Genomic DNA, 48068 nt, shown 5'->3' on the forward strand with positions numbered 1-48068 from the left:
CTCTCATCGATCACAACGACGCCACGGTCGGCTCCAGGTTGGCCCAGCTCGCGGTCGTAACGACCGCGGCGGCCGACTCGCTCGCACGCGCGGTCGAAGGCTTCGACGCCACCTCGGCCAGCTCTATCGAGACGAGGTTGACCAGCGTGCAGGCGGCCCGTGACCTGCTCGCCACCGCCGCTACAGACCTCGTCAGCTGCGCCGAGCGCGTCGCCGCCGAGATGCACCGCTACCGCAGCTCCTACTCGATACCGGAGGTCGGTGCCCACGTCAGCCTCACGACGGAGCGGCTCCAGGTCCTCCGGCTCGTCACCACGGGCGCGGTCTCGGTCGACGAGGACGGCCACACGTGGGTGGGCATGAACAAGGACGCCGTGCGAGCGAGCGTGCTCCGCTACCTCGACCAGCAGGGCCTGATCACGGCGGAGCCGTCCGCCTCCTGGGCCGACGAGATACGCGTCGCGTCCACCTCGATGGGCCGGCTCGTCCTGGCGGCCACCCTTAGCCGGCCGGAACGCCGTGAGGACGAGCACCAGCCGACGCCCACGACGGCACGCGCCGTGTCCTCCACACCGGCACGGGGAGCACGGTGACGGTCTTAGCCCCGTTCGTGTCCTTCCCAGAGCAGCTCCTCGCCTTGGGGACCGAACACGTCCTCCAGCACGACGGCTGACCTCCAGTGCCATGAGCCTCTGACGTCGGTCGCGACGCCCCCACGCGATGGCCTCCCGCAGTGTCGCCCCCGACTGCTTCGCCTCCCCGGCCTCTCCGCTTCACCTGCGGCCCAGAAAAGCCCCACCACCCGCCCAAGGAATTCTCATCTCCACGCACACTTCCCCTCAGTTTCGCGCACTCTCCCTCGGTGCTGGAGTTCAGTCCAGCACACTTCTCGCCCTCTCCGCGGAAGGACTCCTCCCTAAAGTCGACTACGCAATATTCGCCGACACAGGCTGGGAGCCCAAATCCGTCTATCGCCATCTCGACCATCTTGAACAGGAAATTGCAGCACCGGCCGGCATACCCGTCCTGCGGGTTTCGTCCGGGCACATCCGCAATGACGCCCTGAACCCCGATCACCGCTTCGCATCCATGCCGCTCTACATCCTGAACAAGGACGGGCGACCTGGGATGACAAGACGCCAGTGCACAGTTATCTGCACCAACTCCCCTCGTTGATCGGCGTGATGGTCAGTGCGATCAACGAGGAGAGACACCTTGGAACTGCGGCATGAACTGATCGAGGGGCGGGCCGAGCTGCCCCGGGTGGGGGCCGTTGTCCCCGCTCGGGGCGTCCACCCTCCGTACATCGTCGTGAACGCGTACGACGACGAGATCGAGGCGGCTACCGCCTACCTGCGGGAGCTGGCACTGAACGACTGCAGTCCGCTGACGGTACGGAGTTACGGGTACGGCTTGCTGCGGTGGTTCCGGCTGCTGTGGCTGCTGGGGGTGGCCTGGGAGAAGGCGACTGAGGCTGAGGTCGCAGTGCTGGCGGGGTGGCTGAGGACGGCCTCGAACCCGCAGCGCCAGCGGACGCGGCCGGGTGGAGACGCGCCGGGGTCGGTGAACCTGAGGACCGGCAAGGCGACTCTCCGTGCCGGGTATGCGCCCAGGACGATCAACCACGCGTTGTCGGTCGTCAGCGGCTTCTACGGGTTCCATGCCCATCAGGGCAACGGGCCCGTGGTCAACCCTGTCCCTGTCTCGCCGCAGCGCCGGCGGGCCCTGGCTCACCGAAGCCCGTTGGAGCCGCGGCCGGTCGTGGGACGGGCCCGGCTTCGGCAGAAGGTCTCCGACCGTCCACCCCGCTCCATCCCCGACCGGCTTTGGGACGAGCTGTTCGATCGCATGGGCTGCGAACGCGACCGCGCCCTGCTGGAGTTCTACGTCTCCAGCGGCGCCCGCGCGGTCGAGCTCCTTGGGGTCGGCGTGAACGACATCGACTGGGCCGGCCAGCGGATCTACGTGATCTCCAAGGGCACGCGGGAGAGGGAAGCAGTGCCGGCCTCGCCGCAGGCGTTCGTCCGGCTGGCCCGCTACCTCGACGAAGCGGGCACACCGCCCCAGGGCGAGCCGGTCTGGCGAACCCGTCGCGGCAATGACCGGCCCCTGTCCTATTGGGCGATGCGCCGGATCATGCAGCGGTCGAACGAGCTGCTGGGCACGAACTGGACCCTGCACGACCTCCGTCACACGGCGGCGTCCCGGATGGCCAACGGCGGCAAGCTCACTCCGGTCGAGGTCCAGGCAATCATGCGGCACGCCAACATCCAGACCACCAGCCGCTACCTGACCGCCCGGGTGGAGGAGATGTTCGACAAGCTCACCGAGTACTACAACACCCCCCGGCCCGCGACGAGCTACCCCACCGGGTACGCCGCAGATGACATCAAGGCGGTGTTCGGTGCCTAGGTCACAGGCCAGCCCGACCACAGGGGTCAGCCGCCGGCACGGGCCCATCGTGGAGGGTCTCACCTTCCCAAGCCGATTCGTGGGCGGCCCGATGAAGCCTCAGGCTGCGGTCGCGAAGACGCCACCGCGCCCGCATGGAGAACTGTCCGGTGCCTCGATCAACCACATCTCCAAGCTGGCCTTCGATGTCTGGGACGACGCTTCCACCGTCACGCGCCACCAGCGCGCCCAGGCCACCCGAGGGATCCTTCAGTACCTGTCCACCCATCCGGGCCAGACCTGGCAGGAGCGCTGGGATGTCAGCCCTCTGGGCAAGGGACTGATCAAGGCGAACACCCTCGGTGCCCGCAGGACGACCGGCCTCGCAATCACCCCCGGGGTCCGCACGCTGTTCTGCCTCCGCGTCGTTCAGCCCACGATGCTCGCCTTTCGGCAGAACCAGCTCAACAACTTCACGCCCCTGTTCATCTCGGCGCAGAACGACCCGCTGCTGATCACCTTCGAGGAGCACATCGCCGCACAGGACTTGCGGCTCAAGCACCAACGGGAGGCCGTGCTCGACATGTGCACCCTCCTCACCTATCAGGGCGTCGCGCTGTCCGACGTCACGCCGGAGTCCATCCTTCAGTACGCGCACGACAACCGCCTGGCCCGCTGCCGTCTCCAGCCCGGTCAGCCTGCCTCCAACCGCCTGTTCGGGCACGGAATGTGGACGGCCCTCATCGCCATGGGCCGGTTCCCGACCTCCACGCCGACGACCATGCGGGCGGCGATGATGCGAGGCCAGCGGACCATCGAGGAACTCGTCGACCAGTACGGGGTCCGCGACCAGGCCGTCCGCGGTCTGCTGATCGACTACTTCGGCCGGCGCCGAGCTGATCTCGACTACTCCAGCCTGAAGCAGCTCGCGCTCCTGCTGGTCAAGCACTTCTGGGTGAAGATCGAACAGCTCAACCCTGATCAGCAGGGCCTTCGGATCGCACCGGACCTCTACACACGCTGGCGCGAGACGATCCGTCTCAAGGACGACGGCACTCACCGGATGGGCCAGGACGACATCGTCATCTCAGTCCGGAGCTTCTACTACGACCTGCACACCTGGGCTGCTGACGAACCCGAACGCTGGGCAGCCTGGGTCGCACCGTGTCCCGTCCCGCCCGGTGAATTCCACGGCCTGGGCGTCCGCCGGCGGAAGGGCACCGAACGCTCCGCAGACCGCACCCGGCAACGCCAGCCCCTCTTGCCCATCCTGGTCGAGCACGTCGAGTCCCGCTACGACCAAGGCCGGCTCCTACTCGAACGCGCCGAACAAGCCGCCGATGGCGAGGAGTTCAGCCACGCTGGCACCGCTTTCTGCCGGGTGATCAGCGATTCGGATCGCAAGCTTCTCCGGCACGGCGACGTCGTCCCCACCCGCGTGCTGAACCTGAACTCCGGCGAACTGGTGACCGTCGAGGCAGACGAGGAGGCCGCGTTCTGGGATTGGGCAGCGGTGGAGACCTTGCGGCACTCCGGCGTCCGCATCGAGGAGATGTGCGAGCTGACCCACCTCAGCATCCGCCAGTATCAGCGCGCGAACGGCGAGGTCATCGCCCTGCTGGTCATCGCTCCGTCCAAGACCGACCGCGAGCGCGTCATCCCGATGTCGGCCGAACTGTTCCACGTGATCGCCTCGATCATCCGCCGCCACGGCCGGCGGGGAAAGCCGATCCCCCTGGTCAGTCGCTACGACCCGCACGACAAGGTCTGGAGCTCGCCGATGCCCTTCCTCTTCCAACGCCAGAACGGAGCGATCGGCTCGAAGATCTTCAATCCCGGAACCATCCAGAAGATGATCAGTCGGCGCTGTGAGGACCTGGCCGAGACCCACCCCGGGTTCCGCGGACTGAAGTTCACCCCGCACGACTTCCGGAGGATCTTCGCCACCGAGCTCGTCAACAGCGGCCTGCCCATCCACATCGGCGCCGCGTTGCTGGGCCACCTCAGCATCCAGACCACCCGCGGCTACGTCGCTGTCTTCGACGAGGACGTGATCCGCCACTACCAGGCTCACCTCCACCAGCGGCGCCAGGTCCGGCCCTCGGAAGAGTACCGGGACGCCACCGAGCAGGAGTGGACCGAGTTCGAGGAGCACTTCGACCGCCGCAAGGTCGAGCTCGGCTCCTGCGGACGCCCCTACGGCACCCCCTGCCAGCACGAACACGCCTGCATCCGCTGCCCGATGCTCCACGTCAACCCCAAGATGCTCGCCCGGCTCACCGAGCTGGAAGCCGACCTCCTGCAACGCAGGACACAGGCCGAGGCCGAAGGCTGGATCGGCGAGATCGAGGGCATCGACCTCACCCTCACCTTCCTCCGCGCGAAGCGCGACGAGACCCAACGCCGAGCCCAGCGACCAGCAGTCCACCTCGGCATTCCCACACGCCGGCGTCCCCAGGAGTCCGAATGACGTTTCACAGACCGACGGCCGATCCAGAACCTCGAACGCCTTGCGGCCCCCCGGAATATGATCGAACGGAACTGCCGTCCATGCCCGGCTCGCGGGCCCTCGGCCGGTCCGGCCTCGACCTGCTCCCGTGGCCGGACCACCGCACCTATCGCATGCGAGCCTGAGCCAGTCCAGCCACTCCGCCGCACCGAACACATTCTCTTCGCGAAACCGACATCAAGAGTCATGCAGGGGAAATCATGCCTACCCTTCTCTATTACCCATTGGCTAAGCCTCCAGTGAATGTGGTCCACGAAGCGTTGCTGTACTGGGACGGCATCGCTTCGATGGTATCGGATAGACAAGAAACGTATGAACGCACGCTCATGGGCGCGCTGCAAGATCTCAAGGATCGGGGATTTTACCACCCCATTAACCTTAAGCGTCATTACAGTCTGCTAGCTAACAGGGAAATCGAGGACTTTCCTGGAATGGTCGATCGGCTCCATGCACTCGGCCCCCACAGGGGGCGCCCCGTCTACCTCGACGATGGGGGAAAGGTGGGATTCCGTCTCGAAGAGGGGCTTATCGCACTTGGTGTGGCCCGACGTCATCGATTCTTCGAGCGTCCCAATCTTGGATCCCTCGTCATTCCTGAGAAGGCGCTACTCATCCTGGCCAGCACCATGGCTCAGGAGGTGGCCCGCTCGACAACGAGTACCTCCTACACGCCCTATACCGATCAGTCCACGGCTGAGGAACTTTCACTGAGGCCGAATTCACGGTCCGCTGTGTCGGCTTGGCGAGTGGAACTTGGCCGCATGCTGCCCATGCCGGCACCAGGAACCCCAACCTCCGAGGTTCTGGCCTTCCGTGAAAAATACGCCGCCGAGCGAGAACGTTTGATCAAGGCAACTCAGGCCATGCTCAGTGAGCTCAACCGGCACTGGGAACACCCGGCCGATGTTCTTCAACGCATGCGCAGCGAACTGACCCAGGCACGCGACGACTATCAGGGAGCTGTAAAGAGCAGTCGCATGGCGTGGATCACCAGGTCAATCTCCGCCACGGTGGCGGTAAGCACCGCGGTAGTCGGAGCCCTGGCCGTCCCAGACCTAGCGTGGGCGGCCGGTATCGCCGGAAGCATCGGGTTCAATATTGCCACTCGCGAGGTTCGTCCCGTGATGCAGAAGAAGCAAGAGCATCCGTTCAGCTACCTCCGGCTCGTCGAGAAAGAACTGTCGTAGCAGCGGCTTCGTGGCCGATTTACTGGAGAGCGGGTATTGCTGAGCATCTGGGCGGACCGGAGATCCGTATCTCGCGCGGACTGCGGCGCCGCCCGCAGCCACCGAGCAAAAGCCCGACGAGCAGAGCTGCCCGTTACTGGACCAAGGAAGAAGCCAGCGCTACCGCGGTCCGGCCGAGGAAGACCGCTGAGCAGCACGCGTCAGGCGACCGCGTCCCTGAGCAGGCAGCTTCGGGGACGAGGGCATCGGCGGTCTACTGGAGGCTGACGCTCACGCCTCGTTCCTCGAAGATCTCCAGGAGCAGGTCGAACAGCGCAACCTGGCGATCGCCGCCAGCGGGCACGCGCTCCACCAACCGTGCCCTGGCCTCGGCCGAGGAACCCCAGTGCAAGGTGAACGGAGTGGTGGCGCCCCAGCCGCCCCTCAGACAGTCGTCCAGAGCGTCAAGGTTCCAGCCGAAGTATCCGCCGGGCCCGTTGATGGCTTCACCGATCGTGCAGTAGAAGGTTTCCTTGTCGACGATGTGCCGGCCGTTCAAGGTGAACGCCTGGCCTGCGGGCGCATCGGGCTTTCCCTGGCGTTGGTACTCCCGGGACCACAGGGCCACCGACAGCCACGCGTGTCTGTCCGCGGGTGCGAGTTCGTGCCACATTCCGGTGCGGTTCAGGCGACCAGTCCGGAGCAGATCCCACGCTCGTTCCGCTCCAGGCAAGGCGTTCTCGCACCACAGCGTCACCGTGAGGTCGACGAGGCCGGCTCCACGGGCGGAGGGCTTGACGTCGACGACGGTGACCTCGTTGACGAAGTAGAGGACCCCATGGTGGCACCGTCGCCGTCGAGGAGCTCGAACCAGGCGTTCCCCGCCATGGCACGACGACTACCGACATGAGCGACGCTCTGCAGTAGGCCACCCTGCGGGAGGCAACCTTCGAGGTGCACTCGGCGAGCGCCCTCCTCAGCCGGCAGAGGCGTGAAGAACCCCTCGGCCTCGTGGGCAAAGCCCCAGAAGTCGCTGTCGTCCTCGTCCGAGGTCAGCGTGTACTTCTGCCCCTCGCCGCCCCGCCCTGATGTTCGCATCGCACCCCCCAATGAGAGCGCTGATCCTACCGACGCGCGGCGACCTGCCGGGCGGTCGCCGGCGCCGTCGCGCCCCCTGACCCCATCCCATCCATCTCGGAGGTCCTTTGACGAGCCACATAACCGCCGTCACCCGTGAGAGTGAAGTGCAGAGAAGCACCGGCGAATACAAGATAAAGCCGATAAAGCAAAAGGTTCGCGAACTGCTCGGCTACCCGTACCCGACACGGGTCCCCAAGAGGGTGTTCGTCGAGCAGTGGGTCGGCATCTCCACCGACGAATTCCATCGCGCCAAGGACGCCGACGTCCAGTACATGCGGAACGTTCATCCCCTGATCGAGATGAACTGGTCGCGCTCCGATTGTGTTGACTATCTGACGTCCCTCGGTCTCGCCGACACCCCGAAGTCCAGCTGCCTGGGGTGCCCTTTTCACGGGAATGCCCAGTGGCGGCACATACGTGACACCTCCCCTGCGGAATGGGAGGACGTGGTGGAATTCGATGCGGCCATCCGTAAGGGGAACGCGCGGGCCAACGCCACGGGGAACGTGCTGCTCGGCGAAGCCTTCCTCCACCGCTCGCGCGTCCCCCTCGGCCAGGCCCCGATCGACCACGTCACCGCCGCCGAGCGCGCCGCGCTCGGCGAGGACGCCGCAGCCGAGCTGGAGGACGGCGTCGTCAACGGCTGCTCTCCGTGGGCCTGCCGCAGTGAAGTCGAGGCGGTGCAGGACACGTTCGGGCTGACGGCGTGATCACGAGCCGCGATCTCGTGGTCGACCTGTTCGCGGGCCCGGGCGGCTGGAGTGTCCCCCTGCACCGCTTCGGCATCCGGGACGTGGGACTGGAGTGGGACGAATGGGCCTGCAAGACGAGGGCGGCGGCCGGGCTGCTGACCGTCCGCACGGACGTCGCGATGTATCCATGCCGGGTCTTCGCCGGCCGCACGCGCGGGTTCATCGCCTCGCCGCCCTGCCAGGCGTGGAGCAGGGCCGGCAAGAGGCTCGGTCTGGTCGACCAGCCGCTCGTCCACCAGGCGGTCGCCGATCTCGCCGCCGGCCTCGACACGCGCAGGAAGCTGCTGGCCGCCTGCCGCGATGAGCGTTCCCTGCTGGCGGCCGAGCCGATGCGCTACCTCCACGCCCTGAACTCCGTGGGTGAGCCGGAGTGGGTGGCGATGGAGGAGGTCCCCGACGTCCTGCCACTGTGGCGCCAATACGCGGCGATCCTGCGCGGCTGGGGGTTCTCCGTGTGGACGGGCATCCTCAACTCGGCCGATTACGGCGTCCCACAGACCCGCCGTCGGGCGATCCTGCTCGCCTCCCGCGTCCGAACGGCCGCGCCTCCGGCACCGACTCACGCCCGCGTCGCCGAGCCCGAGTCGCTGTTCGGGCCAGGCCGCGCGAGGTGGGTGTCGATGGCCGAGGCTCTCGGCTGGGGCGCGACCGACCGTCCCGTGCCGACGGTCTGCGCCGGCGGCGGCCCCGGAGGCGGGCCCGAACCCTTCCCGTCCGGCGCCCGCAAGACGCTGGCCGACGCCCGCGAGCGCGGAACCTGGGCGGCTGCGCCCGCAGTCGAGGGCCTCGTCCTCAAGCCGCAGACCCGTGGGACGGGCTGGAGCGCCCGGCACGGCACGCGCGGCGACACCCCGGTCTCCGGGCCCGCCCCGACGTTCACCAGCACGGCGACCCACTGGACCTGGGCCCTGCGCAGCAACAACCAGACCAACGCCACCGTCCGGGAGGTCACCGAGCCCGCGGGCACACTGTTCTTCGGGCACCGCGCGAACGCGTGCACCTGGGTCGCCCGGCCGACCACCGCCGCGCAGGACACGGAGAGACCGCCGCCGGATCCGATCCGGATCACCGCCTCCGAGGCCGGCATCCTGCAGACCTTCCCCGCCGACTACCCGTGGGCCGGGAACAAGGGCCAGCAGTTCTCCCAGATCGGCAACGCCGTCCCCCCACGTCTCGCCGCACACCTCCTCGCCCCGCACCTCGACCGCACCCTCTGCGCCGACGACTTCACCCTGGCTGCCTGATGCCCCACGCTCCCGACCTCTCCGACGAGGAACCGCCGTACGAGCCGGACGAACGCGAACCGGTGTACTACGCCGAGCAGGCGCTGCTCGGCGCCCTGCTCCTGCGGCCCGAACACCTCTCCCAGGCCGACGCGCTGGAAGGCGACGCCTTCTCCCACCCGGCGCACGGAGCGCTCTTCGCCGCCATGCGGACCGTACAGGCGCCGGGGCTTCCGAGCCCGCCGGACGGCCTGGACTGGCTGCAGGCCGTCCTGGAAGAAGCCCGCCAGGAGGCGCCGGCCCTGACCGCCGCCTACCTCCACCTGCTGATCTCCGCCTGCCCCCGCCCCGAGCACGCCGGCGCGTACGCGGCGATGGTGCGCTCCGGGCACGCCCGGCGCTCCATCCGGCTCCATGCCGAAGCTCTGGCTCAGGCCGCCCAGAACGTCACCGTGCCCGACCGGCCGGTGCACGTCCTCGCCGCAGCCGACGCGCTCGCCCACCACCTCGACACCCTCGCCCGTACCGTTCCCACCCACCCCGGCACGCTGCCCCGCACACCTCTGCCGCCCCCGCCCGTGTCACCCCAGGACGACGAAGCCGAGGACCAGGAACGGATGCTGCTAGCCAGCGCCGTGTCCGCTCCGGCGTCCGTAGGCCATATGCGCTGGCTCGCACCGGAGGACTTCACCGACCCGCTGTGCGCGGGGCTGTGGCAGTGCGTCTCCGCGCTCGCCCACCGCGGCGAGCCGCTCGATCCGGTCACCGTCATGTGGGAGGCACAGCACCGCGGGCTCCTTGCGGCCGGCGTCACCGCGGCCGACCTGGTCGTCCTGCTGTCGACAGCCGCCCTTCCCCCGGAGCACTGGGGCATCCAGATCGTCGAACGCGCCCTGCTCGCCCGGGCCTGGCACACGGCCGGCCGGATCACCGCCTACACCGAGGACCCGGCGAACACCGTCCACCAGCTGATCACGGGCGGACGCCGGGCCCTGGCCGACCTCACCGCGGTCCGCCGCCGCTGGCAGCAGGCCACCCGACCGCTCGCCGAACCGGACGCACCCGTCTCCTCACGCGCCGGCCCGCCCAGCCGCGCCCCCACCGTCTCGCGCCCGCCCGCGCCCCCCGCCGTACGGGCCGCCGCCGGCCGAACCCCGTAACCGAAGGACTCCCGATGCCGTACGCACCCGCCGACGCCCACATCCGCTTCACCCTGCACCCGGACCACCATCCCGCCGTCATCGCCGCCACGTCCGGGCCGACGAGCGACGCCGCCCGCTCCCACCTCCACGACCTCGGGTGGCGCAGCACCGACCCGACCACGATGGTCCTGGCCCGCATCGACCGCGAGGAGCCCTACTACACCGCCAAGGCCGCCGAACAGCTCCGGCAGTACGGCTTCACCACCGAGATCGCCCCCGCCCTCCAGGAGGAGATCGACACCGAGTGGAGCTGGGCGAACTACCCCATGCCGTGGTGCACCCGCGACGAGATTCGCGAGGTCGGCGCCGAATCCCAGCGCACCCACGACGACATAGTCGCAGGCCGGCTGATCATCCACCTGCACGCCGACGACGGCCAGAACACCGTGGCCGTCGGCTCCTACGCCACCGGCGTGCGCCGGCACGTGCACCTCCACGGCGAGAACCACCTCCGGCAGATCGCCACCTCGTACGACACCGAGGGCGAGGCCGTCGCCGAGTTCCACCAGCTCTACTCCGTCGCCGTCCGTCCCGGCCCCGCCCCGCTCACCGACCTCGAACAGGCCGTCCGCCAGCTCCTCGCGGGCAAGCCCCCGGCCACCACCGAGCAGACCTCCGCACCCGCAGCGGAGCCGCCGGTCGCGGGGCCCGGCGAGCACGAGGCGTTCCTCGCGGCCCTGTTCGACGAGGAGCGCCAGTGGGAGAAGTACCGTCCCTTCGACGAGACGACCATCGCCTCCCACGAGTCCCTCACCGTGCGGGCCGAGTTCGACCACGAAGCCCGGCACCGCAGCGACGTCGCCTGGACCATCGCCGAATACGACGGCCCTGTGGGCCAACGCCTCTGGCACGCCACCCTCACCGCCTGCACCCCCGTGCCCCTCATCCGCGCGATACTCCAGTACCTCGACGCCCCACCCCTCACCACCGCCGACGGCCCGGACGACGTCCTCCACGACGCTGCCTGGCATCCGGCGAGCCACCCCGCCCGCACCACGTGGTCGGCACCGGGCCGGACCATCGCCTTCGAGTCCACCCCGCACGCCGTAGCCGACCGATGGACGCTGTACGGCGGAGAAGACCTCGACCGAGCCTCGTGGACCATCCGCCTCTCCGCCGGCGCTCCCCACACCCTCCTGGCCCAGCTCGCCGGCACCGCCGCCGCCCTCTTTCCATCCCCCACACGGCCGACCCCGAGCCCGCTCCCCGCGCCCGTCAACCGGCTCCCCGCACCCGCGCCCACCCAGCGCGCCCGCGGCCGGTAACCGGACCGCCGCCTACGCTAAGCACCTGCACCGGATCTGACCTGCACGGATGCCACTCCAGGCTGGCCAGCAGGGTCCGACGAGCTAGCTTCCGGGAAGCCCGAAAGCTAGATTAGGAGTGACCCATATAAGTTGACGCAGACCCCAAATATGCGTCAACTTATTTGCGTCACGCTTTCGGCGCCAAAGCATCGACGGCAATTACGGCCAACTTTTGGCGTGGGGAGATTAGCAAGCTACTGCGGCACAGATTAGCAATCTGGTCGCGACAAAGTTGAGGCCGACGCAGACGAGAACGTCCGCACCGGCCTCTCCCCGGACTGCCGTCCGGGACCGTCTAGACCCCGGTCCCGGGCGGCGCCCTACCTCAGCAGAAAGGCCAGCACGGTCACACAGCTGGCCAGAGCAGAGACTTCGCGGGATGTTCCTGCCTTGCCATGATCGTCCTCGCTCACTTCCGCCGAAGGGGCTGATGACCCGCGATGGTGCCCTGCGACGATGCCGCCCCGAACAGATGTACGCAAGGGCGCAAACGCGCCTCGCTCCCGCCGACCAGGACCGTGACCGTCTCGGATTACATGGAGTGGCAGCCGTTCGGACAGGTATGGGCGCCGTCGAAATCCAGGCCGTACACGTAGTCGCACGCTGGGCAGAGCGCCATGTAGACCTGGTTGCAGGCGCAGTCGCCGTCGTCACAGGTGGCAGGGCCCGGGCACTCGTACGGCTCCTTCGGCACTACCGGCCGGGGAAGGCGTTCCTTGGGCGGCAAGGTCTCCAGGTAGGCACGGTAGTCCGGCCGCTCGCGGGTCGGGCACCCCTCGGGGCACGGAGCTGACAGCCAGGCGTCGTGGCCCGGGATCGGGTCGTCCACCTCGCATCGAGGGGCCACCCAGGGGTCGAATACGGGCCGGTTGTAGCGTTCGCGGCGCAGGGCCTTGGCGGCGTCGGTGTACCACTCCCCGGTTTCGGCCTGACGGCGGCGGGCGGAACCCTTGCGGGCGTGATGGGCGGGCACGGCAACTCCATGAGCATCCAGGTCATCTGAATGCGCCGGCGCCGTGCACCTTGTCCGAGCGCGCCAGCGGAGCCGACAACGCGGGCCTGCGCAGGGCCCACCTCACGAAGAGGTGCACCGACCGTAGCAGCCCACCGCCTGCACGCCAGCACGCTCCGGCGCAGTTCGCCCCAAGGGTGAAGCAGACCCTGCATCCAGGGCCTGCCCTGCCGGGCAGTGCCGAGGCCGGATCGGGGACGGCAAGCCGCTCTGCCGGCGTGACCGGGCGTCTCAGGAGGAGGCAATGCTGGCGAGGGCGGCTCTGGAGCCGCCGGACCGCGTCCTCGGCCTCCGCGAACTGGCGAGGGGTCGATGAGACGGCGCCGAAGGCGCGGCCGTCTTCGGCAGGCAGGACGCGCCAGTGCAGGACGGGCGTGAGTGTGGTGGCGGCTGCGCCGAGGAACCAGGCTGTATACCCGTGGACATGTGCAAGAGCGATGGCCACAGCGGCGATGGATTCCCGCAGGTGTTCCAGGCGTTCCATCATGGGTAACGCCTCCTGGATCTCGGGATCACCGACGGCGGCCTGCAGGTCAGCGGCGGCCTTCGTGACGACCGAGCGATGGCCAGGCGTCAGGGCCCACACCATCACGGATAAGCCCTTCGGCCTCCCACACCAAATCCTCGATCAGCGTCTCCATGTCCATGCCCAACACCCTGTGTTCCCCGGGGGGTACAGACCCGTCCCGCGTGATCAGCCGGACAGGCGGCGAGGCTGCGCCCGCCCCCGGTGCACGCCCTTGAAGCCCAGCGATACCGGAGCTTGATCTTCACCTATGTCTCCACGGCGGCGACCCGGCGCCGGCGCCCGGGCCGTTCCGCGTTACGGTCGAAGGGGCCCGGCGCCGTTCCGGCGCCCGGGCCATCGTGCCGAAGCCGCTCGCACCGAGGAGACCGTCCGTTGGACACCGACGCCCTGCCCACCGACGGGGACACGTTCTGGCAGGAGCGCAGGACCTGCTTCCTGACCACCCTTCGACCCGACGGCTCCCCGCACACCACCCCTGTCGGCGTCACGTACGACCCCGAGACGCGGATCGCCCGTGTCATCACCGACGGCGGCAACAAGAAGGTCCGCAACATCCGCGCCGCCCTGGCCGCCGGCATCGAAGCCCGCGTCGCCGTCAGCCAGGCCGAAGGCCGGCGCTGGTCCACCCTCGAAGGCACCGCCGTCATCAAGGACGACCCCACCTCCGTCGCCGACGCCGAGCGCCGGTACACCGAGCGGTACAAGACCCCGCGGGTCAACCCCAACCGGGTCGTCATCGAGATCACCGTCACCCGCGCCCTCGGCCCCACTAAGCCCTCCGGCTGGTGAGCCGCCCGGCGTCGGGACGGACGGAATATAGGCGAGGATCCCCGGTTTCCGAAACCGGGGATCTTTCGGAGGCTGGACGACACCACCGCCACTTCCCCGATCCTTCGTCGAAAGGCCCCAGACCGAGACAGCCACGCCCTGCCGACCGCTACGCCGCCGCGTACGACAGCCGGAACAGCTCCAGCGCCCGCTCCACGTCCTTCTCCGAGCGCAGCTGGACCTCCAGGTCCCCCGTGCCGTGGTGCCCCAGCCCTGTCACGTCCCGGGTGAAGCCTTCCACGAGGCCGACGTCCGCCGGCGCGGCCTTGAGGTAGACGAGGAGCTTGTCCTGCCGTCCGGTGACGCAGGCGAAGTTCCGCAGCCGCTGGTACGCGTCGTACTGCTTGCGCGGCACCTTCGTCACATCCTCCCCCAGCCCGCGCAGGACCTCGTCCACGACCGCCGCCAGCTCCGCCATGGCGTCGGCCTGCCGTCGAGGCGTCCGCTCGTGCCCGGCGCTCGCACCGACACGCCGCTGGGTCGACCTCCCCTGGCCGGCGACCGAAGCGACCGTTTCCAGCGCGATGTGATGATCGCCGAACAGCCGGTACCGGACCAGGTCGATCGACCGGCGATGCTCGCGCACCGCGTGCAAGTCGTAGCGTGTGAAGTCGCCGGCGATGCAGATCAGCCGCGGAGCGCTCCACAGCACCGCCGAGGCCGGGGTCACCCCGAGGCGCTCGCGGACCAGGGCCTGGAACTCGTCGCGGTGGTCCATCAGCCACGCCATGTAGTACAGGCCCTGTGACAGGACACCGGGGTCGGTCGCCCGCTTGTACTCGACGATCACCGGCGAGCCGTTCTCGTCCAGCCCGAGCGAGTCGATGCGCCCGCCGTGGACGGGGCCGGTGCTGTACTCGGTCGCCAGGAAGCGGACGCCGAGCATCGGCTCCATCGCGCTCTCGACGAGCGCCTGCACATCAGCCTCGGCCTCGGCCAGACGCGGCGTGACCTCGGTCACGCCGCTCGTCGTATCGAACAGCTTCAGAGCCAGACACCCCCCACTCTCGCGATTGCCGAGCGGGAACGCCGTCAGTGCTGGGATTATTTCCAGGGATGAATCGCCGCCCCCACGAGAGCAGACGATTCTCACAGGCCGCCTATTTGGGGCAATACCACCCCCTGGGGGCCGAACCCCTGACGTCCCGTCAGGCATGCCGGTGGCCTGGGAAAACGCTGGAAAGGCCGACGGCCTCCGGAGCCGGCACCGATTACACTTCCCCGGACGCCGCAGCGTCTCACATATGGCGTTCCCCATCACCACGGACCGAGGAGATGCCGAATTCGACAGCTTGGGTCGGCCGCCGCCTAATGCAGGCGCTCAGCTCGATCGCCGGACTTCGGCCAGGCCAGGCCACGAAGGCACGAGAAGACCCGCGGCTCGCCATGAATGCTCGGCAGGACCTGTGGCTGTTCACGAGGCCGACTGCGATCATCGGCGGATGACGAAGGACGGGGAACGGGGGATCGCCTCCGTGGCCCGGGACTTCGACCTGTGGCTCCACGTCGACGGCGCGTACGGCGGCGCCGGCCTCCTCGCCCCGAGCGTCCGGGACCGCTACCGGGGGCATCGAGCACGCCGACTCCCTCGTCATCGACCCCCACAAGTGGCTCTTCGCCCCCTTCGGCTGCGCCGCCCTCCTCTACCGTGACCCGCACCTGGCCAGGACGGCCCGCACCCAGGACGCCTCCTACCTCGACGCCCTCCACACTGACGACGCCCCCCAGTGGAACCCCAGCGACTACGCCCACCACCTCAGCCGCCGCGCCCGGGGCCTCCCCCTGTGGTTCTCCCTCGCCGTCCACGGCACCCGCGCCTACAGCGAGGCCATCGAGAAGGCCCTCACCCTGGCCCGCGACACCGCCACCCTCATCCGAAGCACCCCGTACCTCGAACTCATCCGGGAACCCGAGCTCTCCGCCGTCCGCTTCCGCCGGATCGGCTGGACCGCCGAGGACTACGCGGAATGGTCCGCCCGCCTCCTCGCCGGCCGGATCGCCTTCGTCGCCCCTACCGGCTGGGAGGGCGAGACCGTTGCCCGGTTCGCCTTTCTGCACCCGGAGACCACTGTGGAGGTGGTCGAAGAGGTCGTGGGGACCATGGCCTGAGACCGACTGCCGGCGGTAGCCCACTGCAGCCCACCCGAAGCCTGCGAACACGCCCCCGCATACGGTGAGTAGCACCTCCGCAGGGCCCCGTTCACCTCTGTGACGGGCCTCGCTGCATCCCGGTCGGGAAGCAACTGCTGGAAAATCTGGGGACAACATCGGCTACGCCGCAGGCGCCCTCGTCGCTGGCGTCCTCGCCGACTGGCTCGGCCTGAACGTCATCGCCGTCGGCGCCCTCGCCGCCGCCCCTGGTCCCCTTGCCGCCCCCTGGGTCACCGGACACCGCTCTGAGGCACGCTGCCCCCAAGATGCGTGGCGGAGGGCACGATCTCGGTGGCCCCAGCCCCCGTGGAAGGTTCCTGCAGTTTCCCCCGCAGCCCCCATGGCCACCCGCAACCCGGCATTCTTGTACCACCGGCGAAAGGGTGGGTGTATCCGCGAATGGCCCTCGACTACGACCAAACCACGGCAGCCCTGCGTCTCGACCAGAAGCAAGCCCTCATCACCGCCGCGTATGGGGCCGGCTCCGCCGATGAGGTTGGATGGCTGGAGTGGAAGTCGCACCTCGATCTGACCGACCGGCGGTCCTTCTTCACGATCGCCAAAGCCGTGTTGGGCTTCGCGAACCGTATGCCCGACCGCGCCCTTCGCAATGCCGAGGGACATGGATATCTGCTCGTGGGCGTCCAGCCCGGGCAGGCACGCGGCATCGAAGAAATCGACTCCGTCGAGCTGTACCGAAATCTGGAGGGCTACCTCGGATCCGACATCGGCCGGCTCTGCCAACCCTCTGTCGTTCCTGTCGATCTCGGGGGCGGCCTGGTCAACGTGCTCTTGGTCGATGTCGAACCCCCTCAGTGGGGCGACCCCATCCACGTCCTGCGCAAGGGGTACGACTCAGTAGCTGCCGGAACCGTTTTCGTCCGTCACGACGGCAGAACCGAGCGAGCCACCCCAGAGGACTTCGACAACCTCAACGAGCGAGCCCGCCGCGCAGCCCAACAAGTCCGCCTTTCCACAACGGTTCTGGCCGGCCTTCCTCTGCATGCCGTGGACCAAGGCCCGGAGGCACGGCAGTCCTGGCTGGCGCTTGAAACCGAGCGCTGCCACGCCTCACTCCACTCCCCCATTCCTCCCGCCGAAGAGGACGACCACCACACAGGCACCGGCAGCGGCTCACCGACGATCGCCGACATTTTGGCGCAGGTTCGCCATCGCAGCCTGGGTCTCAACAAAGATCCCCGGAGCCGCGATCAATACCTCCTCGACGTCACCCGCCATGTCGAGCAGTGCGAGAAGGAGGTCCCCCGCGCCGTACGACGTGCAGCCGCAATCCGCATGTCCCCCCTCTCACTTCGCGTAACGAATCTGACGGACCTCAATCTGGCTGATGTCGAGATCCAGCTCTACATCCCCGGCGCTGTCGAGGCCGTGCACCCTCGCACCCAGACCATCAACGAATCACTGACCGGGTTCCCTTCGCCGCCCAAGCCCTTCGGCACTCCTGCCCCGGCGCTGTTCTCGTTCCAGCCATCGATTCCCCACGGCCTTCTCCCCAACGGGCTGATCGGCCCGGCACCGACTTATGACCCCTTCCGTCCAGGCATCGCCAACGGCGGCTCAACGACCATCACCTTCCCCCTCGGCCACATCCGCCCCCGCCAGCACGCCGACTCCGAGGACATCGTCGTCATCGTCTCCGCACCCGCGCCATCCACGATCACGGCAACCTGGTCAGCCACCTGCAGCAACCACGACACCGTGATAAGCGGTTCCCTCGAACTCACGGTGGCAGACATACCCCTGTCCTTGATCGACCTATTCGAGAAAGCACCACACAGCGAACGCGAATAGTCGCGTTGAACCGACCCGGGGCCACCGACTGCAGACCTGTGGCTCGACTACGCTGCGCGACGCGAGCGGTACCCGGAACCCGCCCCTGGCTAGCAGAACGCTGCAAAGTCGCAGGCCAGCCCGTCTCCCGAGGCAAGCGCCGCAGGTCAGCGCGTTGAGGGCGACGACTTCAAGAAGACCTCCTCACTCCGTGAGGCAGGGCGGGCGATGATCGGCACTTTTCGGGGAGCAGGCCGGGCACGCCAGATCGCCTGTACGGCTACCAGACGAGGAAGGCGCTGCCCCCCGGAGATACACCTGATGACTCGTCAGTAAAGTCAGCAAAAGGTCAGCATTCAGCTGACCAGACCCGCTCGCACACGAGCACACCGTAGAAGCACACCGCACCGGCTGCGCCACCAAGAGAGGGTGCGAAACCATCCCAACGGCGGCACGCCGAAAGTCGGAGACGCGGCCGAGCGAACCTGCTTCGGACATCGGCCGCGAGGAGGAAACCCCAGGTCAGCGCACCCTCCCCCGCGCCTTCAGCGGGGTGTTGGGGAGTTCCGGGGCCGGCAGCGGAGTGCCGTCGTAGCCCTTCACCTCGCCGAAGCGGGTGGTGGTCATCCAGTCCTCGCGCGCCCGTTCGATCTCCTCGTGGGACCGCCCGATGAAGTTCCACCACATGACGATCTCCTCCTCGAACGGCTCGCCGCCCAGCAGCATCACCGCCGCGTCCGATTCCGCCCGCAGGGGCAGGGAGGTGCGGCCGCAGCCGAGGTAGAGCATGGAGCCGGGGAGGACCGGGACGCCGTCGACGTGGGTCTCGCCCGACATGGCGAGGACCGCGTACTCGAAGTCGGGCTCGAGCGGGAGATTCGTTTCGGCACCGCTCGCCAGGGCCAGGTCCGCGCCGGTCAGAGGGGTGTACGTGGTGCCGGGCGAGCGGGTGCCGTCGAGTTCGCCGAGTATCACCGTGGCGGTGAGGCCGGGGGCCGTGACGAGGGGCAGGTCGGGGTGGTGCTCGAAGTGGGGTTCCACGTGGCGGTGCGCATCGGGCAGGGCCACCCACAGCTGGGCGCCGTGCAGGAAGCGGGCGTGGGGCCGGGGGCTCTCCTCGGAGTGCGAGATGGCGCGCCCCGAGGTCATCAGGCCCAGCTCGCGCGGGCGGATCGTCTGCAGGCTGCCGGTGCTGTCGCGGTGCAGGACCTCGCCCTCGTGGAGCCAGCTGACGGTCTGGAGGCCCATGTGGGGGTGCGGGGGCACCTGCATGCCGGGTTCGTCGGCGATGTCGTCCGGTCCGTAGTGGTCGACGAAGGCCCAGGCGCCCACCATGCGGCGGCCGAGGTTCGGCAGCAGTCGTCGCACGTCGGTGGACTCGCCGAGCCGGACCGTGCGGGGGCTCAGGAGCTCCCGCACGGGCTCCGCGACGACGAATCCCCGGCCGCCGCAGACGGAGGGAGCGGCCTGGCGATCAAGATTGCTCATGCCGCTCAACCTAGCGAACCTCTCGGGCGTCGAGCGGCGTTATCAGCGGTGACCATACGTCCGGTGGGGGCGGTCAACGGCACGGGCCGCACACCACCCGGATGGGCAGGCCAAGAACGATGGCGAACCGGGCATATGACGCATCATATGAGAACTCACCTGCCCGAGCTCCGGGTCGCCGCCCAGCGCATCGGCCGCCGCCGGTTCCTCACCGTCGCGGGGGCCGCCGCCGCGTTGGCCTTCACCACCCACCTGCCCGCCGTCGGCGTCGCGAGCGCCGCCGAGCAGGACGCCAGGAAGATCACCAAGGATCCCTTCACGCTGGGCGTCGCCTCCGGCGACCCGCTGCCCAGCTCCGTCCTGCTGTGGACGCGCCTGGCGCCCGCCCCCTACGAAGCGGACGGTGGCCTGCCCGCCGAGCGGGTGGAGGTGGAGTGGGAGGTGGCCTACGACGAAGGGTTCGCCTTCGTCGTCCAGCGCGGGACCGCCACCGCGCATCCGGAGTTCGCCCACAGCGTCCACGTGGAGGTGACCGGCCTGCTCTCGGACCGGCTCTACTACTACCGCTTCCGCGCCGGTACCTGGATCAGCCCGGTGGGCCGTACGCGCACGGCGCCGGGCGACTTCGGCTTCGGCACCGAGCTGTCGTTCGCGGCCGTCGCGTGCCAGGCGTACTTCGACGGCTACTACACGGCGTACCGGCACCTCGCGGGTGAGGACGTGGACCTCGTGGTCCACCTGGGGGACTACATCTACGAGTACCCCGTCGACGCGGCGGGCGGCCACCGCCGCTACACCGACCGGCAGCTTCCCGCCCACTTCAACCGCGAGACGGTCACCCTGGAGGACTACCGGATGCGGTACGCCCTCTACAAGACCGATCCGGACCTCCAGGCAGCGCACGCCGCGCACCCCTTCGTCGTCACCTGGGACGACCACGAGACCGAGAACAACTACGCGGGCTCCGTCCCCGAGAACGACGTGCCCCCCGCCGAGTTCCTGCTGCGCCGGGCCGCCGCCTACCGCGCGTACTGGGAGAACCAGCCGCTGCGGGCCCCGCAGCAGCCCGCCGGCGCCGACATGCGGCTCTACCGGCGTCTGCGCTTCGGCGACCTCGCCCAGTTCGACATCCTCGACACCCGCCAGTACCGCTCCAACCAGGCCTACGGCGACGGCTGGCAGACCCCCGGACCCGAGTCCGAGGACCCCGCCCGCACCATGACCGGCGCCGAACAGGAGCGCTGGCTCCTCGACGGCTGGAAGGACTCCGGCGCCGTGTGGAACGTCGTCCCCCAGCAGGTCACCTTCGCCCAGCGCCGCAACGCCCCCGGGCCCGACTTCAAGCTGTCCATGGACGCCTGGGACGGCTACCCCGCCTCCCGCAAGCGCATCCTCGACGGGGCCCAGGCCGCCGGGGTGAAGAACCTGATGGTGCTGTCCGGCGACGCGCACGACGCGTACGCCTTCGACCTCAAGGCCGACTTCGACGACCCCGCCTCCCGCACGATCGGCACGGAGATCGCCACGACGTCCCTCACCAGCGGCCGGGACGGCGTCGACCGGCCGGGCAACTGGGCCGCGCTCACCCAGGCCAATCCGCACCTGAGGTTCTACAACGGCCGCCGCGGCTACACGGTGATCACGCTCGGACTGTTCGACGCCCGGATCAGCTTCAAGACCGTCACCGGAGTCACCACGCCCACCGGCACGCTCTCCACGGCCGGCTCCTTCGTGACCCAGCGGGACAGCCCCGGCCTCCAGCCGGCCTGAGGCGCCGGGGTGTTCGCCCGTTCGGGCGCATCCGCGGGGCGCCTCACCCCGACCGGCCGTGCAATGGGGGCATGGGCGTCCACCTCCACTCGTACCGCGCCGCGGCGCGTTCCGCCGCACTGCTCCTGTGCGCGGCCGGTGTCCTCGCCCTCTCCGGGTGCGCGGGCGCCCGCATGTCCCCCGCGGAGGCGGAGCGCGCCGCCACCGACACGCTCTGCGAGGACCTCGGCGTCCTGCGCATGGACGCCGGGAAGCTGGCGGACCTCGGCCTGACGACGACGGGGCTCGATGACGTCAGGGACCTCAGGGACGACGTGGCGCACGCCCTCGACACCGTGACGCGGAGTGCGCAGCGGGTCCGCGAGGCGCGGGCCGACGCGGTGACGGAGGCGTACGACGGGCTCGCGCGGGCCGTCGACGCCCTGCCGCGGGACACGAGCGGCGCCCAGGCCGCCGAGCGGATCAGGCCGCAGCTGGAGGCGCTGGACCAGGCCATCGCCGCCTCGCAGGCCTCCGTCAAGTGCTGACGCGTAGGTGCGGACGGCATGGGGCGGGCGTGTACGGCGCCACCGCACGGGCAGGCGGAATAGTGCGGGCCCCGGGCACCGTTGTGCGGGGACAGCCATACCGACGGACACCGGGAAGAGGTAGGCACATGAGCACGGTGGAGCTCACCAAGGAGAACTTCGACGAGGTCGTCAGCGACAACGGTTTCGTTCTGATCGACTTCTGGGCGGAGTGGTGCGGACCCTGTCGGCAGTTCGCCCCGGTGTTCGAGAGGGCGTCCGAGCGCCACCCGGACCTGGTGTTCGCCAAGGTGGACACGGAGGCGCAGACGGAGCTGGCGGCGGCGTTCGACATCCGGTCGATCCCGACGCTGATGATCGTCCGGGACAATGTCGCCGTCTTCGCCCAGCCGGGGGCGCTGCCCGAGGCCGCCCTGGAGGACGTGATCGGGCAGGCCCGCGACCTGGACATGGACAAGGTGCGCGCGTCGATCGAGGAAGCGAAGGCCAAGGGGCAGGGCTGACCCGCACCTGCCCCTCCCCCGGTTCCGCCCGGCGTGTCCAGCGGCGTTCCTAGCGTTCCAGTACGAGGGCCAGGCCCTGGCCCACTCCGATGCACAGGGCCGCGAGGCCGGTCCCGGAGCCCGCGGCCGCGATCTGGTGGGCGACGGCACCGGCCAGGCGGGCGCCCGAGGCGCCCAGGGGGTGGCCGATGGCGATGGCGCCGCCGCGCGGGTTGACCACGGACGGGTCGAGGTCCGGCCACTCGGCGAGGCAGCCGAGCGACTGCGCGGCGAACGCCTCGTTCAGCTCGAACGTGGTGAGGTCGGCGAAGGTGCGGCCGGCCTTGGTGAGGGCCCGCTGGACCGCCTCCACCGGGCCGAGGCCGAAGAGCTGCGGTTCGATGCCGGTGACGGCGGAGGTACGGATGCGGGCCAGCGGCTCGCGCCCGCAGGCGCGCAGGCCCTCCTCGTCGACCAGCAGCAGGGCCGCGGCGCCGTCGTTGAGCGGCGAGGCGTTGCCCGCCGTGACCGTGCCGTCGGGGCGGAAGGACGGCTTCAGCTTGGCCAGGGCCTCCATGGACGTGGTGTCGCGGATGCACTCGTCGCGGGTGAGGTCGACGCCCTCGTACGGGACCACCTCGCCGTCGTACAGGCCCTTCGCCCACGCTTCGGCGGCCTTCTGGTGGCTGGCGAGGGCGAAGGCGTCCTGCTGTTCGCGGGTGAGGGCGTGCTTGTCGGCGATCAGCTCGGCGCCCTCGCCGAGGGAGACGGTCCATTCGGCGGGCATCCTCGGGTTGGTCATGCGCCAGCCGAGGGTGGTCGAGTGCAGCTGCTGGTGCCCGGCGGGGAAGGCGCGCTCGGGCTTCTGCAGCACCCAGGGCGCGCGGGACATCGACTCCACGCCGCCCGCAAGGACGACGGAGGCGTCGCCGAGCGCGAGGGCGCGGGCGGCCTGGATGACGGCTTCGAGGCCGGAGCCGCACAGGCGGTTGACGGTCACGCCGGGTACGGAGACGGGCAGCCCGGCCAGGAGCACGGCCATGCGGGCGACGTCGCGGTTGTCCTCGCCCGCGCCGTTGGCGTCGCCGAAGTAGACGTCGTCGATCCGGGCGGGGTCGAGGGCGGGCGTACGGTCCACGAGCGCCTTGACGACGTGGGCGGCGAGGTCGTCCGGTCGTACGGAGGAGAGGGCACCCCCGAACTTGCCGATCGGCGTGCGGACGGCGTCGACGATGTAGACGTCGCGGATGCTCATCGGGTCTCTCCCACGTCACCTCGGGCGTTCGCCAGGTGAAGTTCTCTTCATCGCTGGCCTCAGCCGAGTTTCCGTTCCGGACCACCGCCCTGTCAACGCCGGTGTCCCGCGAAGCCCTCAGAAGTCCGTACGGGCGGACACGCGCGCCGACAGCCCGTAGTCCACTTCCGCGCCGTCCACCAGCAGGGCCTCGACCGTGCGGGTCTCCGGGTCGATGTCGGCCTCCATCCCCTCGCCGACGTAGTGGGGGTAGCCGGACACGCCCGTCTCGCCGGTGGCGCGCACCACGGCAGAGCGAAGGGCGACCTCCGCGAGGTGCGCCGCGTCACGGCCTTCGGCGTGCTCGGGGACCAGAAGGATCTCGAAGCGCTGCGGAACGGTGCTCATGCAGGCGACGCTAGAGACGTTCGGCGCCGTCCGCACGTCAGCGGACGGCGCTGCTGTGCGGATACGACCTAGGTGGACTCGCGGGGGATCACGCGGGCCGCCATCAGGTCGTGCCGCTCGGGGGCCGCGTCGGGGTCGCGGACGATCCGGTCGACGAGCTCGGCCAGGCGCTGGCCGGTCTCCATGGCGACCCTCACCGTCGTCAGCCGGGGCCGCAGCAGCCTGCCGAGGAGGAGGTCGTCGGCGCCGACGAGCGCCGTGTCGCCGGGGACCGCGACGCCCGCGTCCTGGAGGGCCCGCATCAGAAGCATGGCGTACTCGTCGTTGTACGCGAAGACGGCGTCGAGGCCCAGCTCGGGCCAGCGGGCGGCGAGGGCGGCGGCGGACTCCTCGGTGTAGGCGAGCGGAAGCGGCCGGACCTCGGCGCCGGCGCCCGCCGCCGCGGCGCGCACGCCGTCGAGGCGCGGCCCGGAGAACATCTCGAGCCCCGGCTCCTCGGGCACCACCACGCCGATGCGCCGGTAGCCGCGCTCCAGCAGGTGGGCGCCCGCGCACGCGCCCACCTCCCGCTGGTCCATGGCCAGGGTGTGGGCGCCTTCGACGGGCTCGGGGCCCAGCGTGATGACGGCCCGGGCGCCCGAGCGCTTGAGGACGTCGACGCCGTGCGGGGTCAGGGCCACCTCGCCGAACGAGACCACGGCGACCGGGCGCAGCTCCGCCCAGGCGCGGGCCGCCTCGTCGCCGTCGAGGCCCGTGCTGCCGTACTGCACGACGGTGTAGTCGAGGCGGCGCAGGGCGGCCTGCAGCTCGCAGAGGAAGCGGCTGTAGAGCGGGCCGACGGGGACCTGCGCGGTGGGCAGCAGCACGATCCGGGTACGGCCGGCGCGCAGGCTGCGGGCGGCGGCGTGCGGGACGTAGCCGAGCTCCTCGGCCGCCTCGCGTACGCGACGGCGGGTCGGTTCGCTGATGCGGACCGCCGCGGTGTTGTTGAGCACGTAGGAGACGGTGGCCCGGGAGACGCCGGCCAGCCGCGCGACATCGGCGCTGGTCGGGACCGGGCGTTCGGCGGGCTGTCGGGGTGTCTGGCTCATCGCTCGCGTCATCTTTCCAGACCGGTCGGCGCGCGGGTCTGGCGGTTGGCCGGAAGAGGGTGCTAGACAGTGGGCCACACATCGCTGACACGTGTCACCACGTCGATGTCATTCAGGATAAATCCCCATCCTCTGGAGGGCACTGTGGCCCTTTCCCCGCCTTCGTCCCCGTCCCCCTCCCCGTCCTCTCCCCCGGGCGCCGGTGCGTCCGGCGCCGCCGGACCCGCCTCTGCCGACGTGTCGAGTGCGCCGCGCCGGGCGACGCGCGGGCTGCTGCCGCTGCTGCTCGTCGGCAACGCGGCGATGTACGCGCTGTACGTCGGGGTCCCCGGCGTACTGCTCGCCTTGCACATCGAGGCCATCGACCCCGCCGGGAAGGTGGCCAACTTCGGCCTGGTCTCCGGCGTCTCGGCGGTCTTCGCGACCGTCTTCAACCCGGTCGCCGGGGCGCTGTCGGACCGCTCCGGCCGCCGCAACCCGTGGATCCTGGCCGGCGGGCTGCTGGCCGTGCCCGTGATGCTGCTGCTCGGGAGCGTGGACACGGTTCTGCTGGTGGCGATCGCCTGGTGTCTGGGCCAGGCGGTGATGAACGTCTACCAGGCCGCCCTCACCTCCGTGGTCCCCGACCGGGTGCCGCTGACCGCGCGGGGCCGGGCCTCGGCGGCCGTCGGGCTGGGGCTGCCGGTCGGGACGACCGCCGGTGCGCTGCTCGGCGCGGCGTTCGCCGACGACTACCGCACCGGCTATCTGGTGTTCGGCGTGATCGTGGCGGCGGCTGCCGCGCTCTTCAGCGGGCTGGCTCGTGAGGAGCGGCTGCCCGCGCGTGCGCCGATGCCGGTCCGGGCCCAGATCGCCGCCTTCGGCAGTGCGCTGCGGGCGCACGACTTCCGCTGGGCGTTCATCGGGCGGGCGCTGCTGATCCTCGGCTACTTCTCGGTCGCCGGTTTCCAGCTCTACATCCTCAAGGACCACACCGTCCTGCCGGCCGGGATGGCGGCGGAGGAGGCGGTGGCGGTCCTGATGCCGGTCAACGCCGTGGCGATGGCCGTCTCCACCGTCGTGGGCGGCTGGCTGTCGGACCGGTTCGACCGGCGCAAGCTGTTCGTGGGCGCCTCGGCCCTGCTGGCCTCGGTCGCCCTGCTGGTCCCGGCCGTGTCGACGAGCTGGACGGCGATGCTGGTCTTCTCCGTGGTCAACGGCCTCGGCTTCGGCTGCTACATGGCGGTCGACACGGCGCTCGTCACGATGGTGCTGCCGAAGGCGGAGGACGCCGCCCGCGACATGGGCGTCCTCAACGTCGCGAACGCCGGGCCGCAGATCGTCGCGCCGTTCCTCGCCTCGGTCATCGTCTCCGTCGGCGGCGGCTACACGCCGCTCTTCCTCGTCGCCGCCGCACTGTCGGTGCTGGGGGCGCTTGCCGTGCGGCCCATCCGTACCGTGTCCTGACCACTCCTGTCCTGACCACTCGCCGGGCTTTCCTCCTCCACCCCAACTCACCTTCGACGAAAGGCTTCACCGTGCGGCTGCACACCACCACGTGGGGCGAGGGCGACCGCGTCGCCCTGCTGATCCACGGCATCATGGCGGACCACCGGACCTGGCGGCGGGTGGGCCCCGCCCTGGCCGACAAGGGCTACCGGGTCATCGCCGTCGACCTGCGGGGGCACGGCGCCAGCGCCCGCGCGGGGTCGTACACCGCGCGGGGCTTCGCCGACGACGTCGTCGAGACCCTGCCGACCGGCGCCGAGCTGGCGATAGGCCACTCGCTGGGCGGGCTGGCGCTGTCGCTCGCCGTGGAGCGGCTCGCGCCGCGGCGCGCCGTCTACTCGGACCCCGCCTGGCACCTGCCGGCCGGTGACGACGGTTACCGGGGCGAGCTCTTCGCACAGGCCAAGGCCGCGACGCGGGAGCAGGTCGCCGCGATGAACCCGCGCTGGGAGGCGGTGGACGTCGACATCGAGCTGGAGACCCTGAAGGTGTGGGACGAGGCCACGGCCTACGGGCTGGAGGCTGTCGCGGGCACGGACCTGCTCCCGGCGCGACCGGTCGTGCCGTCGCTGGTGACGCTCGCCGACCCGAGCATGCTGGTGTCGGCGGAGCGCGCGGCGCTGCTGGTGGAGCGCGGCTTCGAGGTGCGTACGGTCGCGGGCGCCGGTCACACCATCCACCGGGACGACTTCGACGCCTTCATGGCGGCGCTGGACGGCTGGATCTGAGGCGCCCATCCCCTCGTTCAGGTCATGGTCGGGTCGCCCTTGATGAGGGCGAACGGTGCGCCGGCCGGATCCGTCAGCATGGCGATCCGGCCGACGCCCGGCACGGTGACCGGCGGCACGAGGGTCGTGGCGCCGAGGCCAGTGGCCGCGCCGTACACCGCGTCGCAGTCGCTCACGCCGAAGTACGGGTGCCACTCGGAGGTGGATCCGGCGAGGATGTTGTCCTTCCCCAGGCGCAGGATGCCGCCCTGTCCCGCGTCGCCCTCCTTCCCGCCGCCGGGCGCGGAGACGATGCTGTAGACGACGCCGTCGCCCATGTCCATGTCCTGGTAGTCCCAGGAGAAGACCGCGCGGTAGAAGTCCTTCGCGGCGTCGGAGTCCGTCGTGTACAGCTCGGTCCAGCACAGGGCCTTGGGCTCCATGACCACGTCCATGCCCTTGATGTCGCCCGGCTGCCACACCGCGAACTCGGCGCCCGTGGGATCGGTGAAGGCGGCCATCCGGCCCGCCGTGAAGACGTCACTCGCCTCGACGCGCACGGTGCCGCCGGCCTGCCGTACCGCGTCCATCGTCGCGTCGGCGTCGCGCGTCGTGAAGTACGTCGTCCAGGCGGAGGTCGCGCCCTCCTCCGTCAGGGGCCCGACGCCGCCCACGGTCCGGCCGTCGAGCTGGAGGAAGCCGTAGCCCCCGGAGTCCGGGCCGGCCGACTGGAAGGTCCAGCCGAACACCGCGGAGTAGAAGGCGACGGCGGCGTCGACGTCCGGGGCCCCGAGGTCGATCCAGTTCGGGGAACCGGGCACGTAATCGGTCGTCAGCATGGTGATCCTCCGATGCACGGGTCGTGACGCCACCCGGTCTCCTGCCAGGCCGGGTTCCACGCCGTGATCCAGCATGGCAGGGGGCACTGACAGGCGCCCTCCAACGGCGCCATGCCGGGGCGTCCGCACAGGTCAGCGGGGTGACACCAGGCCCGCGAACGTCTCACGGAACGCTCCGAGCGTGGCGCCCTTCGCCGTCCGGTCGAGCACCGCGAAGACGACCTCCTCGAAGTGGGCCGCGAACCGCCCCTCCCCCACCAGCAGCGCCCGGAACGCCTCCGCCACCCGCGCCGGGTCGTTGCGGAACACACCGCAGCCCCACGCCCCCAGCACCAGGCGCCGGTAGCCGCCCGACACCGCCGTCTCCAGCACCCTCTCCGCCCGCGAGGCGAGCGCAGCCGGTATGCGCCCGGCATCCTCGGGCGTACGGCTGAGGACGACGCCCGCGTTCGGCGCCGGCGAGGTCAGGAAGCCCACGGTGAACGGGGAGTCCAGCAGGCGGCCGCGATCGTCGCGGAAGACCGGCACGGCCGGGGAGTGGATCACCCGGTCGGTGTAGAACGGGCTGCGGTCGGCGCGGTGGTGGTCGTAGTACTCGGGGGCACGCAGCAGCGTGGCATGGAGCGCGGAGGCGCGGCAGAGCGCCTCCTCCTGCGCCTGCGCGCCGTTGAGGTAACCGCCCCCGGGGTTGCGCGCGGAGGCGAAGTTCAGGACGGCGACCGGGCGGTCCGGGTCGGCCTCGACGAGGCGGCGCGCGGCCTCCAGGCTGGACTCCCCGGTGACCTCGAAGCGCGTCGTGCGGTCGGTGCCGGGGGTGACGGGGACGGGCTCGGGGCCGTACATCCGGGTGCCGGCGAGGGCGGCGGCCAGCTGGGGTTCGAGGACGACCTCGCGGCCCCCGGGGGCGCGGTACCGGCCCGCCGCGACAATGTCCTCGGTCTGCTTCGCGATCCCGCGCAAACGTGCACTCATACCCGGCATCGTCGAAGATCAACCGGACGCGCCGCAAACGCTTTTCCGCGCCTCGCACATCACCCGGGCGCACTCTTGTGCGAACGGACAGCGGTGGCTTAGGTGGAACGGAAGCCTTCGACAGGAGGAGTCCCATGCCACCGTGCGACCTGCCGGAGAGCGGCACCCCGCTCTCCGAGGACGAAGCCGAGGACCTGTTGCGATGCATCTGTTTCAAGACGGGCCCTCCGCGTACCACCGGAGTCGAGCTGGAATGGTTCGTCCATGAACCGCACGTCCCGCAACTCACCGTCTCCCCCGACCGGTTGCGCACCGCCTTCACCCGGCTGCGCACCCTTCCCCTGAGGTCGGCGCTCACCGTCGAACCCGGCGGGCAGCTGGAGCTCAGCTCGCCGCCCGCGGCCTCCCTCATGGAGTGCGTCACCACCGTCTCGGCCGATCTGGCCGCCGTACGCGGCGCGCTCGGCGGCCTCGGCCTCACCCTCGCCGGTTTCGGCACCGATCCCTGGCAGCCGCCGCGCGCCCGGCTGCTGCGCGAGCCGCGGTACGACGCCATGGAGGCGTACCTCGACCGGTCCGGTCCGGCCGGACGGGCCATGATGCGCGACTCGGCCTCCGTACAGGTCTGCCTCGACGCGGGACACGAGGAGCCGGGACCGCTCGGTTTCGAGCGGCGCTGGCGGCTGGCGCACGCGCTCGGGCCGGTCCTGGTGGCCGCCTTCGCGAACTCGCCGTCCCTGCACGGCGCCCGGACGGGATGGCGCTCGACACGGCAGTCGCTGTGGTCGCAGCTCGATCCCGTACGGGGCATGGCGCCGCCGCTCGCCGGGGAGCCGCGCGCCGCGTGGGCCGCGCACGCACTGGACGCGCCGGTGATGTGCGTCCGGGGCGACGAGGGGCCGTGGGCGGTCCCGGACGGGCTGACGTTTCGGCAGTGGCTGCGCGAGGGGCGCCCCAGAGCCGCGACCCGCGCGGACCTCGACTACCACCTGACCACCCTCTTCCCGCCCGTACGGCCGCGTGGCCACCTCGAACTGCGCATGATCGACGCCCAGTCGGGCGAGGACGGCTGGATCGTCCCGCTCGCCGTCACGGCCGCGCTGCTCGACGACCCGGAGGCCGCCGACGCGGCGTACCGCACGGTCGGCCCCCTGCTGGACGACACGGGACCCGTCGGCCCGCCGCGTGACGCGCTGTGGACCACCGCCGCCCGGGACGGGCTCGCGCATCCGGCGCTGCACGCCGCCGCCGTCTCGTGCTTCGCGCTCGCCCTGGAGGCGCTGCCCCGCATCGGGGCCGGCCCGGCCGTACGGGACGCGGTGGCCGCCTTCCACGAGCGCTACGTCGTACGGGGCCGGTGCCCCGCAGACGATCACCTCTCCCCCATGACCGGCACCGGGACCGGCACCGGCACCCCCGGGAAGGACGTCCGTACATGACAGACCCCGACACGCTCCGGCGGCGGGCGCTCGACGCACTGACCACCGCCCGGGCGCGTACCGCGCTGCTCACCGACTGCGTGGACGACGCCGAACTGACCGCCCAGCACTCCCCCTTGATGTCCCCGCTGGTGTGGGACCTGGCGCACATCTCCAACCAGGAGGAGCAGTGGTTGCTGCGGGCCGTCGCCGGCCGGGAGGCGCTGCGCCCCGAGATCGACTCCCTCTACGACGCCTTCGAGCACCCCAGGGCCACGCGTCCCTCGCTGCCGCTGCTCGCCCCGGCCGAGGCGCGCGCGTACGCCGCCGACGTACGCGGCCGGGCCCTGGACGTCCTCGAACGCACCCCGCTGGAGGGGCGGCCGCTCGTCGACGCCGCCTTCGCCTTCGGGATGATCGCCCAGCACGAGCAGCAGCACGACGAGACCATGCTGATCACGCACCAGCTGCGGCGCGGCCCGGCCGCGCTGGACGCCCCCGCGCCGCCGCCGGCGACGGACGCGCAGGGGCTGCCCACCGAAGTGCTGGTGCCGGGCGGGCCGTTCACCATGGGCACCTCGGCCGAGCCGTGGGCGCTGGACAACGAACGCCCCGCCCACACGCGCGTGGTGCCGGATTTCCTCATCGACACGGTGCCCGTCACCAACGGCGCGTACCTGGCGTTCATCAAGGACGGCGGCTACCGCGACGAGCGCTGGTGGGCCCCGGAGGGCTGGGCGCAGATCCGTGCCCACGACATCGGCGCGCCGCTGTTCTGGCGCCGTGAGGGCGGGCAGTGGCTGCGGCGCCGCTTCGGGGTCGTCGAGCCGGTGCCCGAGGACGAGCCGGTGGTGCACGTCAGCTGGTACGAGGCCGACGCCTACGCCCGCTGGGCGGGCCGGCGGCTGCCGACCGAGGCGGAGTGGGAGAAGGCCGCCCGCCACGACCCGGCCACGGGCCGCTCCCGGCGCTACCCGTGGGGCGACGAGGACCCGACGCCCGCGCACGCCAACCTGGGCCAGCGGCATCTGCGCCCCGCGCCGGCCGGGAGCTATCCGGCCGGGCGTTCGCCGCTGGGCGTACGGCAGCTGATCGGCGACGTGTGGGAGTGGACGTCGAGCGACTTCCTGCCGTATCCGGGGTTCGCCGCCTTCCCGTACCGCGAGTACTCGGAGGTGTTCTTCGGCCCGGCGCACAAGGTGCTGCGCGGCGGTTCCTTCGCGGTCGACCCGGTGGCGTGCCGGGGCACCTTCCGCAACTGGGACCTGCCCGTACGGCGCCAGATCTTCGCCGGGTTCCGGACCGCGCGGGACGTCCAGGGCACGGAGGTGCTCTGATGTGCCGCCACCTCGCCTACCTGGGCCCCGAGGTACCGCTCGGGGACGTGCTCGTGAAGCCGGCGCACGGCCTGTACCGGCAGTCCTGGGCGCCGCGCAGGCAGCGGCACGGGACGGTGAACGCCGACGGTTTCGGTGTCGGCTGGTACGCGGACGGGGGCGCGGACCCGGTGCCCGCCCGCTACCGGCGCGCCGGGCCCGTCTGGGCCGACCTGTCCTTCGCCGACCTGGCCCGGGTGGTGCGCAGCGGTGCCCTGCTGGCCGCCGTCCGGGACGCCACCCTGTCGGGCGCCGACGCGGAGGCGGCCGCCGCGCCGTACGCCGCCGACCGGTGGCTGTTCAGCCACAACGGCGCGGTCAGGGGCTGGCCCGGCTCCCTCGCGCCCCTGGCGAGGCAGCTGCCGGCCGAGGCGCTGCTGTCCCTGGAGGCCCGGAACGACTCGGCGCTCGTGTGGGCGCTGGTCCTGCACCGGCTGCGCTCCGGGGACGAGCCGTCCGACGCGCTGGCCGCCACGGTGTACGAGGTCGCCGCCGCGGCACCCGGGTCGCGGCTGAACCTGCTGCTCACGGACGGCGAGACCATCACCGCGACCGCCTGGGGCGACACGCTCTGGTACCTGACCGGCCCCGGCCGGCGCGTGGTCGTGGCCTCGGAGCCGTACGACGACGATCCCCGATGGCGCGAGGTGCCCGACCTCACGGTGCTGACCGCCACCCGTAGCGACGTATCGCCGACCCCGCTCAAGGAGCCGCCCGCGTGAGCCCGTTCCTGCTGACCCGCACCCTGCCCGAGGACGCCACCGGGGCGGACCTGCGCGCCGACGTCCTGCACGGTCTGACCCGTACGCCGAAGGAGCTGCCGCCGAAGTGGTTCTACGACGCGCGGGGCAGCGAGCTGTTCGAGGAGATCACCCGTCTGCCCGAGTACTACCCCACCCGCGCGGAGCGGGAGATCCTGATCGCCCGGGCCGGTGAGATCGCCGCCGCCACCCGGGCCCGCACCCTGGTGGAGCTCGGTTCCGGTTCGTCCGAGAAGACCCGTCACCTCATCGACGCGCTGCTGCCGGGCCTGGAGGGCTATGTGCCGGTGGACGTCAGCGAGAGCGCGCTGCGGGGCGCGGCCGAGGCGCTGAGCGCGGAGCGGCCCGGGCTCCAGGTGCATGCCCTGGTCGCCGACTTCACCCGGGGGCTCGCCCTGCCGGGCACCCCAGGTCCCCGGCTGGTGGCCTTCCTCGGCGGCACGATCGGCAACCTGCTGCCGGAGGAGCGGGCCGTCTTCCTGCGCTCCGTACGGACGCTGCTCCAGCCCGGCGACGGGCTGCTGCTCGGCACGGACCTGGTCAAGGACGAGGGGACGCTGACCGCGGCGTACGACGACGGGGCGGGGGTGACGGCCGAGTTCAACAAGAACGTGCTGTCCGTGCTCGCCCGGGAGCTGGGCGCGGACGTCGATCCGGACGACTTCGACCACGTGGCCGTGTGGGACCGGGAGCGGGAGTGGATCGAGATGCGGCTGCGGGCGCGCGCGGCGCTGACCGTGAAGATCCCGGAGCTGGACATCGCGGTGCCGTTCGAGGCCGGTGAGGAGCTGCGTACGGAGGTGTCGGCGAAGTTCCGTCAGGAGGGCGTGCGCCGCGAGCTGGCGGGCGCGGGGCTGGAGCTGACGCACTGGTGGACGGACGCGGAGGGGAGGTTCGCGCTGTCGCTGGCGACGCCGGCGGCGGCGACCGCGGTCTGAGCGGCGCGCGCCAGGGAGCGGCGGTCGGGGTGGCGGCCGGCGGGGACCGGGGGCAGGATCCGGATCTCCGCCGTCAGTCGCCGGGCCGCCGCGACCCGCCACAGCGAGGCCGCGAGCGGGTCGTCGCCGACGAACGCGGCCGGGCCGGCCGGCTCGTACCGGATGCGTACGGGCTGGACGCCGGCGCCCGCGTCCAGGGCCGCCTGGAAGGCTGCCGGGCGGAAGCGCCCCGCGGCGCGGCCGCACCAGGTCGAGCCCTCGGGGAAGACGACCACGCGCGCGCCGCCGCGCAGCGCCCCGGCGAGCTCGCGGACGGTGCCGGGCAGGGCGCGCAGCCGGTCGCGTTCGAGGAAGAGGGTGCCGCCCCGGGCGGCGAGCGGGCCGAGCAGGGGCCAGCGCCGCACCTCGCTCTTGGCCAGCATGCGGCCGGGCAGGACGGCGCCCACGAGCGGGATGTCCAGCCACGAGATGTGGTTGGCGACCACGAGGCAGGCGCCGCCGGACGGGGGCGGGTGCGTGCCGGTGATCCGTACACGGACGCCGAAGGCGCGGAGCACCGCCCGGCACCACAGCCGCGTCAGGCGCCGTCGTACGGTCCTCCCGAGCGGCGCGGTCAGCGGCGCGCACACCACCCCGGCGAGCACGGCGAGGACCCCCGCCACCAGCCGTGCGACGGCGCGCGGCAGCGGGGCACGCGGTCCCGGATGCCGGGTGCAGTGGTGCGGGGTGCACGGGGAGGCGGGCAGCCAGGGCGAACCGAGCCGGGACCTGCTCATCAGGCGGGGGCGAGGGAGAGGAAGTGCCGCAGGTAGCGGGGGTTGGTGCGGCGCAGGGACAGCAGGACGTAGAGGTCCGCGACGCCGAAGTCCGGGTCGTGGGCGGGGGCCCCGCACACCCAGGCGCCCAGGCGCAGGTATCCGCGCAGCAGCGGGGGGAGTTCGGTGCGGGGGGCGGGGTGGGAGGCGCCTTCGGGGGACCAGAGCCTGTGCGGGGTGACCCAGTACTCCTCGGGCGCGAGGTGGCGGGATCTGACCGTGTCCCAGGTGGCGGCGGCGAGGGCGCCCCCGTCGGCGAGGGGGATGGAGCAGCAGCCGGCGAGCCAGTCGTGGCCGGTGCGGGTCATGTAGCGGGCTATGCCGGCCCAGATGAGGGAGATGACCGCGCCGTTGCGGTGGGCGGGGTGCACGCAGGAGCGGCCGACCTCGACCAGGTCGTGGCGGATGGGGCCGAGCCGGGAGAGGTCGAACTCGCCCTCGGAGTAGAGCCGCCCGGCGACGCGGGCGCGGTCGGGCGGCAGCAGCCGGTACGTGCCGACGACCTCGCCGGTCGCCTCCTCCCGTACCAGCAGGTGGTCGCAGTACGCGTCGAACGCGTCGCCGTCCAGCCCAGGTTCGGGCCCGTCGAGGCGGGCGCCCAGCTCCCCCGCGAACACCAGGTGCCGCAGCCGCTGCGCCTCCCGGACCTCCTCCTGTTCGCGGGCGAGCGAGACGGCGTACCGGGGGCGGGGTGCGGCGTGAGCGGGCTCCGGGGCGGGAGCCGGGACGGGGAGGGAAACGGGGACCGGGACGGGAGCGGGGGCGGGGAGGGAAACGGGGACGGCGGTCGGGGATGCGGGCATGGCGGTCTCCTCTGCCGGAGGGAAGGCGGCGGGCCCCGGCTGCGCCGGCCCCGCCCCCTACTTCTCCCGCGGCAGGCTGGACTCGACATGACCGTCCGGCGGAGCGCGGATGTGCGCCTGCTGAACCCCGGGTACGGCCCCGGGCCGCGGAGAGCGGGCCCCTCAGCCCGCGAGCGCCCGGGTGATCCGGTCCGACGCCGTCTTCGCCGCCCGCTTCGGGTCCTGGCCCTCGAGGACGGCCGTCATGTACGGCTTGATGGGGTTGGCCTCCTCGACCGCGGCCCACTGGGGCGCGTTGGGCGTGGCCCGGCCCCGCGCCGCGCCCGCGGCCATGGCGGCGGTGGCCTCCTGGCCTTCGACGACGGACGCCAGGGAGGCCTTGTTGGGCACGTAGCTCATGGTCCGGGCGAGGTCGGTCTGCCACTTCTCGCCCGCCAGCGCCGTGACGACCTCGATGGCGGCGTCCCGCTCCCTCGCCTTCTCGGGGACGATCAGGTCCGAGCCGCCGGTGAAGACGGCGCACGGCGTGTCGGCGGTCTTGCCGGGGATGGGGAAGAAGCCGAGCTTGCCCTTGAGGGCCGGGTTGCGCTCCTCGATGGCGGCGGCGACGCTCGGCGGCGCGATGATCTGGGCGACGTCGCCCTGGGCGAAGACGCCGGCCTGGGGCGGGGTCTCCTCGTCCGCGTCCTTGGGGCCCGGTCCGAGCTCCTGGAGGCGCTGGTAGAAGGCCATGCCGCGCAGGGCGGCGGGGGTGTCGAGCGTGCCGGTCCACACGCCGCCCTTCTCGACCGCCAGTTCGCCGCCCTCGTCCCAGACGAACCCGGCGAGGGTGTACCAGTCCTGCCCCGCGAGGTAGATGCCGTGCCGGCCACCGCCGCCGAGCTTCTCGGTGGCCTCGATCCACTGGTCGCGGGTCTTCGGGGGCGCGGTGATGCCGGCCTCCGCGAAGAGGTCCTTGTGGTAGATGACCACCCGGTTGGCCGCGTACCAGGGGATGCCGTACTGGACGCCGTTGACGCTGCCGGGGTCCTTCAGGGCGGGGAGCCAGTCGGCCTGCCCCAGGTCGCGCACGGATTCGAGCGTGAGGTCGTACAGCAGGCCGGTCTCGGCGTACCGGGCCACCTGGGTGTTGCCGACCTCGATGACGTCGGGGGCGTCGCCGCTGTGCAGGGCGGCGGTGACCTTCTTGCCGATGCCGGTCCACTCCTGGAGGGTGATGTCGAGGTCGACGGCGTGTTCGTCCTCGTACGCGCGGGTGAACCGCTCCAGGAAGTCGTCGGAGACGCTGCCCTTCATCAGCCAGACGCGGACGGTCGGTGTATGGGCTTCGTCACCGGCGAGAGCGCCGCAACCGGTCGCCGTCACGGTCATGGTCATGGCCGTCGTCAGCGCGGCGGCGCAGGCGAGGATGCGCTTCTTCACGTAGGGCACCTTTTGCGTGAACAGGAAGTGGACCCGGCGTGGGGGGAAGCGAAGGAATTCGCCACGGGCGTGATGGCTGGATTTTGGTATGGACCAATGAGCGGGTCAACCCCCTGTGCGCACCTCCGTGCCGCCTCCGTGCCCACCCCGTCGCCGCCGACGCCTCGCGGACCCCGGCGCCGTGGGGCACCGTGGAAGGAGGCATCTCCGGGCCAAGGCACCGGGCGAACGAGGAGACCTCCATGTCGCACCACACCTACCGCGTCACCGAGATCGTCGGCACCTCGCACGAGGGCGTGGACGACGCCCTGCGCAACGGCGTCGCGCGCGCGGCGGAGACGCTGCGCAACCTGGACTGGTTCGAGGTGACGCAGGTCAGGGGCCACATCAAGGACGGCCGGATCGCGCACTACCAGGTCGGGATGAAGGTCGGCTTCCGGCTGGAGGAGCCGTCGGAGCACGGCGCCTGACGGCACCGGCCCGGGCTCGGGTACGGGGCCTCCTTCTCCTGGCCCGGGGTGCGGCCCTCCCGGCCCGGGCTCAGGTACGGCCCTCCTTCTCCTGGGCCTGCTTGAGCTCGGCCGAGCTTTCCGCCCAGCGGGCCCGTACGACCGGGAAGCCCGCCCGTTCGGCCGCGTCGCAGACCAGCTCGTCGTCGTCGACGAGCATGCGGATCTCCCGGCGCTGCGCCAGCCTGCGCAGGATCTCCAGCTTGGTGTGGCGCGCCGGGCGCCGGTCGTCGTTGCGCCGCATGTGGATGCGGCCCTCGGGCAGGCCGTGTGCCGCCAGCCACGCCACGGTGTCCTGGCGGCACCGCTCGGGCCGCCCGGTCAGATAGACGACCTCGCACGCGTCGGCCGCCTCCCGGCACAGGGCCACGCCCTGTGCGAGCGGCGGGTCCTCGGGCGCCGCGGCGAAGAAGGCGTCCCAGTCGCGGGGCCTGCGCTCCAGGAAGCGCTGCCGGTGGCGGGCGTCGGAGAGCGTGTTGTCCAGGTCGAAGACGGCCAGGGGCCTGCTGTTTCGCGTCACGCGCCCCAGCGTAGGGAAGTCCCCGGCTCCGGCGGGAATCCTCGCGCGCGGCAGGCGTTGAAAGGTGCGTGAGCTCATTGATCGCCTCGGCCAGGTTCTCCGTACTGGACCGTTCCCGCACCCGCGAGGGGCAGGACGGTCCGCAGGCGCTGCGCGACACGGTGCGCCTCGCCCAGGAGGTGGAGGCGCTCGGCTACCACCGGTTCTGGGTGTCGGAGCACCACGGTGTGCCGGGCGTCGCGGGCTCGGCGCCGACCGTGCTGGCGGCCGCCGTCGCCGCCGCGACGCGGACGATCCGGGTCGGCACGGGCGGGGTGATGCTGCCGAACCACCAGCCGCTGGTGGTGGCGGAGCAGTTCGGGGTGCTGGAGTCGCTCTTCCCGGGCCGGATCGACATGGGGCTGGGCCGTTCGGTGGGCTTCACGGACGGGATACGGCGTGCGCTGGGCCGGGACAAGGAGGACGCCGGCGACTTCGCCGCCCAGCTGGAGGAGCTGCTGGGCTGGTTCGACGGTACGCAGTCGGCGCACCCCCGCGTGCGTGCCCGTCCCTCCGAGGGCCTGCGGGTCCCGCCGTACGTCCTGGCCACCGGCGAGGGCGCGGAGATCGCCGCGGCGGCGGGACTGCCGCTGGTGATAGGCGATCTGAAGGGCCGGTCGAAGGTGGTGGCCGCGATCGAGCGGTACCGTGCCGCCTTCCGCCGGTCCGCCTGGGCCGAGGAGCCGTACGTCGTCGTGGCCGGCACGGTGGCGGTCGCGGAGAGCGAGGAGGAGGCGGCGCGGCTGCTGATACCGGAGGCGTGGTCGCTGGCGTACTCCCGTACGAAGGGCGACTTCCCGCCGCTCGCGCCGCCGGAGCGGATCGCGGGCCTGGCGATGACGCCGAAGCAACGGGAGTTGTACGAGGCGGGGCTGCGCGGGCACGTCCACGGCACCGAGGAGCAGGTGCGGGACGCGCTGGAGGTGGCCGTGAAGGAGACGGGCGCCGACGAGGTGCTGGTGACGACGAGTACGTACGACCGTTCGGCGCTGGTGGACTCCTACCGCCGCCTCGCCCGCGTCGCGGGCCTGGCCGGTGCGGACGAACCGCGCTGACGCCGGGCCCGCGAGCGGAGCGGCGGCTAGGGAGTGTCCGCAAAGTAGCGTCGTCCGCCCGAAGGGCGGGCCTGGCGGCGTCTGGTGCGTGCGATCGCCAGGCAGACGGGACTGTGCGGACACGACCTAGGCCGCCGTGTCGAAGGTGTAGTGGCGGGTGTGGTCGAGCATGTCCGCCGGGGTCACGTCGTTCCAGGGGCGCATGGTGTCCCGCAGGTCCACGACGTTCGGGGTGCCGGCGGCCGGGAGGTAGGTGGAGCCGGGGTGGCGGGCCTGCCAGTCGGCCCACAGCTTGTCGATGAAGGCGTGGTGCAGCCAGAACACCGGGTCGTTCGGGGAGGCTCCGGTGGCCATGTGGCCGCCGACCCAGACGTGGACGCGGTTGTGCAGATTGACGCCGCGCCAGCCTTCCAGGTGGTTGCGGAAGCCGTCGGAGGAGCTGTTCCAGGGCGCCATGTCGTACGTCGCCATGGCGAGGACCGAGTCGACCTCGGCCCGGGTGGGCAGCTGGCGGCCGCCCGCTCCGAGCGCGCGGCGCAGGTAGTCGCGGCCGTCGACGCGGACGTTGAGGGTCCAGCGGCCGCCGGACGCGGCGAACGGCCCGTCCATCACCTGGCCGTCGCGGGAGCGGCCGGTGCCGCCCATGAAGTCCGGCGCCCACAGGGAGGAGGAGGCCGTGCGGTCCGCGGTCCAGTCCCAGTAGGGCAGGGCGACGGCCGGGTCGACGGCCTGGAGTGCCTGCTCGAACTGGAGCAGGAACCTGCGGTGCCAGGGCAGGAAGGACGGCGAGCGGTGGCCGACGCGGTCGCCGGTGTCGGTGTCGCTCATGATGAAGTCGTTGTGGGTGGAGACGAAGGAGTCGTACCGGCCACTGCGCTTGAGTTCGAGCACCGCGTCGACGAAACGCTTCTTCTCGGCGGCGGTCAGCTGGGCCTGGTTCTTGCGTACGGTCATGGTGGTGTGGCTCCGGTTCAGGACGTGGCGAGCGGGACGAGGGAGGCGCCCTGGAGTTCGCGGACGGCGGCGCGGGCCACGGCGCGGGGCGTGGCGACCGGCTCGTAGTGGTTGATCACGCTGATCCAGGTGCCGTCGGCGTTCTGCATGACGTGCAGTTCCTCGCCGTCGATGCGCACGGAGTAGCCGGAGCCGTGGCCTCCGTGGTGTCCCCCGTCGTGTCCGCCGCGGGAGGGGCCGCCCTGGATGCGGCGGCCCAGGAATATCTCGTCGAAGGGCGCGGGGCCGGAGCCGTGCGCCGACGCCGCGGCGGACGGCGCGGTGGCGGCCGTACCGGAGGCGGTGCTCTCCGGCGCGGCGGTCGCGCGGCCTGCGGCGGCGAGGCCGAGTGCCGCGCCTGCGGTGACGCTCAGGGCCTGGCGGCGACTGATTCTGGTCATGACTGAACCCCCTGGTGGTGCGGTGGTGTTTCGGCACCGGGGGCTTGGTCATGTGCCCCCGGCACGTCCCATGCCTACAGGGGGTTCTCGGAGCCTGGAATTCCGCAGGCGCGGGTTGGCCGCGATACGGACAACCCACCATCTTCGGTGCAGAATTCAACGAAGTTGATCTTGCTGTTCACGGACACACGTTCGCCCCGGACGGAAATTCTTGCGGAGAATGTGGCCATCTCGTGGAGAATCTTCCGTTCCGGGGCGATGCGCGTGGCCCGGGTCACGCCCGGGAAGTGGCTTGAATCATGCCCGCATCAGCTGCGCCGCACCTTGCGCGTGGCCCGCAGCCACTCCTTGTTCATGGCCGCGATCGACGGCAGCGGAATGCCCTTCGGGCAGGCCGTCGCGCACTCGCCGGTCAGCGTGCAGCCGCCGAAGCCCTCGGCGTCCATCTGGGACACCATGTCGAGCACCCGGGTCTCGCGCTCCGGGGCGCCCTGCGGCAGCACGTTGAGGTGGTTGACCTTCGCCGAGGTGAAGAGCATCGCCGAGCCGTTGGGGCAGGCCGCCACGCACGCGCCGCAGCCGATGCACTCGGCGTGCTCGAAGGCGAAGTCCGCGTCCGCCTTCGGCACGGGCGTGGCGTGCGCCTCCGGAGCGGAGCCGGTGGGGGCGCTGATGTAGCCGCCCGCCTGGATGATCCGGTCGAAGGCGGACCGGTCCACCACCAGGTCCTTGACCACCGGGAAGGCGGCGGCGCGCCACGGCTCGATGTCGATGGTGTCGCCGTCCCGGAAGGACCGCATGTGCAGCTGGCAGGTGGTGGTGCGCTCCGGGCCGTGGGCGTCGCCGTTGATGACGAGCGAGCAGGCGCCGCAGATGCCCTCGCGGCAGTCGTGGTCGAAGGCGACCGGTTCCTCGCCACGGAGGATGAGCTCCTCGTTGAGGGTGTCGAGCATCTCCAGGAAGGACATGTCGGACGAGATGTTGTCCACCTCGTAGGTGGCCATGGCGCCGGGGGCGTCGGCGTTCTTCTGGCGCCAGACGCGCAACTTGAGCTTCATGCGTAGCTCCGCTGGGTGGGGTGGACGTACTCGAAGACGAGGTCTTCCTTGTGCAGGACGGGCGCCTCGCCGGTGCCGCCGAACTCCCAGGCGGCGGCGTACGAGAACTCCTCGTCCTTGCGGGCCGCCTCGCCGTCCGGCGTCTGGGACTCCTCGCGGAAGTGGCCGCCGCAGGACTCGGTGCGGTGCAGCGCGTCGAGGCACATGAGCTCGGCGAGCTCCAGGTAGTCGACGATGCGGTTGGCCTTCTCCAGCGACTGGTTGAGCTCCTCGCCGGTGCCCGGCACCTTGATCCGGCGCCAGAACTCCTCGCGGATGGCGGGGATCCGCTCCAGCGCCTTGCGCAGGCCCTCGTCGGAGCGGGCCATGCCGCAGAACTCCCACATCAGCTCGCCCAGTTCGCGGTGGAACGAGTCGGGGGTGCGGTCGCCGTCGACGGCCAGCAGCCGCGCGAGCCGGTCCTCGGTCTCCCCGACCACGTCCCGTACCACCGGGTGGTCGGCGGTGACCGCGTCCGTCAGCGGGTTGCGGGCGAGGTAGTCGTTGATGGTGGACGGCAGGACGAAGTAGCCGTCGGCGAGGCCCTGCATCAGCGCGGAGGCGCCGAGGCGGTTGGCGCCGTGGTCGGAGAAGTTCGCCTCGCCGATCGCGAAGAGGCCCGGCACGGTGGTCTGGAGGTCGTAGTCGACCCAGAGGCCGCCCATCGTGTAGTGCACGGCGGGGTAGATCCGCATCGGCACCTCGTACGGGTTCTCCGCGGTGATCCGCTCGTACATGTCGAAGAGGTTGCCGTACTTCTCCTCGACCTTGGCCCGCCCCATGCGGCGGATGGCGTCGGCGAAGTCCAGGTACACCCCCTGGCCGCCGGGGCCCACTCCCCTGCCCTCGTCGCAGACGTTCTTGGCGGCCCGGGAGGCGATGTCGCGCGGCACGAGGTTGCCGAAGGAGGGGTAGATGCGCTCCAGGTAGTAGTCGCGCTCGTCCTCGGGGATCTCGTGCGGCGGGCGCGTGTCGCCCTTCGCCTTCGGCACCCAGATGCGGCCGTCGTTGCGCAGCGACTCGCTCATCAGGGTCAGCTTGGACTGGTGGTCGCCGGTGCGCGGGATGCAGGTGGGGTGGATCTGGGTGAAGCAGGGGTTGGCGAAGTACGCGCCGCGCCGGTGCGCCCGCCACACGGCGGTGGCGTTGGAGTTCATGGCGTTCGTCGACAGGTAGAAGACGTTGCCGTAGCCGCCGGAGGCCAGCACCACCGCGTCCGCGAAGTGCGTGGTGATCTCGCCGGTGATCAGGTTGCGGGCGACGATGCCGCGTGCCCGTCCGTCGACCACGATCAGGTCGAGCATCTCGGTGCGCGGGTGCATCTCCACGTTCCCGGCCGCGATCTGCCGGGACAGGGCCTGGTACGCGCCGAGCAGCAGCTGCTGGCCCGTCTGGCCGCGGGCGTAGAAGGTCCGCGACACCTGGACGCCGCCGAAGGAGCGGGTGTCGAGGAGGCCGCCGTACTCGCGGGCGAAGGGCACGCCCTGGGCGACGCACTGGTCGATGATCTCCACCGATATCTGCGCGAGGCGGTGGACGTTGGACTCGCGGGCGCGGAAGTCGCCGCCCTTGACCGTGTCGTAGAAGAGGCGGTGGACGGAGTCGCCGTCGTTGCGGTAGTTCTTCGCGGCGTTGATGCCGCCTTGCGCGGCGATGGAGTGGGCACGGCGCGGCGAGTCCTGGTAGCAGAACTGGACGACGTGGTAGCCCTGTTCGGCCAGCGTCGCGCCGGCGGAGCCGCCCGCGAGGCCGGTGCCGACGACGATGATCGTGTGCTTGCGGCGGTTGGCGGGGTTCACCAGCTTCGCCTCGAAGCGGCGCTTGTCCCAGCGCTCGGCGATGGGGCCCTTCGGGGCCTTGTCGTCCATGACCGGGGCGCCGGTCGTGTAGTCGAGGAAGCTCATGTCAGCTCACCACTCCGGTCATGACGGCGACGGGTACGGAGACGAAGCCCGCGGTCAGCACCAGCGCGAGGACGTTGGCCACGGTCTTCAGCGCGCGGTCGCGGGCGGCGTTGCCCACGCCGAGGGTCTGGGCGGCCGACCAGAAGCCGTGCCGGATGTGCAGCCCGACGGCGAGCATCGCGACGATGTAGATGACGTTGCCGTACCAGGTGGAGAAGGTCGCGACGACGTTCTCGTACGGATGGCCCGCCTGGGCGTTCGGGTTCACGGTGAGCGTCGTCAGGTCCAGGATGTGCCAGACGATGAAGAGCGCCACGATCACCCCGCCCCAGCGCATGGTGCGGGTGGCGTAGCTCGCGCGGCGGCGCTTGTGCGCGTACGCGGTGGGGCGGGCCTTGATGTCGCGCCGGCTCAGCTGGTACGCCGAGACGCCGTGGGCGATCACGGCGGTGAGCAGCACCACGCGGGCGATCCACAGCCCCCACTCGTGGTGCAGCACCGGCGCGCCCATGGTCCGCAGCCAGTGGCCGTACGCGTTGAACTCGCCGGGGCCGAAGAAAACCTTCAGGTTGCCCATCACATGCGCGACGAGGTAGCCGATCATGATCAGCCCGCTGACGGCCATGACAGTCTTCTTGCCGACGGTGGATCGCCAGAAGGTGCGCGTGAGGGACGGTTGTCGATCCGTCCGCGTTGCCAGAGCCATGCACCAGACGCTAGGGGCGGCGGGCGTGAGAGGTCCAAGACATGGTGCCGCTGATATCCATAGGGATCGGCTATCGCGGGGGCCTATCGTGGAGACATGCAGTTCCAGCAGCTGGTGTACTTCGTGGCGGTCGCCGAGACCCGGCACTTCACGCACGCCGCCGAGCGCGTGCACGTCTCCCAGCCGTCACTGTCGCAGCAGATCAGGGCGCTGGAGAAGGAGCTGGGCGCGGAGCTGTTCAGCCGGGCCCGGGGCAACATCGCGCTCACGGACGCGGGCGAGGCGCTGCTGCCGCTGGCGCGCCGCATCCTCGCGGACACCGACACCGCGCGCCACGAGGTGCAGGAGGTGGCGCAGCTGCGGCGCGGTCGGGTGCGGCTGGGCGCGACGCCGAGCCTGTGCACCGGTCTGCTGCCCGATGTGCTGCGCACCTTCCACGATCTGCACCCGGGGATCCAGCTGCTGATCGAGGAGAGCGGCTCGCACGATCTCGTACGGGAGCTGGCGCGCGGCGCGCTCGACCTGGCGCTGGTGGTGCTGCCGCTGCCGACGCCCTCTCCCGCGCTCACCACCGTCGAGCTGCTCCAGGAGGACCTGGTGGTGGTGTCTCCCCCAGGGCTTCGCCTGGGAGGTGCCCCCACCGCGGCCTCGCCGCCGCCGAGCCGCCCGGTGCGGATCGCCGATCTGCGCGACCAGCCGCTGGTGATGTTCCGGCACGGCTACGACCTGCGGGAGCTGACGGTGGCGGCGTGCCGGGCGGAGGGCTTCGAGCCGTCGTTCACGGTGGAGGGCGGCGAGATGGACGCGGTGCTCGGCTTCGTACGGGCGGGGCTCGGGGTGGCCGTCGTACCGAGCATGGTGGCGGCGAGGGCGGGCCGCGACCTGCGGGTCACCGCCCTGGCGCGGCCCGGGCTGCGCAGGACCATCGCGCTCGCGCACCGCAGCGACGTGGCGCCGCCGCGGGCGGCGCGCGAGCTCCAGAAGGTCCTGCTGCGGTCTCAGACCGCGTCCGCCAGCACCAGCGAGTGGATCCGGTCGGGGGCGCCCGGGCGGGCGTAGTACCAGCCCTGGGCGGTGTCGCAGCCCAGCTCCCGCAGTTGCTCCGCCTGCGCGCCGGTCTCCACGCCCTCCACCGTCACCGCGAGGTCCAGGCTGTGGGCCAGGGAGACGATCCCCTCGACGATCTTGAGGTCGACGGGGTCGGCCGGGTGCCGCTGCATGCCCTGGGTGAAGGAGCGGTCCAGCTTGAGCACGCTCACCGGCAGGCGGCGCAGGTTGGCCAGGTTGGAGTAGCCGGTGCCGAAGTCGTCCAGCGCTATGTCCACGCCCATCTCGGCCAGCTGCCGCAGCGGCTTGAGCAGGTCCTCGTCGGCGCCGATCAGGGCCGACTCGGTCACCTCCAGGCACAGCGCCCCGGGCTCCAGCCCGAAGCGGTCCAGTACGTCGACGATGTCGGCGACCAGACCGGTGTGGTGCAGCTGCGTCGGCGACAGGTTGACGTTGATGCGCAGCGGCCCGCCGTCCGAGTGGCGACGGTTCCAGAACCTGGCCTGGCGGACCGCCTCCTGAAGCACCCAGCGCCCGAGCGGCACGATGAGCCCGGTGTGCTCGGCGAGCGGGATGAACCGGTCGGGGCCGAGCACCCCGTGCTGCGGGTGGCACCAGCGCACCAGGGCCTCGGCGCCGTGCACGCTGCCGTCGCCGAGGTGGACGAGCGGCTGGTACTCGATGAAGAACTCCTCGCGCTCCAGCGCCGCCGGCAGCGCGGTGGTCAGACCGTGCCGGGTGATGGCGCGGGCGTCGGCCTCCGGGTCGGCCCGCTCGAAGCGGTTGCCGCCCGCCGATTTAGCCCGGTACATGGTGATGTCGGCGCTGCGCAGCACCTCCGCGGAGCCGCGTTCCCCCGCCGGCCCCTCGACGATGCCGACGCTGCCGCGCACGGTGAGCTCCCGGCCGTCCAGCCGGATGGGCGTGGCGAGGGCGGCGAGGATGCGGTGGGCGAGCTCGTCGGCCTGGCGCTCGGTGTCCGTGCCGGTGGTCAGCGCCACGAACTCGTCGCCGCCGAGGCGGGCGACCATCTCCCCCGGCCGGGTCGCGACCGACTGGAGCCGGTCGGCGACCTCCACGAGCAGCCGGTCGCCGGCCGCGTGGCCGAGGCTGTCGTTGATGGCCTTGAAGCCGTCCAGGTCGAGGTAGCAGAGCCCGAAGCGGGCGCCGTCCCCGGCCGAGAGGGCCTTGTCGAGCCGCTCGAAGAACAGCGTCCGGTTGGGCAGCCCGGTGAGGGCGTCATGAGTCGCCTCGTACCGCAGCCGCAGGTTGAGCAGGCGGCGTTCGGTGGTGTCCTCCATCAGCGCCAGGGTGTACTGCGGGTTGCCCTCGGTGTCCCGCAGCAGGGAGACCGTGAGGTTCGTCCACAGGACGGTGCCGTCGCCGCGGTAGAAGGGCTTCTCGACGCGGAAGTGGTCGCGCTCGCCGCGTACGAGCTCGCCGTAGAGCTTCCAGACCTGCGGCGCGTCCTCGGGGTGGACCCACTCGGACACCTTGCGGCCGCGCACATGGCGCTCCAGGCCGCCGAACATACGGGTGAGGGCCCCGTTGACCTCCAGCACGTTGCCCTCGAGGTCGGCGATGCCGATGCCGATGGCCGCGCCCTCGAAGACCGCCCGGAAGCGGGCCTCGCTGGCGTGCAGCGCCCGTTCGGCGAAGCTGCGCGCCGAGAGCGCCGAGCGGGCGATGGACTCCTGCTCGGCGAGGGTGCGCTCGCGCAGCGCCTGCGCGAAACCGGCCGCCAGGGCGTGCTGGAGCCGGGCGCAGCGGGCCCGGAGCTCCTCGGCGGGGAGGTCGGTCAGCCCGGCCGGGCCCGGCGCTTCGGCGTCCCGGCAGTACAGCACCAGGTAGGAGTCGACCACGCCGAGGGTGCGGCTGAGCGCGTCGGGGTCGGTGCAGTGCGCGGCCACCAGGGCGGCGCCGACGCCGTGCGCGGGCGCCGGGTCGAACGGCCGGGCGTGCAGCGCGGCGCTCAGCTCCCGGGCGAGCGGCAGCAGGTGCCGCTCGAATTCGGGGCGGGTCAGCGACGTGGCGGTGACCGGGAAGATCGCCCGGCTCCAGATCGTCGCGAACCGCCGGAGTCTGTCCTCGAGGCCGTCCGGCTCCGCGCCGGATCCCGCCCCGGGTTCCTGCGGCGGCACGCTCACGCCTTGCGCCCCACCCCTGCGAAGCCCGCGAAGGCGTATGGATCCTCCTGCTCGACCGGGCTGTCGGGCTCGGGCCGCCAGTACGGCATCGACACGACACCGGGCTCGACGAGCTCGAACCCGTCGAAGAACCGCGCCACCTCCTCCCGCGAGCGCATGACCAGTGGGTTGCGGATGTCGCGGTAGACGCCCACCGCGCCACCCGCCCGCTCCTGGGGTACGGGGATGCCCTCGAAGGAGGCGTGGGTGACGATCAGCAGGCTGCCGGGGGCGAGGGCGTCGCGCAGTTCGGCGACGGACCGCTGGGGGTCGTCGGCGTCCTCCAGGAAGTGCAGGACCGCCACGAGCAGCAGCGCGACCGGGCGGTCCAGGTCGAGCAGCCCGGTCGTCTCCGGGGCGGTGAGGATGTCCTGGGGCTTGCGCAGGTCGGCGGCGGCGACGGCGGCGTGCTCGTTGCCCTCCAGGACGGCCTTGCTGTGGGCGACGGCCACGGGATCGTGGTCGACGTACACCACGCGGGCGCCGGGGCGGGCGTCTTGGGCGATCTCGTGGACGTTGCCGAAGGTGGGGATGCCGGAGCCTATGTCGAGGAACTGGTCGATGCCCTCGTTCGCGGCGTACCGCACCGCGCGGCGCATGAACGCCCGGTTCGCCTGCATGATTTTGGGCAGGCCAGGCATGAACTCCATGGCCCTGCGCGCGGCTTCCCGGTCCACTTCGAAATTGTGCGAGCCGCCCAGGTAGTAGTCGTAGATGCGGGACACGCTCGGCACCGAAATATCGATACCCGGCGGGGCCCAGGCGGGACGCTCCATCGATGTCTCCAACAAGTAGCCACGGGGGATGCGGCCGTGTTCATGGCCGGTGTTCGAGCCGAGGCTACTGATCGCCCGCCAGGAGGGCGAGAGGAAACGGAAAATAGCGGTCCGTTCTTGGTCACACGCCTTTGGCACGTGCGGGTTCACCAGGCGGTACGGGACCGGGCCCGCCGGTCCGCGCGGGGGGCGGGCGCCCCGGGGGCCGCCGGGGGGGCGCCCCGGGGGGGGATGGGCCCCCCGGGCGGGCCGGCGGGCCCCCCGACCACGGTGTGGAGCGGGGACGTTGCGCAGC

General features: G+C 71.3%; 41 protein-coding genes and 3 pseudogenes (1 of these 44 only partly in view). 24 read left to right on the forward strand and 20 right to left on the reverse strand.

The genetic code is table 11. From position 1 onward, the window contains the following. The 5 genes and pseudogenes from ABZX67_RS20345 to ABZX67_RS20365 form a co-directional block, all read left to right on the forward strand. Window positions 1-593 carry the 3' portion of a hypothetical protein gene (locus ABZX67_RS20345; protein ID WP_355362058.1) on the forward strand. 166 nt of this gene lie to the left of the window's left edge, so only the last 593 of its 759 coding nucleotides appear in the window; its start codon lies off the left edge, out of view; its stop codon occupies window positions 591-593. Between the two features lie 340 nt (window positions 594-933). Beyond that, window positions 934-1149: pseudogene (locus ABZX67_RS20350) on the forward strand (hypothetical protein); the annotation flags it as partial. 66 nt (window positions 1150-1215) lie between these two features. Continuing rightward, complete coding sequence (locus tag ABZX67_RS20355; protein ID WP_355362060.1) at window positions 1216-2412, forward strand: site-specific integrase; 1197 nt, start codon at window positions 1216-1218, stop codon at window positions 2410-2412. A 49-nt stretch (window positions 2413-2461) separates the two neighbouring features. After that, the gene (locus ABZX67_RS20360; protein WP_355362062.1) at window positions 2462-4861 is read left to right on the forward strand and encodes a site-specific integrase; all 2400 of its coding nucleotides are present in this window, start codon (window positions 2462-2464) and stop codon (window positions 4859-4861) included. A 239-nt stretch (window positions 4862-5100) separates the two neighbouring features. Then, the gene (locus ABZX67_RS20365) at window positions 5101-6087 is read left to right on the forward strand and encodes a DUF6236 family protein (RefSeq protein WP_355362064.1); all 987 of its coding nucleotides are present in this window, start codon (window positions 5101-5103) and stop codon (window positions 6085-6087) included. 253 nt (window positions 6088-6340) lie between these two features. Here the strand turns inward: ABZX67_RS20365 and ABZX67_RS20370 are convergent, their stop codons facing one another. After that, on the reverse strand, window positions 6341-6739 hold the full coding sequence (locus tag ABZX67_RS20370; protein WP_355362066.1) for a barstar family protein: 399 nt from the start codon (window positions 6737-6739) through the stop codon (window positions 6341-6343). Between the two features lie 532 nt (window positions 6740-7271). On the opposite strand from ABZX67_RS20370, the gene ABZX67_RS20375 reads away from it, so the two are divergent. From ABZX67_RS20375 to ABZX67_RS20390, 4 genes are read left to right on the forward strand one after another with little or no spacing between them, the layout of a single operon-like run. Beyond that, the gene (locus ABZX67_RS20375; RefSeq protein ID WP_355362068.1) at window positions 7272-7916 is read left to right on the forward strand and encodes a hypothetical protein; all 645 of its coding nucleotides are present in this window, start codon (window positions 7272-7274) and stop codon (window positions 7914-7916) included. Then, window positions 7913-9202: a DNA cytosine methyltransferase gene (locus ABZX67_RS20380; protein WP_355362070.1), complete on the forward strand. Its 1290-nt coding sequence runs from the start codon at window positions 7913-7915 to the stop codon at window positions 9200-9202. The genes ABZX67_RS20375 and ABZX67_RS20380 overlap by 4 nt, the downstream gene beginning before the upstream one ends. After that, the gene (locus tag ABZX67_RS20385) at window positions 9202-10341 is read left to right on the forward strand and encodes a DnaB-like helicase N-terminal domain-containing protein (RefSeq protein ID WP_355362072.1); all 1140 of its coding nucleotides are present in this window, start codon (window positions 9202-9204) and stop codon (window positions 10339-10341) included. The genes ABZX67_RS20380 and ABZX67_RS20385 overlap by 1 nt, the downstream gene beginning before the upstream one ends. 14 nt (window positions 10342-10355) lie before the next feature. Beyond that, window positions 10356-11648 (forward strand): DUF317 domain-containing protein, encoded by a 1293-nt coding sequence (locus tag ABZX67_RS20390; protein WP_355362074.1) that lies wholly within the window; start codon window positions 10356-10358, stop codon window positions 11646-11648. Window positions 11649-12222: 574 nt separating this feature from the next. Here the strand turns inward: ABZX67_RS20390 and ABZX67_RS20395 are convergent. Beyond that, a complete protein-coding gene (locus ABZX67_RS20395) occupies window positions 12223-12663 on the reverse strand; it encodes a hypothetical protein (protein WP_355362076.1) in 441 nt (146 codons plus the stop codon). Between the two features lie 940 nt (window positions 12664-13603). Here ABZX67_RS20395 and ABZX67_RS20400 point away from each other — a divergent pair. Beyond that, the gene (locus ABZX67_RS20400; RefSeq protein ID WP_355362078.1) at window positions 13604-14020 is read left to right on the forward strand and encodes a TIGR03618 family F420-dependent PPOX class oxidoreductase; all 417 of its coding nucleotides are present in this window, start codon (window positions 13604-13606) and stop codon (window positions 14018-14020) included. A 148-nt stretch (window positions 14021-14168) separates the two neighbouring features. On the opposite strand, the gene ABZX67_RS20405 is transcribed toward ABZX67_RS20400, so the two are convergent. Next, window positions 14169-15020 carry a DUF5655 domain-containing protein gene (locus ABZX67_RS20405; protein ID WP_355362080.1) on the reverse strand — a complete coding sequence of 284 codons (852 nt, stop codon included), beginning with the start codon at window positions 15018-15020 and terminating at the stop codon, window positions 14169-14171. 502 nt (window positions 15021-15522) lie between these two features. Here ABZX67_RS20405 and ABZX67_RS20410 point away from each other — a divergent pair. Further along, window positions 15523-16168 (forward strand): annotated as a pseudogene (locus tag ABZX67_RS20410) (pyridoxal-dependent decarboxylase); the annotation flags it as partial. A 441-nt stretch (window positions 16169-16609) separates the two neighbouring features. Next, on the forward strand, window positions 16610-18022 hold the full coding sequence (locus ABZX67_RS20415) for a hypothetical protein (RefSeq protein ID WP_355362082.1): 1413 nt from the start codon (window positions 16610-16612) through the stop codon (window positions 18020-18022). Between the two features lie 501 nt (window positions 18023-18523). Here ABZX67_RS20415 and ABZX67_RS20420 read toward each other — a convergent pair. After that, window positions 18524-19489, reverse strand: a complete 966-nt coding sequence (locus tag ABZX67_RS20420; protein WP_355362084.1) for a pirin family protein — start codon at window positions 19487-19489, stop codon at window positions 18524-18526. A gap of 135 nt (window positions 19490-19624) precedes the next feature. Between ABZX67_RS20420 and ABZX67_RS20425 the strand changes: the two genes are divergently transcribed. The 3 genes from ABZX67_RS20425 (at window position 19625) to trxA (ending at window position 22289) form a co-directional block, all read left to right on the forward strand. After that, window positions 19625-21259: an alkaline phosphatase D family protein gene (locus tag ABZX67_RS20425; RefSeq protein WP_355362086.1), complete on the forward strand. Its 1635-nt coding sequence runs from the start codon at window positions 19625-19627 to the stop codon at window positions 21257-21259. Between the two features lie 71 nt (window positions 21260-21330). After that, complete coding sequence (locus ABZX67_RS20430) at window positions 21331-21786, forward strand: hypothetical protein (RefSeq protein WP_355362088.1); 456 nt, start codon at window positions 21331-21333, stop codon at window positions 21784-21786. A gap of 128 nt (window positions 21787-21914) precedes the next feature. Continuing rightward, entirely contained in the window at window positions 21915-22289 is a 375-nt protein-coding gene (gene trxA, locus ABZX67_RS20435; protein ID WP_355362090.1) for a thioredoxin, read from the forward strand. Between the two features lie 49 nt (window positions 22290-22338). On the opposite strand, the gene ABZX67_RS20440 is transcribed toward trxA, so the two are convergent. From ABZX67_RS20440 to ABZX67_RS20450, 3 genes are all read right to left on the reverse strand, one after another. Further along, complete coding sequence (locus ABZX67_RS20440; protein WP_355362092.1) at window positions 22339-23523, reverse strand: thiolase family protein; 1185 nt, start codon at window positions 23521-23523, stop codon at window positions 22339-22341. A 117-nt stretch (window positions 23524-23640) separates the two neighbouring features. Next, a complete protein-coding gene (locus ABZX67_RS20445) occupies window positions 23641-23910 on the reverse strand; it encodes a hypothetical protein (protein WP_355362094.1) in 270 nt (89 codons plus the stop codon). A 68-nt stretch (window positions 23911-23978) separates the two neighbouring features. Continuing rightward, entirely contained in the window at window positions 23979-25001 is a 1023-nt protein-coding gene (locus ABZX67_RS20450) for a LacI family DNA-binding transcriptional regulator (protein WP_355362096.1), read from the reverse strand. A 237-nt stretch (window positions 25002-25238) separates the two neighbouring features. Here ABZX67_RS20450 and ABZX67_RS20455 point away from each other — a divergent pair, with 237 nt between their 5' ends. Beyond that, window positions 25239-26447, forward strand: coding sequence for an MFS transporter (locus ABZX67_RS20455; RefSeq protein WP_355362098.1), 1209 nt, complete (start codon window positions 25239-25241; stop codon window positions 26445-26447). Between the two features lie 71 nt (window positions 26448-26518). Continuing rightward, the gene (locus ABZX67_RS20460) at window positions 26519-27217 is read left to right on the forward strand and encodes an alpha/beta hydrolase (RefSeq protein WP_355362100.1); all 699 of its coding nucleotides are present in this window, start codon (window positions 26519-26521) and stop codon (window positions 27215-27217) included. A gap of 17 nt (window positions 27218-27234) precedes the next feature. On the opposite strand, the gene ABZX67_RS20465 is transcribed toward ABZX67_RS20460, so the two are convergent. Together ABZX67_RS20465 and ABZX67_RS20470 are read right to left on the reverse strand one after the other, a co-directional pair. Beyond that, window positions 27235-28035, reverse strand: coding sequence for a VOC family protein (locus ABZX67_RS20465; RefSeq protein WP_355362102.1), 801 nt, complete (start codon window positions 28033-28035; stop codon window positions 27235-27237). A 132-nt stretch (window positions 28036-28167) separates the two neighbouring features. Further along, the gene (locus tag ABZX67_RS20470; protein WP_355362104.1) at window positions 28168-29007 is read right to left on the reverse strand and encodes a TIGR02452 family protein; all 840 of its coding nucleotides are present in this window, start codon (window positions 29005-29007) and stop codon (window positions 28168-28170) included. A gap of 134 nt (window positions 29008-29141) precedes the next feature. Between ABZX67_RS20470 and egtA the strand changes: the two genes are divergently transcribed. The 4 genes from egtA to egtD are packed head-to-tail and all read left to right on the forward strand — an operon-like array spanning window position 29142 to window position 33500. Then, a complete protein-coding gene (gene egtA, locus ABZX67_RS20475) occupies window positions 29142-30446 on the forward strand; it encodes an ergothioneine biosynthesis glutamate--cysteine ligase EgtA (protein ID WP_355362106.1) in 1305 nt (434 codons plus the stop codon). Beyond that, the gene (gene egtB / locus ABZX67_RS20480; RefSeq protein ID WP_355362108.1) at window positions 30443-31762 is read left to right on the forward strand and encodes an ergothioneine biosynthesis protein EgtB; all 1320 of its coding nucleotides are present in this window, start codon (window positions 30443-30445) and stop codon (window positions 31760-31762) included. Before egtA ends, egtB begins: the two co-directional genes overlap by 4 nt. Next, window positions 31762-32523, forward strand: coding sequence for an ergothioneine biosynthesis protein EgtC (gene egtC, locus ABZX67_RS20485; protein WP_355362110.1), 762 nt, complete (start codon window positions 31762-31764; stop codon window positions 32521-32523). Before egtB ends, egtC begins: the two co-directional genes overlap by 1 nt. Further along, window positions 32520-33500, forward strand: a complete 981-nt coding sequence (gene egtD / locus ABZX67_RS20490; protein WP_355362112.1) for an L-histidine N(alpha)-methyltransferase — start codon at window positions 32520-32522, stop codon at window positions 33498-33500. Before egtC ends, egtD begins: the two co-directional genes overlap by 4 nt. Window positions 33501-33673: 173 nt before the next feature. On the opposite strand, the pseudogene ABZX67_RS20495 reads toward egtD, so the two are convergent. The 3 genes and pseudogenes from ABZX67_RS20495 to ABZX67_RS20505 all read right to left on the reverse strand — a co-directional run. Further along, window positions 33674-34276, reverse strand: a pseudogene (locus ABZX67_RS20495) (lysophospholipid acyltransferase family protein); the annotation flags it as partial. Then, window positions 34276-35118, reverse strand: a complete 843-nt coding sequence (locus ABZX67_RS20500; protein WP_355362114.1) for a GNAT family N-acyltransferase — start codon at window positions 35116-35118, stop codon at window positions 34276-34278. The pseudogene ABZX67_RS20495 and the gene ABZX67_RS20500, both read right to left, overlap by 1 nt. Window positions 35119-35280: 162 nt before the next feature. After that, window positions 35281-36540, reverse strand: a complete 1260-nt coding sequence (locus tag ABZX67_RS20505) for an extracellular solute-binding protein (RefSeq protein WP_355362116.1) — start codon at window positions 36538-36540, stop codon at window positions 35281-35283. A gap of 242 nt (window positions 36541-36782) precedes the next feature. Between ABZX67_RS20505 and ABZX67_RS20510 the strand changes: the two genes are divergently transcribed. Next, window positions 36783-37010: a dodecin gene (locus tag ABZX67_RS20510; protein WP_355362118.1), complete on the forward strand. Its 228-nt coding sequence runs from the start codon at window positions 36783-36785 to the stop codon at window positions 37008-37010. Window positions 37011-37080: 70 nt separating this feature from the next. On the opposite strand, the gene ABZX67_RS20515 is transcribed toward ABZX67_RS20510, so the two are convergent. Next, the gene (locus ABZX67_RS20515; protein WP_355362120.1) at window positions 37081-37569 is read right to left on the reverse strand and encodes a hypothetical protein; all 489 of its coding nucleotides are present in this window, start codon (window positions 37567-37569) and stop codon (window positions 37081-37083) included. A 68-nt stretch (window positions 37570-37637) separates the two neighbouring features. Here ABZX67_RS20515 and ABZX67_RS20520 point away from each other — a divergent pair, with 68 nt between their 5' ends. After that, on the forward strand, window positions 37638-38663 hold the full coding sequence (locus ABZX67_RS20520) for an MsnO8 family LLM class oxidoreductase (protein WP_355362122.1): 1026 nt from the start codon (window positions 37638-37640) through the stop codon (window positions 38661-38663). Between the two features lie 126 nt (window positions 38664-38789). Here ABZX67_RS20520 and ABZX67_RS20525 read toward each other — a convergent pair whose 3' ends face one another. The 5 genes from ABZX67_RS20525 to ABZX67_RS20545 form a co-directional block, all read right to left on the reverse strand. Beyond that, window positions 38790-39617 carry a tyrosinase family protein gene (locus tag ABZX67_RS20525; RefSeq protein WP_355362123.1) on the reverse strand — a complete coding sequence of 276 codons (828 nt, stop codon included), beginning with the start codon at window positions 39615-39617 and terminating at the stop codon, window positions 38790-38792. Between the two features lie 17 nt (window positions 39618-39634). After that, window positions 39635-40057, reverse strand: a complete 423-nt coding sequence (locus ABZX67_RS20530; RefSeq protein WP_355362124.1) for a tyrosinase cofactor — start codon at window positions 40055-40057, stop codon at window positions 39635-39637. A 308-nt stretch (window positions 40058-40365) separates the two neighbouring features. Continuing rightward, a complete protein-coding gene (locus ABZX67_RS20535; RefSeq protein ID WP_355362126.1) occupies window positions 40366-41115 on the reverse strand; it encodes a succinate dehydrogenase/fumarate reductase iron-sulfur subunit in 750 nt (249 codons plus the stop codon). Then, entirely contained in the window at window positions 41112-43058 is a 1947-nt protein-coding gene (locus ABZX67_RS20540) for a fumarate reductase/succinate dehydrogenase flavoprotein subunit (RefSeq protein ID WP_355362128.1), read from the reverse strand. Before ABZX67_RS20540 ends, ABZX67_RS20535 begins: the two co-directional genes overlap by 4 nt. Window position 43059: 1 nt before the next feature. After that, window positions 43060-43764: a succinate dehydrogenase cytochrome b subunit gene (locus ABZX67_RS20545; protein WP_355362130.1), complete on the reverse strand. Its 705-nt coding sequence runs from the start codon at window positions 43762-43764 to the stop codon at window positions 43060-43062. Between the two features lie 96 nt (window positions 43765-43860). Here ABZX67_RS20545 and ABZX67_RS20550 point away from each other — a divergent pair, with 96 nt between their 5' ends. After that, window positions 43861-44823 carry a LysR substrate-binding domain-containing protein gene (locus ABZX67_RS20550; RefSeq protein WP_355362132.1) on the forward strand — a complete coding sequence of 321 codons (963 nt, stop codon included), beginning with the start codon at window positions 43861-43863 and terminating at the stop codon, window positions 44821-44823. Here ABZX67_RS20550 and ABZX67_RS20555 read toward each other — a convergent pair. Next, complete coding sequence (locus tag ABZX67_RS20555; protein WP_355362140.1) at window positions 44763-46952, reverse strand: EAL domain-containing protein; 2190 nt, start codon at window positions 46950-46952, stop codon at window positions 44763-44765. The two genes, ABZX67_RS20550 and ABZX67_RS20555, sit on opposite strands and share 61 nt — an antisense overlap. Before the next feature lie 2 nt (window positions 46953-46954). Next, window positions 46955-47773 carry an SAM-dependent methyltransferase gene (locus tag ABZX67_RS20560; RefSeq protein WP_355362134.1) on the reverse strand — a complete coding sequence of 273 codons (819 nt, stop codon included), beginning with the start codon at window positions 47771-47773 and terminating at the stop codon, window positions 46955-46957. Window positions 47774-48068 lie beyond the last annotated feature (295 nt).

The sequence above is a fragment of the Streptomyces sp. NPDC003036 genome (assembly GCF_040611175.1).
Classification (GTDB): Bacteria; Actinomycetota; Actinomycetes; order Streptomycetales; family Streptomycetaceae; genus Streptomyces.

Bases quoted from the DNA above. Each gene is read 5' to 3' on its own strand.
- ABZX67_RS20500 (WP_355362114.1), bottom strand. From the start codon at position 35,118: ATGCCCGCATCCCCGACCGCCGTCCCCGTTTCCCTCCCCGCCCCCGCT.
- ABZX67_RS20540 (WP_355362128.1), bottom strand. From the start codon at position 43,058: ATGAGCTTCCTCGACTACACGACCGGCGCCCCGGTCATGGACGACAAG.
- ABZX67_RS20535 (WP_355362126.1), bottom strand. From the start codon at position 41,115: ATGAAGCTCAAGTTGCGCGTCTGGCGCCAGAAGAACGCCGACGCCCCC.
- egtC (WP_355362110.1), top strand. From the start codon at position 31,762: ATGTGCCGCCACCTCGCCTACCTGGGCCCCGAGGTACCGCTCGGGGAC.
- ABZX67_RS20560 (WP_355362134.1), bottom strand. From the start codon at position 47,773: ATGGAGCGTCCCGCCTGGGCCCCGCCGGGTATCGATATTTCGGTGCCG.
- ABZX67_RS20450 (WP_355362096.1), bottom strand. From the start codon at position 25,001: ATGAGCCAGACACCCCGACAGCCCGCCGAACGCCCGGTCCCGACCAGC.
- egtA (WP_355362106.1), top strand. From the start codon at position 29,142: ATGCCACCGTGCGACCTGCCGGAGAGCGGCACCCCGCTCTCCGAGGAC.
- ABZX67_RS20430 (WP_355362088.1), top strand. From the start codon at position 21,331: ATGGGCGTCCACCTCCACTCGTACCGCGCCGCGGCGCGTTCCGCCGCA.
- ABZX67_RS20510 (WP_355362118.1), top strand. From the start codon at position 36,783: ATGTCGCACCACACCTACCGCGTCACCGAGATCGTCGGCACCTCGCAC.
- egtB (WP_355362108.1), top strand. From the start codon at position 30,443: ATGACAGACCCCGACACGCTCCGGCGGCGGGCGCTCGACGCACTGACC.
- ABZX67_RS20545 (WP_355362130.1), bottom strand. From the start codon at position 43,764: ATGGCTCTGGCAACGCGGACGGATCGACAACCGTCCCTCACGCGCACC.
- ABZX67_RS20415 (WP_355362082.1), top strand. From the start codon at position 16,610: ATGGCCCTCGACTACGACCAAACCACGGCAGCCCTGCGTCTCGACCAG.
- ABZX67_RS20525 (WP_355362123.1), bottom strand. From the start codon at position 39,617: ATGACCGTACGCAAGAACCAGGCCCAGCTGACCGCCGCCGAGAAGAAG.
- ABZX67_RS20370 (WP_355362066.1), bottom strand. From the start codon at position 6,739: ATGTGGCACGAACTCGCACCCGCGGACAGACACGCGTGGCTGTCGGTG.
- ABZX67_RS20470 (WP_355362104.1), bottom strand. From the start codon at position 29,007: ATGAGTGCACGTTTGCGCGGGATCGCGAAGCAGACCGAGGACATTGTC.
- ABZX67_RS20530 (WP_355362124.1), bottom strand. From the start codon at position 40,057: ATGACCAGAATCAGTCGCCGCCAGGCCCTGAGCGTCACCGCAGGCGCG.
- ABZX67_RS20390 (WP_355362074.1), top strand. From the start codon at position 10,356: ATGCCGTACGCACCCGCCGACGCCCACATCCGCTTCACCCTGCACCCG.
- ABZX67_RS20365 (WP_355362064.1), top strand. From the start codon at position 5,101: ATGCCTACCCTTCTCTATTACCCATTGGCTAAGCCTCCAGTGAATGTG.
- ABZX67_RS20420 (WP_355362084.1), bottom strand. From the start codon at position 19,489: ATGAGCAATCTTGATCGCCAGGCCGCTCCCTCCGTCTGCGGCGGCCGG.
- ABZX67_RS20385 (WP_355362072.1), top strand. From the start codon at position 9,202: ATGCCCCACGCTCCCGACCTCTCCGACGAGGAACCGCCGTACGAGCCG.
- ABZX67_RS20445 (WP_355362094.1), bottom strand. From the start codon at position 23,910: ATGAGCACCGTTCCGCAGCGCTTCGAGATCCTTCTGGTCCCCGAGCAC.
- ABZX67_RS20465 (WP_355362102.1), bottom strand. From the start codon at position 28,035: ATGCTGACGACCGATTACGTGCCCGGTTCCCCGAACTGGATCGACCTC.
- trxA (WP_355362090.1), top strand. From the start codon at position 21,915: ATGAGCACGGTGGAGCTCACCAAGGAGAACTTCGACGAGGTCGTCAGC.
- ABZX67_RS20425 (WP_355362086.1), top strand. From the start codon at position 19,625: ATGACGCATCATATGAGAACTCACCTGCCCGAGCTCCGGGTCGCCGCC.
- ABZX67_RS20440 (WP_355362092.1), bottom strand. From the start codon at position 23,523: ATGAGCATCCGCGACGTCTACATCGTCGACGCCGTCCGCACGCCGATC.
- ABZX67_RS20550 (WP_355362132.1), top strand. From the start codon at position 43,861: ATGCAGTTCCAGCAGCTGGTGTACTTCGTGGCGGTCGCCGAGACCCGG.